The following is a 57,671-nucleotide window of genomic DNA, read 5'->3' as shown; positions in this document are numbered from 1 at the left end:
GGGCACTGGCCAGATCGGCGTTCGGCCCGATCACCGCCAGCCGGCGACCCGCTGGCAGTGGCAGGACGTCCTGGTTGGAGACCAGGACGACGGACCGCTCCGCGAGTCGACGGGCGATCGCCCGGTGTTCGGGCGAGTCGAGGTCGATCTCCCGGGGCGGATCCTCGCTGAAGGTGGCGTCGAGCAGCCCCAGCTCCTGCTTCTGGCGCAGCACCCGCAGCACGGCCCGGTCGAGCAGTGCCTCGTCGACCTGGCCGGAGCGGACCGCCTCCGGCAGCGTCAGATAGGCGTCGCCGGTCGGCAGTTCGAGGTCGACGCCGGCGGTCAGCGCCTGGACCGCCGCCTCGGTGTGGTCGCCCGCGACGTGGTGCAGCAGTTTGAGGAACGCCACGCCGAAGTAGTCGGCCACCACCACACCGTCGAACCCCCACCGGTCCCGCAGCACACCGGTGAGCATGGCCGGGTCGGCGGCGACCGGCACCCCGTCGATCTCGGCGTACGAGTGCATGACCGAGCGGGCACCGCCGTCGAGCAGCGCCATCTCGAACGGGGGCAGCAGCACGTCGGCGACCTCCCGTGGGCCGGCGTACACCGGAGCGAAGTTGCGTCCGGCCCGCGAGGCGGAGTAGCCGACGAAATGCTTGAGGGTGGCGTGCACCCCCTGTGACTGCAGACCCCGGATGTACGCGGTGCCGATCGTGCCGACCAGGTACGGATCCTCGGCGATGCACTCCTCGACCCGGCCCCAGCGTGGGTCGCGGATCACGTCGAGCACCGGTGCGAGGCCCTGGTGCACGCCGAGGGTCCGCATCGACGAGCCGATCGCCGACGCCATCTCGGCGACCAGGTCGGGGTCGAAGGCGGCTCCCCACGCCAGCGGTGTCGGGAAGGTCGCCGCCTGCCACGCGGAGAGGCCGGTCAGGCACTCCTCGTGGACGATCGCCGGAATGCCGAGCCGGGTCCCCGTCACCAGCTCGGACTGGAACTTCCAGAGCCAGGCCGCGCGCGCGGCCGGGTCGACGGGGCGGGTGCCGTACGCCCGGGTGACGTGGCCGAGCCCGTGCCGGGAGAAGTCCTCGAGCCGGGCGGCCGCGCCGAACTCACCCTGCATCGGGGCGACCGACTCGCCGTCCTCCTTCTCCCAGAAACCGACCAGCTGCGCGACCTTCTCCTGGACCGTCATCCGGTCCAGCAGGTCCCGGACGCGGGCCTCGCCGTCGGGTTCGTTGCGCCGGTCGGGCCGCTCCGGCCGGTCGTGGTGCGGACCGGTCTGCACCGGCTCGCCCCCGTCCACCGTCGCGCGGACCTCAGTCATGCTGTGCCTTTCCGTGTCGTGCGCGTGCCACGTCGTCGCGGGCACGGCCGTTGTACGTGCCGGGGCCGGTCAGCCCTTGACGGCACCCTGCAGACCCCCGACGATCTGTTTCTCGGCGATCGTGAAGAAGAGCAGCGCCGGCAGCATCGCCATCGACGTGAAGGCGAGGATCCCGGCGGTGTCCGAGGTGTACTGGCTGGAGAAGTTCTGCACGCCCAGCGGCAGGGTGTGCTGGTCGGCGTCACCGAGGACGAGCAGCGGCAGCAGGAACGCGTTCCAGCTCGTCACGAACGCGAGGATCCCGACGGTGACGAGAGCGGGACGCGACAGCGGCAGCATGATGCGCCAGAGGAAGCCGAGCCGCCCCGTACCGTCGATCGCCGCCGCGTCCTCCAACTCGCGGGGCACCGCGGTCAGGAAGGGACGCAGGATCACGATCGTGAGCGGCAGCGCGAAGGCGATCTGCGGCAGGATCACCGCGAAGTAGGAGTTGATCAGGTTCATGTCGCGCAGCATCAGGTAGAGCGGCAGGATCGCCGCCCCGGCCGGGAAGAGCAGACCGAGGGTGAAGAAGGTGTAGAGGACCTCCCGCCCACGGAAGGTGTACCGCGCGAGCACGAACGCGGCGCAGAGCCCCAGCGTCACGACGCCGAGTGTCGTGCCGAAGGCGACGATCGCACTGTTGACGGTCTGCAGCCAGAAATCGCTTTCGGTCATCACCCGGACGTAGTTGTCGACCACCCATGGATCGGGCAGCGCGGCCGGGTCGGCGATGATCTGCGGAGTGGTACGGAAGCCACCGATGATCACGTAGATCACCGGTACGATCGACACCCCGGCCACCGCGAGGGCCAGCGCGTAGGTGAGCGGACTGCCCCACGACGAATCCCGGCGGCGCTTGGCGCGGGGAGCGGCGACTGCGGTCACGGTCAGTTCCTCCTTCCGGTCACTGCGCCCTCGATGTCCCGGCGGAGGAGGAAGCGCTGGAACAACAGCGCCGCGACGAACGAGATCGCGAACAGGATCACGGCGATCGCGTTGCCGTAGCCCCACAGCCGGGCGAAGAAGCCGTTGTCCACCATGTAGGTCGCCATCGTGGCCGAGGCGCCCAACGAACGTACCGCGGGCACCGAGGTCACCCAGATCACGTCGAAGACCTGCAGCGAGCCGATCATCGACAGGAACATCCAGATCCGGATCGTGGGCCCCAGCAACGGCAGGGTGATGTGGCGTTGAATCTGCCACCAGCCGGCCCCGTCGATCTCGGCCGCCTCCGTCAGCTCGGTCGGCACGTTGGACAGACCGGCGAGCAGCAGGATGATCGCGAAGCCGACGTACTTCCAGGTGAGGACGAACAGTAGGGTCCAGATCACCAGGTCGAGGTCGGCGAGCCAGGGCCGCACCAGGCCACCCAGCCCCACCGATCGCAGCAGCGCGTCCGCGGTGCCGTCGTCGGTCAGCAGCAACTTCCACATGATGCCGGCGGTGACCTCGGCAAGCACGTAGGGCACGAAGACCAGCAGGCGGAACACCGTACGGCCGCGGAACGGCCGGTTCAGCAGCAGCGCGATGCCCAGGGCGATGGGACCCTGCACCACCAGCGATCCGATCACGATGAACGCGTTGTTGCGCAGCGCGTCGCGGAAGATCGGGTCCTGGAAGGCGAGCACGTAGTTGTTCAGGCCCACGAAGTCGGTGGGCGGCCCGACTCCCCGCCACCGGAACAGGCTGTAGTAGAACGCGAAGCCCATCGGGACCAGCACGAAAATCACGTAGACGATCACCGCCGGGGTGGTCAGTCCGATAATCTCGTACCACTTGCGTCGGGTCTCGGCCGCGCGGGACGAACGGCGCCCGGCACGCCGGACCCCCGCCGGGGGCGCGGTGGCGCCGCCGGCGGGGCTCGGGTTTCGGCTGATCGTGGTCACTTGCTTGCGGCCGACTTCATTGCCGTGACGACGTCCTCGGGCGAGCCGTTGCCGGCGAAGATCGCGACGATCGCGTCGTTCATCGCGCTGCCGACGGTGCTGCCGAAGGCCGTGTCCAACCAGAGCTGGACGTAGCTGGCGTCGGTCGTGGCCTGCAGGATCGACTGGAGCGCGGGGTCGGTCACGGCCGCCGCCGCCTCCGGGGCCACGGGCAGACCGGTGCCGGTCTCGGCGTAACCCGTCTGCACCTCGGGGCTGACGATGTACTTGAGGAACTCGACGCACTCCGCCGGAGCGTTCTTGGCGCAGGCGAAGCCGTCACCGCCGCCGAGGGCCGCGGCCGGGTCACCGGCGGAGCCGGCGATCGCCGGAACGGGGAACCAGCCGATGAACTCGGCGAGCGCATCCGGATCGGAGGCGACCGTGTCCAGCGTGCCCCGGTTCCAGTCGCCCATCAGCTCCATGGCGGCCTGTCCGTTGGCGAGCAGACCGTTGGCGCTGGTCGGGTCGTTCTGACCCGGGGTGGCGATGAAGTTGTCCTGGAACGGCTCGGTGGCGATGAAGGCCTGCAGGTCCTCGCCGGCCTTCACCCAGCACGGGTCGTCGAAGTTCAGCTCCATCGTGGCCGACCGGAGGGTCTCCACCGAGCAGGCGCGCAGGGCGAAGTTGTACCACCAGTGCGCGGCCGGCCACTTGTCGCCGGCGCCGAGGGCGATCGGGATGACGTCGATCGCCTTGAGCTTGGTGACGGCGTCGTTGAGCTCGTCGAAGGTGGTCGGGGGAGCGTCGATGCCGGCCTGGGCGAACAGGTCCTTGTTGTACCAGATTCCTTCGATGCCCATCCGGTACGGCAGGCCGTACTGTCGGCCGTCGGCCTGCCAGATCTCCACCGAGGAGCCGATGTTCTCGACCTCGGCCTGCACCTGGTCGGTGATGTCCTTGAGGTAGTCGGCCTCGGCCTGCTCGCGCAGCTCGCCGCCGCCCCAGGCCTGGAAGATGTCCGGCGGGTCGTTGCTCAGCAGGGCGGCGGGCAGCCGGGTGCGCTGCAACTGGTTGGTCTCGATCGCCTCGATCTCGATCGTGACGGTCGGGTGGAGCGCGGAGAAGTCGTTGGCGACCTTCTCCCAGTACTCCTTGCCGGGCCCGTCCTGGGAGGCGTTGTGCCACCAGGTCAGGGTCACCGGGTTCTCGTACAGCTCGCCAGCGGGCTCGGTGTTGTCGTCACCGTTGCTGCATCCGGTGGCTAGCAGGGTGCTGGTCAGAAAGAGCGCTAGGACGGCGCCTGCGCGGCGCGGTATTGCCATCATGTTCTCCTCGACTGGTCAGTCGGGTGCTTGGCCTGTCGGGGAGTTTTACAGCCGCGTAACGCGGTGTCAATCGGTATCGATAACGTTTTCGACTCGGCGGTGACGCGCCGCCGCCGGACCCCTATCATCGTCGGCGTGGAGTTCTCGCAGCGTGTGAAGATGTCGGACGTGGCCCGGGCGGCCGGCGTCTCCGTGGCGACGGTATCGAAGGTCGTCAACGGTCGCTATGGCGTTGCGCAGGCGACGGTCGAGCGGGTGCAGCAGGTCATCCACCGGCTGGGGTACGAGGCGAGTCTGGGAGCGCAGAGCCTGCGCAGCCATCGCACCAACGTGCTGGGGATCCTGGTCGCCGAGTTCGAACCCTTCTCCACCGAGCTGCTCAAGGGTGCCTCCAAGCAGGTCGCCGGCACCGGCTACCAGCTGCTGGCCTACTCCGGCGGGGACGGGGCCGGTACGGCCGTCGGCTGGGAACGCCGGTCGTTGGCCCGGCTCTCCGGCACGCTCATCGACGGTGCCGTGATCGTCACGCCGACCGTGGTGGAGACCAAGCAGGGTTTCCACGTGGTGGCGGTCGACCCGCACACCGGCCCGTCCGGCCTGCCGACCGTCGACTCCGACAACTTCGCCGGCGCCATCCTGGCGACCAACTACCTGCTCTCCCTCGGCCACCGCCGGATCGGGCACATCATCGGTCGGACCGACCTGGAGTCGGCGCGGCTGCGCGAAGCGGGCTTCCGTCAGGCGATGGCCGACGCGGGCGTCCCGGTGGACGAGACACTCGTACGGGTCGGTGGGTTCCGCATCGAGAGCGCCGCCGGCGCCGCGGCCGAACTGCTGGCCCTGCCGGACCGGCCGACCGCCATCTTCGCGGGGAACGACTTGTCAGCGATCTCCACGCTGAACGTCGCTCAGGAGATGGGTCTGACGGTGCCCGACGACCTCTCGGTGATCGGCTTCGACAACATCCCGGAGTCGGCGTCGGTCGACCCGCCGCTGACCACGATCATGCAGCCCCTGCAGCGGATGGGGGCCGAGGCGTTGGGTCTGCTCGTCGACCTGATCGCCGGCGTCGAGCGGGACACCCACATCAGACTGCCGACCGAGCTGGTGGTCCGCGCGTCGTGTCGCCCCTACCGTCCGCCGCACGGCGCCGACGTCCCGGCCGCCGCCGCGGCAGCGGCGACCTCAGCCACCCCGGACGGCGTCGCCGTGGCACCGGCATCCGCCCAGGTCGGACCTACCGCTCCGGCATCCACCGCCGCACCGAGCACGCTGGCCTGAGCCCCGGCGAGACGTCCGGCCGCCACCGGTGCCGGGAACCGCATTGAGTGACATGGTCGTTACTTTGTCGGACGCCCTATGGTGTTTCCAGCCGGCAGGCGTAAGGGTGATCCTGTCGGAGTCGCATCAGCGACGCGTGGATCGTAGGCGTACCGGAGGGCCGATCGGGTGTTCAGCCGCATTGCCATCGTCAACCGTGGTGAGGCCGCGATGCGGCTCATCCACGCCGTCCGGGAGCTGGCTGCCGAGACCGGGGCGCGGATCGAGACAGTCGCCCTGTACACCGACGTCGACCGTACCGCGACGTTCGTCCGCGAGGCGGACATCGCCTACGACCTCGGGCCGGCGTCCGCCCGGCCGTACCTCGATCTGGCGGTCCTGGAACGAGCCCTGGTGGCGACCGGCGCCGACGCGGCGTGGGTCGGCTGGGGTTTCGTCGCCGAGTCCCCGGCGTTCGCGGAGCTGTGCGAGAAGACCGGCGTCACCTTCGTCGGACCGAGCGCGCACGCGATGCGCCAGCTCGGCGACAAGATTGGCGCGAAGCTGATCGCCGAGGAGGTCGGCGTGCCGGTCGCCCCGTGGAGCCGGGGCGCGGTCGAAACCCTGGAGGCCGCCGTGGCGGCGGCGAGCGGCATCGGCTACCCGCTGATGTTGAAGGCGACCGCCGGTGGCGGCGGGCGCGGCATCCGGGTGATCACCAACGAGGCCGAGCTCGTCGACGCGTACGAGCGCACCAGCCAGGAAGCCGCCCGCGCGTTCGGCAGCGGCGTCGTGTTCCTGGAACGGCTGGTCACCGGTGCCCGGCACGTGGAGGTCCAGGTGATCGCCGACGGTCAGGGCACCGCCTGGGCACTCGGCGTACGGGACTGTTCGGTGCAGCGGCGCAACCAGAAGGTGATCGAGGAGTCGGCGTCGCCGGTGCTCAGCCCGGCGCAGGCCGCCGACCTCAAGGCGTCGGCCGAACGGCTCGCCGTCGCGGTCGGCTACCGGGGCGCGGCGACCGTCGAGTTCCTCTACCACCCGGGTGACCGCATGTTCGCGTTCCTCGAGGTCAACACCCGGCTGCAGGTGGAGCACCCGATCACCGAGTCCACCACCGGATTCGACCTGGTCAAGGCGCAGCTGCACGTGGCGTCGGGCGGGCGGCTGGAGGGCGACCCGCCGGTCGAGCGCGGGCACGCCGTCGAGGCCCGGCTCAACGCCGAGGACCCGGACCGCGACTTCGCGCCGTCGCCCGGTAGGATCGCCCGGCTGGACCTGCCCTCCGGGCCCGGGATCCGGGTGGACACCGGGGTCAGCGAGGGCGACACCATCCCCGCCGCCTTCGACTCCATGATCGCCAAGATCATCGCGTACGGACGGGACCGTGACGAGGCGCTCGGCCGGCTGCGCCGGGCGATGGCGAACACCACCGTGATCATCGAGGGCGGTGCGACGAACAAGAGCTTCGTGATCGACCTGCTCGATCAGCCCGAGGTGATCGACGCCAGCGCGGACACCGGGTGGATCGACCGGGTCCGCGGTGCGGGCCGGCTCGTCGCGCACCGGCACGTCGCCGTAGCCCTCGCCGCCGCCGCGATCGAGGGTTACGAGGCCGACGAGCGCGTCGAACGGCAGCGACTGCTGGCCACCGCGTCCGGCGGACGTCCACAGGTGCAGCACGCCAGCGGCCGACCGGTGGACCTCAAGCTGCGGAGCGTCAGTTACCGGGTACGGGTGGCGCGGACCGGCGCGTACCGGTTCCGCGTCGGCATCGAGGTGGCCGACGTCGTGCACAGCGCCGACGTCGAGCTGGACCGCTTCGACCGGCACACCGGGCAGATCGTCGTCAACGGCAGCCGGCACCGCCTAATCACCGGAACGCACGGGCCGGTGCACCTGGTCGAGGTCGACGGGGTGACCCACCGGGTCAGCCGCGACGAGGGCGGCGTGCTCCGCGCACCGATGCCCGCTCTGGTCGTCGCCACCCCGGTGCCGGTCGGTGCCGAGGTCGAGGCGGGCGCACCGGTGCTGGTGCTCGAGGCCATGAAGATGGAGACGGTGCTGCGGGCACCGTTCAAGGCCCGGCTGAAGGAATCCGCCGTGTCGGTCGGAAACCAGGTCGAGGCGGGCGCACCGCTGCTGAGGTTGGAGCCGGTCGCGGACGACGCGGCAACCGGGACCGACGCCGCCGCGGCCGCGCCCGTCGAGCTGGACATGCCCGCCGTGTCCGGGGCGCTCCCGCCGGCCGAACGGTGCCGGCGGGGTCAGGAGGGTCTGCGCGGGCTGCTCCTCGGCTTCGACGTCGACCCGCACGACGACCGCCGCGTCCTCGACGACTATCTCGTCGCGCGCCGGGCCGCCGCCGAGGACGGCGACCGGCCGTTGGCCGCTGAGATCGATCTCGTCGAGGTCTTCGCCGACCTCGCCGAGCTGAGCCGCAACCGGCCGACCGACGTTGACGGCGGCGACGGGCACGTGCACAGCGACCGCGAGTACTTCCACACCTACCTGCAGAGCCTCGACGTCGAACGGGCCGGCCTGCCGGACGCGTTCCAGACCAAGCTCGCCAAGGCGCTCAGCCACTACGGCGTCACCGATCTGGAGCGCTCCGCCGATCTCGAAGCCGCCGTCTTCCGGATCTTCCTCGCTCTGCAGCGTGCCGCAGCCGACGCCACCGTCGTGGCGACACTGCTGCGCGCGTGGCTACGGGAGCCGCCGCCCGGCCAGTCGTTGCACGAGCCCGCCGGTCTCGCCCTGGAGCGGCTGGTCGCCGCCACGCAGGTCCGCTTCCCGGTGATCGCCGACCTTGCCCGGGGCGTGGTGTTCGCCTGGTTCGCTCAGCCGTTGCTGCGCCGCAACCGGGCCACCGTCTACGCCCGGGTCCGCGCGCACCTGCGTCACCTGGACGCCCACCCGGAGACGCCGGAGCGCGCCGAGCGCATCGCCGACATGGTCCGCAGCACCGAGCCCCTGGTCCGGCTGCTCGGCCAGCGGATCGTCCGTGACCACCTCGACAACGCGGTCATGCTGGAGGTGCTGACCCGCCGGTACTACGGCAACAAAGGGCTCACCGCGGTCCACGCCCACCAGGTCGCCGGCTGCACCTTCGTGGTCGCCGAGCGGGCGGACTCGAGCGTGGTCACCGCCGCCGTGGCCATCGACGCCCTGGGCACCGCACTCGACGGGCTCGCCGAGCTGGCCGTCGGCCGGGAGTCTATCGACGCGGATATCTATCTCGCCTGGGAGAACCAGCCGGAGGACTTCGACGCGATGGCGGCTGCGCTGCTCGACGTCGTCACCGCGCACCCGCTGCCGCCCCAGGTCCGCCGGGTGACCACCACGATCGCGGGCCGTGCCGGCGCGGTGATGCACCACCACTTCACATTCCGCCCGTCGAGCCAGGGGATGGTCGAGGAGCGGCTGATCCGCGGCCTGCACCCGTACATCGCGCAGCGCATGCAGCTGGAGCGGCTGCGCAAGTTCGGCCTGACCCGGCTGCCCTCGCTGGACGAGGAGGTCTATCTTTTCCAGTGCGTCGCGCGGGAGAACCCGTCGGACCAGCGTCTCGTCGCGTTCGCACAGGTACGTGACCTGACCCAGCTGCGTGACCACGATGGACGCCTGGTGTCGCTGCCGACCACCGAGGACACCGTCGCGGCCTGCCTCGACTCGATCCGCCGGGCCCAGTCGGGCAGACCGTCGAAGACCCGCTTCACCACCAACCGGATCGTGATCTACGTCTGGCCGCCGAACGACCTCACCCGGCAGGAGATGGAGATGATCGCCGGGCGGATGCGCCCGACGACCGCAGGCGCCGGATTGGAGGAGATCCTGTTCATCGGGCGTCAACGCGACCGGGCGACCGGCGAGCTGACGAAGATGGCGGTACGGATCGCCTTCGACGCCACCGGCGGCGCCGAACTGGTCGTCGGCGAGCCGCCGGTCGAGCCGGTCGAGCCGTTGGACGACTACCGGCTGAAGGTGCTGCGGGCGAGCAGCCGCAACACGGTGTACCCGTACGAACTCACCGGCCGGCTCGGCGACTTCGTCGAGCACGACCTCGACGACGACAACGCGTTGGTGCCGGTCGACCGGGCGAAGGGGGCCAACAGCGCGGCGATCGTCGCCGGCGTGGTCAGCACGGTCACCGCCCGTCACCCCGAGGGTGTCACCCGGGTGGTGCTGTTCGGCGATCCCACGAAGTCGCTCGGTGCCCTGTCCGAGCCGGAGTGCCGCCGGATCATCGCGGCTCTGGACCTGGCCGAGCGGATGCGGGTGCCGGTGGAGTGGTACGCGTTGTCCGCCGGGGCCCGGATCTCCATGGAGTCGGGCACCGAGAACATGGACTGGGTGGCCGCCGCGCTCAAACGGATCGTCGAGTTCACCCAGGCCGGCGGTGAGATCAACATCGTGGTCGCGGGGATCAACGTCGGCGCGCAGCCGTACTGGAACGCCGAGGCGACGATGCTCATGCACACCAAGGGCATCCTGGTGATGACGCCGGACTCGGCCATGGTGCTCACCGGCAAGCAGTCGCTGGACTTCTCCGGCGGGGTGTCCGCCGAGGACAACTTCGGCATCGGCGGCTACGACCGGGTGATGGGGCCGAACGGGCAGGCACAGTACTGGGCGCCGAGCCTGACCGCCGCGCGGGACGTGCTGCTGGCCCACTACGACCACACGTACGTCGTACCGGGTGAGACCGGGCCCCGGCGGGCGGTCACCACCGACCCCACCGACCGCGACGTCTCCACCTTTCCGCACACGCTGGCCGGCAGCGACTTCACCACTGTCGGGGAGATCTTCTCGGCCGAGGCGAACCCGGACCGCAAGAAGCCGTTCGACATCCGGACCGTGATGCGGGCACTGGCCGACCAGGACCACCCGGTGCTGGAACGTTGGGCGGGCATGGCCGACGCCGACACCGCCGTGGTGCAGGACGTCCATCTCGGCGGCATCCCCGCCTGCCTGCTCGGCATCGAATCGCGGACGGTGCCGCGGCGTGGCTTCCCGCCCACCGACGGCCCGGACACCTACACCGCCGGCACGCTGTTCCCGCAGTCGTCGAAGAAGGCCGCGCGGGCGATCAACGCGGCCAGCGGCAACCGGCCGCTGGTGGTGCTGGCCAACCTGTCGGGCTTCGACGGCTCGCCCGAGTCGATGCGCAAGCTGCAGCTGGAGTACGGCGCCGAGATCGGCCGGGCGATCGTGAACTTCCGGGGGCCGATCGTGTTCTGTGTGATCTCGCGGTACCACGGTGGCGCCTTCGTGGTCTTCTCGAAGGCGCTGAACCCCGCCATGACCGTGCTCGCGCTGGAAGGTTCGTTCGCGTCGGTACTCGGTGGCGCTCCCGCCGCCGCGGTGGTGTTCTCCGGCGAAGTGGACGCCCGTACCGCCCGCGACCCGCGGATCCGGGACCTGGAGTCCCGGGTGGCCGCCGCGGTCGGCACCGATCGCGCCGCGTTGGCCGCCGAGCTCGACGAGCTGCGGTCGTCGGTACGGGCGGAGAAGCTGGGCGAGGTGGCCACGGAGTTCGACCGGATCCACGACATCCGGCGTGCCGTCGAGGTCGGCTCGGTGGACGCCGTCATCAGCGCCGCCGAGCTGCGCCCGCGGATCATCGCCACCATCGAATCCCGGCTGTAACAGGGGCGGTGACAGGAAGTCGCGCACCGCGCACGGGCGGCGGCGTTCGCGATCGTCGCGTTGGCGGGTCTACACAGGAGGTGAAAGCCGAACCGTGTAGGGTCGCCTGCGCGAGGGACGACATCGTTGTACGGAGGTCTTGGTGGAACGTCGCGGCGAAGATGCCCGAGAGGTCGATCTACGCACCGACCGGGCGCACGGCGCACGGATCTACGACTACATCCTCGGCGGCAAGGACAACTTCGCCGCCGACCGCGAGGCCGGCGAGAACTCGCTGCGGATATGGCCCGCGTTGCGAGCCCACATGCGGGCCAACCGGCACTTCATGCACCGGGTGGCACGCTTCCTGGCGGCCGAGCACGGGATCCGGCAGTTTCTCGACATCGGCACCGGGCTGCCGACGTCACCGAATCTCCATGAGGTCGTGCAGTCGGTCGACCCGACCGCACGGGTCGTCTACACCGACAACGATCCGCTCGTGCTCACTCACGCGCGGGCACTGATGATCGGGACGACACAGGGACGCACCGCCTACGTCGCGGCCGACATGCGTGACCCTCAGGCGATCATCTCCGCGCCGGAGTTCCTGCGGACCCTCGACCTGAACCAGCCGGTAGGGCTACTGCTGATCGCGGTCGTGCACTTCATCGAGGACGATGAGGAAGCACGACAGGTCGTACGGCGGGTCCTGGACGTACTCCCAGCGGGCAGTTTCCTGGCGATGTCCATCGCGACCGATGAGTTCGACCCGATTCCGCTGGCCGAGGTTCAGCAGGAGTACAACCGGCTGGGGGAGACCCTCGTCTTCCGCCGTCATGCCGCGGCGCTGGCGTTCTTCGACGGCCTGGAGCTGGTCGAGCCGGGCTTGGTCCAGGTCCACAAGTGGCGCCCGGACGGCCCGCAGGACCCCGGCATAACAGACAAGGACATCGCCATGTACGGGGCGGTCGCCCGCAAGACATAGACTCACCGACAGATGGTGAAAGACCGGGTACGGCACCACGCTGCTGTCGTAGCCCTCGGCTGCTGTCGGATGTCCCGCTACGGTTCGTCGGTGCGGGGCCGGGCGCCGGCGACGAACCTGTCCAGCGCCGGTCCGTGCAGCACACCGCCGGGTACCGGGTCGCGCAGCGCCCGTACCACCAGGCGCGCTACCGGCAGGCGGCCCGGCGTCCGTGCTGCGGCGAGTACCACGTTGCCGTACCGCCGGCCGCGCAGCATCCGCCGGTCGGCGACGGCACAGACGTCGGCGAAGACCGCCTGCAAGGTGGCCACCTGCATCCGGGTGCCGGCCAGCGGCGGCAGGTCGGTGACGTTGACCAGGTAGATGCCGTCAGGTCGCAGTACCCGGGCGACCTCGGCGGCGAACCCGACGGTGGCGACGTGCGGTGGCATCCGGGCCGCCTGGTAGATGTCGGCGAGCACCAGATCGTACGCGGCGGCGGGCGCGGCGATGACCGCCTCCCGCGCGTCGGCGACCATGACCTCGACGCTGGCCGGTCGGGGCGGCAGGTCCCGTGCCACCAGCGCGACCACTTCGGGATCCCGTTCGACGACGGTCTGCGCCGAGCCGGGTCGGGCGGCGGCGACGTAGCGTGGCAGCGTCAGCGCACCGCCGCCGAGGTGCAGCACGTCCAGCGGAGCACCGGCCGGCGCGGCGAGATCGGCGAGGGCGGCCATCCGGCGGACGTACTCGAAGCGCAGGTACGCGGGATCGGCGACATCCACGTACGACTGCTCGACTCCGTCGGCGAGCAGCATGCGCCCGGTCGACCTGGCCGGGTCGACGGCCAGGTCGAGCCGGTCGCCGGGTGTCCGCACGACCAGCAGACTAGCGACCGTCAGACAGGCGTCCGCGACCACTGCTGGTTGGTGCCGGTGTGGCACGGATACTGCTTGAGGACGACGCCGTCGGCGGTCGACGCGGACGGCACGTCCACACACTTGCCGCTGTGCCGCGCCCGGAGCTGGAAGTAGCTGCCGTTGGTGACCATCTGGAACTGCTGGTTGGTGCCGGTGCCGCAGGTGTACTGGATGAGCTCGGCCCCGTCGGCGGTCGACGCGCTCACCACGTCGAGGCACTTTCCGCTGTGCCGGCTGATCAGGCGCCAGTAGCCGCTGCCGGCGTCCTGGAACTGCCAGTGCTGCCACGCGTCGCCGTTGTACGCGTACTGGCCGACCCGCGCACCGTTGTCGGTGTTCGGCCACTGGACGTCCATGGCCTTGCCGCTGTGGCGGACACTGACCTGGTAGAACAGGTCTGTCGGCGGCGGTGGTGGTGTGCTGACGGTGTCACCCCACCCGTACCGGATCTGGTCGGCGCCGGAGGCGTTGCGGACGGTCAGGTCGAGGTTGGTGCCGCTGCCGCTGAGTGAGAACATCGAGTACCAGTCGTATCCGATGCTGCCGGGCTTGCCGCCGATGGCGGGCCAGTAGGTGCCGCCCATTCGGTTGTCGCGCATCACCTGGGCCATGGCGCGGATGTGGCGGACGAAGTTGTCGGTGCTGTTCGGGTCGGCGTAGTTGCGGCCGTCGTTCATGGGCGCGCCGAACTCGGTGGCGACCGCTCGGGCAGCGCAGTTGCCGAGGCGGGTCTGGATGTGGCTGCGGAAGGCGTCGTAGGTCATTTCGCCGTAGAAGAAGGCGTAGTGGTGGAAGGACAGTAGCGTCGAGTTGAAGCGGCTGTCGTTGCAGACGTCCCGCAGGTCCTGGCTGTAGCCGGTGCCGCCGATGAGTACCCGGCCGGGCACCGCCGAGTAGTGGTAGCTGAGCCAGTTGGCCGCGATGTCGCGCCACTGCGCCGAGCTGTAGCCGTGCGGTTCGTTCATCGGCTCGAAGTAGACGTTGGTGTTGGCGCCGTACGCGTCGGTGACCGTGGACCACATCGTGTTCCATGCGGCCATGTTCGTGATCCTGCCGCCGGAGGCGGCGCCGTCCTCCCAGTACGCCAGGATGACCTTGAAGCCGCGGGCGGTGGCGGCGTCGATGGCACCCCGGTAGGCCTCCCACCACGCCGTACCGACCGTGTGGGTGTTGATCGGCAACCGGACGGTGTTGACCCCCATGGTGGCCGCCATGTCGTCGTAGATGGCGTTGGCCTTGGCCCGTACCGTCGCGTTGCTGTCGGACATGCTCAGGCCGTGCACGACGAGGGGGCCGGTGCTGAAGTTGTCACCCAGCACGGCCCAGTTCATGCCGCGGAACTGGCTGGTGGCGGCGGTGGCTGACGACGACGTGACGACGGCGGTGCCGACCATCGCCGTCACCACGGCCACCAGGGTGATAGACAATCGACGCAACGACCGGGTGTTCGACGATGATCCTGACAAGATCTGGCCTCCCTGGGTACGGACATCGGGCCGGACGGCTGCCGCCGGCACCACTGTCGCTCCGGTGGAACTGACTATGTGTGCGTTAACACCGCACCGAGCAGATTAGGCGCGTCGGGCCGGCAGGGCGCCGCGTGTTCGTACATTACGTTCGTGTTTCGGACAAGTGTTAGCGAGCGCATCTGGAGTGTCAAGGAATCGAACACGATCGTTCAATCCGGGTGTCGTCGCGGCCCTCGGCGGACGACTCCGGCGGCTTGGTGGACGACACCGGCGGTCAGAGGTCGGCAAGTAGGCGGTTCGGGCCGGCACACGCCGTGGCGAGCAGGTCGACGTACCTCGTCATCCAGCGGCCGACAGTGTCGCCGTCGAGCCGGTCCACTGGGTACTCCAGACAGCCGTCGATTGTGTCCGGCCCGGGCACCAGGACGATCAGCAGCGCCACCCGCGCGGCGCCGGTCGGCACCTCGTGCACCCGGACCGCCAGATCCGGCAGGTCGATCCGGGTGTCGAAGGTACTCTGGAAGGCAAAACTCACCGTCATCCCGGCCGCCGCCGCGCCCTTGTCCGGCTCGGGTAGCTGCTGGTAGATCCATGCCGTGGGCAGCAGGTTGTCGATGCCGGCGAACAGGCCGCCGGCGGCCTGGCCGACCAGTTCCGCGAACGTCGCTGTGGCGGCCGTACGGATCCGTACCGGCAGCGCCGTCGCCAGCACGGTGACGGTCTCCTCGTACGCCCGGGGTGACCGGTTGGCGTACGGCATCGACAGGGTCACGTCGGGTTGCCCGCTGAGTCGGGCGAGCAGCAGCGCCAACGCCGCAGCGGTGACCGCGGTCACCGTGGCACCCAGCTCCCGGGCGAGCGCCTCGACGGCGAGCCGAACCTGTCCCGGGATCTCGAAGCGACAGGTGGCGGCCTGCCCACTCGGCTGCTGCGGTACGGGGCGGTCGAACGGCAGATCCAGCGCCAGCGGCCCGTAGCCCAGGTGCTCCGCCCAGTAGGCCAGCCGTCGGCGGCGGGTCGGCTCGTCCCACTGGCCCTGCTGCCAGCGTGCGTAGTCGGTGCACTGGGCGGTGGGCGGGCCGAAGTCCGGCACACCTGCGTCGCGGGCGGTCCGGTACCCGTCCGCCAGCTCGCGCAGCAGTACGGTGACCGCCCGACCGTCGCAGGCGACGTGATGCAGGACCAGCACCAGCCAGGACTCGTCGGGCGACAGCCGGATCAGCGTGAACCGCACCGGTGCCTCGTCCGCCAGCGCGAACACCGGCGACACCACCTCCCGGCAGAGGGTCTCGGCCCGCCGCCGCGCCGCGTCCGGCGCCAGCGTGGTCAGCTCGACGACGGGCAGCGGGACCGACCGGTGGGCGAGGATCCGCTGGGTCCAGGTGCCACCGTCGCGGATCAGCCGGGCGCGCAGCGCATGGTGCCGGGAGACGAGTCCGTCGAGCGCGGCGTCGAGCGCGGCGACGTCGAGCTCGCCGACCAGTTCCAGCCGCAGGCCGACGTTCCAGCTGGCCGGGTGCGTGCTACGCCCAACGACCTCCACCACCCTCTCCTGCTGGGCCGACAGCGGTGCCCGGGTCACCTCTCGCTCATCAGCCGGTGCGGCCAGCCACCGCAGCAGTTCGCCCTTGTGCGACCGCAGCGCCGTGACCAGCTGCGGACCCATCGCGGCGGCCGGAGCGTCGTAGTGCAGGGTGTCGCCGGTGCCGGTGAGCCGCACGCCGTGTACGGCGATGTACTCCAGCAGCTCGTCGAAGGTCACAGCGTGCCCCGCACCCGGCGGGTGGGTCCGTCGTCGGCGGACGTGGCGTGCCCGCGCAGCCGGCCCACCATAGCCGTGATGGTCGGGGCGCGGAAGAACTCCAACGCCGGATAGTCCGCCCCGGTGGCCTCGCGTACCCGGTTGAGCAGGCGCATCGCGTTGATCGAGTGGCCGCCGAGGGCGAAGAAGGACGCACCGTGGTCGATGCGTTCCGGATCCAGGTCGAGTTCCGCGGCCCACAACGCCCGCACCGTTTCGGCCAGCGAGTCACCGGTCGGGTCGTCCTGCCGGGCCACCGGTCGTGGTGCCGGTGGTTGGGCCGGCGGTTGGGGGATCGGTCGGGTCAGCGCCGGCGCGGGCTCACCGGTACGGATGGTCGGCTCCGGCAGCCCGGCATGGTCGACCTTGTTGTTGCCGGTCTGCGGCAGCGCCGGCAGCATCGCCCACACCCGGGGGATCAGCACGTCGGGCAGCTCGCGGGCCATCGCGGCGACGACCCGGTCGGCCAGCCCGTCGGATGCCACGCCCGGGGCGGGAACGGCGTACCCGGCGAGGTACGGCTCGTCGTGCCGGTCCCGACGGGCCACCACGATGCCGTCGGCGACCAGATCCAACCCGCGCAGCACCGCCGACGCCTCGCCTGGTTCGACCCGGTTCCCCCGGATCTTGACCTGGTCGTCGGTACGGCCAAGGAACACCAGCACCCCGTCGGCGGTCCACCGCACCAGGTCCCCGGTGCGGTAGCGACGGGAACCGGCACCGCCGGCCGGGTCGTCGACGAACCGCTGCGCGGTCAGCTCGGGCCGGTTCAGGTAGCCACGGCCCACTCCGGCACCGCCGATGAACAGCTCTCCGACCGCCCCGACCGGAACCGGGTTGCCCCTTTCGTCGCGGATCTCGACGCGGACGTTGTCCAGCGGCCGGCCGATCGGAACCGGACCGTCGGACTTGGCCGCCGCCGGCGCCACCACCTCGGACGTGGCGATGACCGTCGTCTCGGTCGGTCCGTACACGTTGCGCACGACGTACGGCACCCCGGGCTGTGGGCGTACCCGCAGCTGCTGGCCGCCGACGGTGAGGTGGCGCAGCCGGGGCTGGGCCACGACAGGCAGCGAGAGCAGCCCTTCCCCGATCGGCGTGGGCAACATCGCGACGCTCACCCCGGCGGTACGCATCCAGCGCGCCAGCGCCATCGAGTCCAGCCGCACGGCATCGTCGGCGATCGTCAGGCTCGCACCGACCTGCAGCGGCGGCCAGATCTCCAGCACCGAGGCGTCGAAGCTCTGCCCACACACCACGGCGCCGCGGTCATCGGGGGTCAGCGCCAGCTCGTCGCGGTACCACCGGCACAGGTTCAGCACACTGCGGTGGGTGATGACCACACCCTTCGGCCTGCCGGTGGAACCGGAGGTGTACATGACGTAGCACGCCGTATCCGGATCGTCCGCCGCGCGGCCGGGGTCGCCGTACCCGCCGACGGGATCACCGTCGCCGTACTCGTCGATGTGCAGCAGGCGGACCCCGTCGGGCAGGTCCGGCGCAGGGCCGCCTCCGGTGGCCAGCACCACCCGGGCCGCGCTGTCCGAGACCATGAACCGCACCTGCCGGCCGTCGAGGGACGGATCCAACGGCAGGTACGCGGCTCCGGCGCGCAGCACCGCCAGGGTGGCGACGACGAACTGCGGCGACCGGGGCAGCCACAGCGCCACGATGTCGCCTGCGGCGATCCCTTGCCGGGCCAGCCGCTGCGCCAGAGCGGTGGCCTGCTCGTCGAGTTGCCGGTAGGTCAGCACCGTGCCGCCACCGATCACCGCGACCGCCTGCGGCGTACGTTGCGCCCACTGCCGCACCGCGTCGTGCACGCCACCGGTCGGCAGCTCACGCTGTCGTCCGACGCCCCAACGGGCCAGCGTGCCCCGGTCGGCGTCGAGGACGCCGACCAGCGCCGAGATCGGCGTATCGGGCTGGTCGACGGCGGCGGCCAGGGTCGCGACCAGATACGACAGCAGCCGTTCGGCGCTGTCCGCCACGAACAGGTCGGTGCCGTACTCCAACCGGCAGTCGATCCCGTCGGCGTGGTTGGTCACGTACAGGGCAAGGTCGGTCACTGCCCGTTCGGGCCGGTGTGTCAGGGTGCGGGCGGTCACCCCGGGCAGGTCGAGCGGGAGCGGGTCACCGCCGTTGTCGAACTCCACGATGGTTTGGAAGACCGGGGTCCGGCTGGTGTCCCGGTCCGGGCTCACCGCGTCGACGACGGCGTCGAACGGCACGTCGGCATGCTCGTATGCGTCCAGGGCGGTGTCGCGGACCTGCGTGAGCAGTCGGGCGAAGGTCGGGTCGCCGGAGAGGTCCAGCCGCAGGGCGACCGTGTTGAGGAAGAACCCCACCACGGCCTCGGTGCCGGAGGGCCGGACCGACACCGGTGTCCCGACGACCAGCTGATCGCTGCGGGTGAACCGGCGCAGCGTGGCCGCGTACCCGGCGAGCACGGTCATGAACAGCGTGGCCCGGTGCGCGCCGCTGAGCCGGCTCAGCAGCCCGGACAGCTCCGGGTCGAGCCGGCGCCGCACCGACGCGCCGGTGCTGCCGCGTACCGTCGGGCGTGGTCGGTCGGTCGGCAGGTCCAGTACCGGCAGCTCCCCGGCCAGTCGCTCCCGCCAGTAGGCCAGACCGTCCGGCTCGCCAGGCGAACCGCTGCCGGCATCGGCCTCCCGTCGGGCCAGGTCCAGGCAGTCCACCGGCAGCTCCGGCAGGTCGGCGGGCCGGCCGTCGAGGGCGGCCCGGTACAACGCGGAGAGATCCTTGGCCAGCACCCGCACCGATGCAGCGTCGACCACGATGTGGTGCAACGACAGCACCAGCACGTGCCGCTCGGCCGACCAGCGCAGCAGCCGGGTCACCAGCAGCGGACCCTGCGCGAGGTCGAACACGCGCCGGCTCTCCTCGGCCAGGATCTGCCGTACGGTGTCGTCCTCGTCGCGTCCGGCGTGTTCCTCGACGGTCAGCTCCACTGTGCCCCGGCCGAGCACGACCTGGACCGGCTCGCCGTCGCGCTCCCGGAACACGGTACGCAGCCCCCCGTGCCGGGCCACCAGCTGGTCCAGCGCGGCCCGCAGCGCCGGCACGTCCAGCGGACCGTCGAGCCGTACGGTGACCGCCTCGTTGTAGGTGCCCTGGCCCGGATGCAGCCGTTCGAGGAACCACATCCGCGCCTGCCCGCGCGACGTCGGTCCGGTCCGGTCCGGGGGGACATCGCGGGCGGCTGTGACGGCGCGGGTCGTCGGCTGCCTGCCAACCGGCGTGCCGGTCGGTGGCGTGTCGGCCGCCGCCCGGCACCTGGCCCGTAGCCGGTCCAGCTGAGGCAACCCGGCCCGCACCTGGTCGGGGGATGCGCCGAAGTCGACCAGCGCGGCCACCTCGTCGACGCCGGCGGCGGTGAGCGCGTCGATCAGCCGCGTGCCGTCGTCCGGCGATCCGATCAGCGCCCGCGCCTCGCAGTACCGGTCGTAGGCGCGCTGGAACACGTAGTCCAGGTCGTCGGCGTCGGCGGTGTCGAGGTCCACCTGGAATCCGAGACTGTTGGTCATCTGCCCGAACAGCGACAGCGAGGAGTGCAGGTACGCCTTCAGCGGCGCGAACGCCTCGGCCCGTGCCCGGGCCGAGTCCGCACCGAGGTAGGTGTGCACGAGCACGACCACCCGGCCGCCGTGCGGGTCGAGCCCGTGTGCGGAGCGGGTCTGCCGGTAGCGCCGGATGTTGTCGGCCAACTGCTCCACCGACTGACTCATCAGGTTGGTGACGATGCCGAGGTCGTGCTCGGCGGCTCGCTGGTACGACTCCGGGTTGCCCACCACGGCGACGAACATCGGCGGCATCGCCTGCACCGGCCGGGGCAGGGTGCGGATCTCGACCGCCTCGCCGGTGCCGCTGCGCCGTTCGACGGCCTCGCCACGCCACAGCCGGCGTACCTGGTCGAGGTGGCGGTACATCACGTCGCGGTGGGTACCGAAGTGCTCCGGGGCGAGGACGAAGTCGCCGGCGTGCCATCCGGGTGCGCAGCCGATGCCGACCCGGCCGCCGGACAACCGGTCGACCATGGACCAGTCCTCGGCGACCCGGATCGGGTCGTGCAGCGGCAGGACCACCGATCCGGCGTGCAGCCGGATCCGGCTCGTCTCGCGGGCCAGCGCGGCGGCCAGCACCACCGGGTTGGGGAACACCCCGCCGAAGGAATGGAAGTGGCGCTCGGGGATCCACAGCGCGTGGAATCCGTGCCGGTCGGCGAAGCGGGCCGTGTCGACGATCAGCTCGTACGGGTCGGCAGCCCCCGAGCCGGGCGGATAGTCCCCGAAGAAGTAGACGCTGAAGTCCGGTGCCGTGCGCACCGGTCCGCTCGCCGGTTCGGGGCCGCCTGCTGCTGCGACACTCGGCGTCGGTTCGGTCCGTACCGTCGGTTCGATCCGTGCGGTGCCGTTTCGTTCCGTCCCGGGTACGGCGGTGCCGGCCGGGCGGGGAAGCAGCCCGCCGGCGCGCATCTCGCGTAGCGACGCGCGCACCGCGTCGATCACCAGGTCGACGTCGTCATCGGTGTGCGCGGTGGAGAGGAAAAAGTTGCGCCACTCCCAGACGTACACCCCCTTGACCAGCAGGTGGTGGTAGAAAAGCTCGAGGTCGGCGCGGTGCTCGAAGCGAAACTGCGAGCCGACGTGATTCAGCCGCAGCGGGTACTGCTCCTCGGTGAAGAACTCGTTCAGTGTGCCGACGAGCCGATCGGTCCGGGCGTTGAGTTCCTGCTGCAGTCGTGGGCTGTGCTCGGTCAACCGGGTCAGCACTGCGCGCGCGGCGGCCATGGACACCGGATGTTGGATGTAGGTGCCGCCGAAGAAGGTCGTTTCCCGCTGCGGGCGGCTGTCGTCGCCGTAGCGCCAGAAACCGCCGTCGACGCCGTCCATGATGTCGGCGCGTCCGGCGATCGCCCCGATCGGGAAGCCGCCGCCGAGCAGCTTGCCGTACGTGGCGAGGTCCGGGGTCACGTTGAACAGGCCCTGGGCGCCGCGCGGATGGGGCCGGAACCCGGTGAGCATCTCGTCGAACATCAGCACGATTCCGTACCGCCGGGTGATGTCCCGGAGCCGGCGCAGGAACTTCGCCGGCTGCAGTGACGGGTGTCGGCTCTGCACTGGCTCGACCACGACGGCGGCCAACTGTTCACCGAGCGCCTCGATCACCTGCAGGCTCTCGGGTACGCCGTAGTCGAGCACGACCAGGTCCGCGACGGCGCTGGCCGGGATGCCGGTGCTGACCGGGACGGTGGTCCGGTCCGCTCCCGTCCCGACCGATCGGCCGAGCACGTTGTCGGCGTGTCCGTGGTACGACCCGTGGAACATGACGATCTTGTCGCGTCCGGTGGCGGCCCGGGCGAGCCGGATCGCCGCCGAGTTCGCCTCGGTGCCCGAGTTGGCGAACGCCACCCGGGGCATCCCGGTCAGCTCGCTCAACAGCCACGCGGCCTCACCCGTGTCGACGCTGCGCGGTCCGAGTTGGACGCCTCGGGACAGATGCTCCCGGACCGCGTCGGCGACGAAGTCCGGCTCGTGGCCGAACAGCAGCACCCCGAAACCCATGGTGATGTCGACGTACCGGTTGCCGTCCACGTCCTCCAGCCATGCGCCCTTGGCCCGCTGGCCGGCGATCGGGTACAGCATCTCCTTCGTGGCGCTGCGGAAGCCGACGACCGCCCGGCTGTCGGCCAGCACACCACGGTGGCGCTGGGCGATCTCCTTCGACCGCCGGGTCTTCGCCACGAACCGTCGCCGTAGGTCGTCCAGATGGGCCCGGCCGCGGTCGCTGGCGACCGCACCGACCTGACCGCTGTCCTTCGCGACGACCACCCTGGGCCCGTGTACGTCGACGTCCGGTGCCGCCGGAGCCGCAGCTGGTACGGACAATGACGGTACTGACGGTACTGACGGGACGGGCGGGACCGGGGCCTGGGCTGGGGCCGGGGCTGGGGCCGGGTGCGGGTGCGGGGCCAGGGCCTGACGGGACACGATCAGCCGGGACAGTTTGGCCGGGGTGTCCGCCTCCTCGAACAGTTCGCGCATGGCGAGCCGGACACCGAACTCGCCTTCGAATTCCCGCAGCGCGTTGATCATGGCGAGCGAGTCGGCACCCATCTCGACGAACGGCCGGTCGACGACGATGTCGTCCGGCGCGCAGCCGAGGTGTCGGGCACTGATCTCGCGTATCCGCTCGACCACCGGCGCGAGGTCCGGCGCGGCTGATCCGGTGGCGACCGCGGAGCCACCGTCGCGGACGGTGTCAACGTTGACCATCGACCCTCCAGGTTCGGTTCGTGCCAGCGGCGGTCCGGTCCAGTGGATTCGTCGCTGGAACGGATACGCCGGCAGCGGCACCCGGCGTGCGCGGTCAGGACCGAGCAGGGCGGCCCAGTCCAGGTCGACCCCGTGCACGTGCAGCCGGGCGCAGCTGTCGATGAGCTGATCGAGTTCCGCGCCCCGGCGCTGAGCGGCGAGCACCGGCCATCCGGGCAGCGCCGAGCGCAGCAGCCCGACCAGGTTCGGTTGTGGACCGAGCTCCAGCACCGGCACACCGGCCGACTCTGCGGCGGCCGACGTCTCGGCTGTCTCGGCGGCGATCGCGGCGGTGACCAGGTCGAACCGGACCGGCATCCGGGTCTGTCGCACCAGGTACGCCGGGTCCGGCCGGTGTCCGACCGGCAGCACGATGCCGTCCGCGCTGCTGACCAGCGGCGTGTCCAGGGGCGCCCACGGGACCGACCCGAACGCCTCGCCCAGCCGGGGGAGGATCGGGTCGAGCAGCGCCGAGTGGAAGGCGCGGTCGACGGCGAGCCGGTGCCAGCGCAACCCGAGACGGTCCAAAACCCCACAGGCGGCGTCGAGTGCCTCGACCGGTCCGGCGACGACATGCTGCCCGGCCGCGTTGATCGCGGCGAGGTCGAGCCGCCCGTCGGTGGCGAGCACCTCGCCGACCACGGCCCGGTCGGCGAAGACCGCGACCATCCCGCCGGGCGCGGTGTGCTGCCGCATCAGCCGCCCACGTATCCCGGTGAGTCGCAGGCCGTCCTCGATCGACAGCGCGCCGGCCGCGGCCAGGGCCGCGTACTCGCCGATGCTGTGGCCGGCGACGAGTCGCGGAGCCACCCCGAGCGAGCGCCACAGCCGGGTCAGCGCGGCCTGGAACGCGAACAGCGCCGGCTGCGCCACGTCGGCCGGCCAGATCCGGTCATCACCGGCGTCGGTGGTGAGCAGCGGGGTCAGCACCGACGGCCCGCCGCTGCGACGCTGGTACGCCTCGCAGGCGTCGAGCACCGCCCGCACCTGCGGGTACCGCCGGTAGAGCGGCCCTGCCATGCCCGGGTACGAGGTGCCCTGCCCGCCGTACACCGCCACCGGCGCCACCCCGCTGAGCCCGGCGGCGGCGATGCCGGCACCCGGCACCGCGCCGGTCGTCACCCGCCCCGGCCGTTGCCGCTTCGGCGCGGCGAGGTAGTCATCCAGGGCGTCGGCGAGTGCCGTCGTCGTCGCGCCGGTCACGACGAGTCGGTACGCCAGGTGCGGCCGGCCGAGTGCGGCGGTGGTGGCCAGGTCGGCGGGGTCGAGCCCGTAGCCGGCGCGCAGCTGGTCGCGCATCCGGCGGGCGAGCGTACGCAGACTCTCCGGGTGGTGCGCCGAAAGTGGCACCGGCACCGGCACCGGTTCCGTCGGCACTGCCGGCACCGGGTCAGCGCGATTCGTCGTCGCAGGCAGCACCGGTCGTGCTGCCGGTGGTGCCTCCAGGATCAGGTGGGCGTTGGTGCCACCGACCGCGAGCGCGGTCACTGCAGCACGGCGGGGGCCGGGCAGGTCGGGCCAGGTACGGGCCTCGGCGGGGATGACGAACGGGCTGGCCGCCAGGTCCAGCGCCGGGTTGGGGCGCTCGAACCCGACCAACGGCGGGATCGTCGCGTGCCGCAGCACCAGCACCGTCTTGATCAGGCCGGCCAGGCCGGCGCAGGCGTCCAGGTGCCCGATGGCCGGCTTGGCCGAGCCGATCGCGCAGTAGCCGGTCCGGTCGGTGTGCCGGCGGTAGGCCGAGGTCATCGCGTCGAACTCGATCGGGTCGCCCTTGTAGGTGCCGGTGCCGTGGGTCTCCAGGTAGCCGATCGTCTCGGGGGAGACCCCGGCCACGTCGTGCGCCCGCAGGATCGCGTTGCGCTGCCCGGCGGCGCTGGGCGCGGCGTAGCTGCTCTTCGCGGCACCGTCGTTGTTGACCCCGCCGCCGAGGATCACCGCGTGGATGGTGTCCCCGTCGGCGACCGCCCGGTCGTACCGCTTCAGCAGAACCGCCGCGACCCCGTTGCCGCCGACGGTGCCGTCGGACGACGCGTCGAACGCGCGACACCGGCCGGACCGGGACAGGATGGTGCCCTTGACGTGGCGGTAGCCCAGGATCTGCGGGGTGTGCACCGCCGACGCGCCGGCCAGGGCCAGGTCGGCGTCGCCGGCGAGCAACGCCTGTCCGGCCAGGTGCACCGCCACCAGCGCGGTCGAGCAGCCACTCTGCACGGTGACCGCCGGGCCGGTCAGGCCGAGCCGGTACGCGACCCGGGTGGCGGCGAAATCGCTGTAGTTTCCCACCGCCACCTGGAACGCCGGGGCGAAGTCGCCGTCCCAGCGGGCGTTGGCCAGGTTGTTGCGCAGGTAGGTGTTGAGTGGATAGAGGTGGTATCCGACCCCGGCGAAGACGCCCACCCTCGTGTCGGGTCGCGCGCCCGCGTATCCGCCGTTCTCCAGCGCGTGGTAGCAGGTCTGCAGGAACAGCCGGTGCTGCGGGTCGACGGTGCGCGCCTCCTGCGCGCTCATTGCGAAGAACTCGGCGTCGAACGAGTCGATGTCGTCGAGCACTCCGCTGACGGCGACGAAATCCGGTGACTCACGCAGTTCGGCCGGCACCCCGGCAATGGCGAGCTCGGTCGGGCTGAACCGCCGTATGCTGGTCACGCCGTCGCGGATGTTGCGCCAGTACGCCTGCGGCGTGTCCGCGCCGGGTAGCCGCAACGCCATGCCGATGATGGCGATCCTCCGGTCGTCGGTGCCACCGCGCGTCGGGGCGCTCATGCCGGTGCCCGCCGGCGGGCCCACAGCGCGGCCAGGAACGCCGCTGCCAGCAGCACCGCCAGTCCGTGGAACACGGTGACCACGGTCAACGGGCTGAACTGTTCCAGCAGGAAGGAACAGGCCACCATGCCGACGCCGAAGCCGAGGTTCTCCGCAGTGGCCGAGAACCCGAAGACGTACCCGCGTTGATCGTCGGGGGCGGCCTGCAGCCTGGTGGTGTAGGCGATCTCGGTGAAGCCGTCGGCGACGCCGGCGACGGTGGCGACCAGGATGGCCAGCGGCAGCGGTGGCGCGGTGAAGGTGAGGATGAACGCCACCGACATGAGCGCCGCGCCAGCGGCGAACGCGCGCTCGTTGATGGTCCGGCCGGTCCGCCTGGCCCAGCGGGCGACACCGCGTTGCGCGATGATGTTGCCGATCGCCCAGGTGGCCCAGAACTGGGACATGAACGCGGCCGGACGCTGCGGGTCCAGCATGGTGGACAGCACCGGCAGGCCGACGTTGTGCGAGGCCGAGCCGAAGGCGTCGGCGGCACGCAGGCTGATCAGCGCGAGCAGGACCGGGGTGAGCCGCAGGTAGCGCAGGGCCGTCAACTGCGCGGCGAGGATCCCGGGCCGCCGCCGCGCCGCGTCCGGCACTGAGCCTGCCTCAGCGTCCGGCCCGGTGTCCGCTTCGGTGCCTGTCGCGGGCACCGGCTGTCGGCTGCGGGTGGTGATCGGCAGCCGGGCCAGGACCGCCGCCGAGAAGAGGAACGCCCCGGCGTCGATGAGAAACGCACCGGTGTAGCCGACCGTGGAGATGAGCACTCCGGCCGAGGCGAACCCGGCGACCATCGCCAGCGACCGGCCGGTGGCGAGCAGCGCGTTGGCCCGGACCCGCTGATCCTGCCCGACGATCTCGGGGATGCTGCTGCGCAGCGCGACGCTGGTGACGGTCGCCCCGGCGCCGGTGACGACCGCGACGGCGTACAGCAGACCGGCCTGGGCCGTGGCCGGCGCGATGACCAGCACGACCAGGGCGACCGCCTGGCTGACGTCGGAGGTCACCATGAGCCGCTTGCGGTCGAGCCGGGACACCAGGCTGCCGGCGCCGAATCCGGTGAGGACACTGGTGGCCAGGCGCAACGCCATGAACAGGCCGGTGTGCGTGGCGCTGCCGGTCAGCGAGTACGCGAACAGGCTGAGCGCGATCATGTCCAGATAGGTGCCGTACGCCGAGACCGCGTTGCCGACCACCAGGAAGCGGAAGTGCCGCATCCCGCTGCCGGTACGCCCCGGGTCCTGATCCGTGACGGTCACGATCGGCCGGTGGGTACGTCAGGCGCCGGCGGCCTCGGTCGTGGGGGGTGACCGGCGGAGCAGAAAGGGTGCGGCAATCTGTGCCCCCAAGGACGGCGGTCGCCATTGGCTCGCGGTTACGTGATGACTACCGCCCGTCAGAGTATGGGACGTCATCGATCTGATCAACATCTACTTCCCTAGAAGCAGAGCGTGACATGTCAACCCACCGAGAACCACAGGTGCTGCGGCCGGTGGTCGGACAGGTACTCCGCGGACGCCAGTTCGTACCGGTGCACCGTGACCGGACCGGCGGTGAACGTCCAGTCGATCCGCCAGAACGGCAGCGGCAGGCCGGCGAGGGGGTTGTCCCACTGAAAGGTCATCGGGGCGTTGAACCGCCAGCTCATCGGCAGCAGGTGACGGCTCGCCGTGGTGGCGTCCTCGGCCACCGCCCGCAGCGGGTCGAGCGTCCCCATCGACGAGGTGGCGTTGAAGTCGCCGGAGATGATCGACGGGTTCGGGTTGGCCTGCAGATCGTCGACGAGACCCTGCACCTCGGCCTGCCGCCAGTCGAACTTGCGACGGAAGTACGCGTCCGGATCGACCTGGGGCCGCAGGATGCTCAGGTCGATGGCGGTGGGCACGGTGACGTGCACGTTGTAGACCGAAACGGTGCTGTCCCCCACGAGCAGGTCGGTGCGCAGCACCTTATCCCGGCTGAACACCTGGTTGAACGGTGCGTCCGGGGGCAGCTGCGCGGCCGGGCCGAAGAGCGGCGTGGCCACGACCGGAAACCGGGAGATGGTGACGAGTTCACTGCGGCGCACGATGTGGTATCCGGGGAACTCCGCCTGCAACCTGGCGTCGTCTCGGATCGGGTGGTAGCCGACCTCGCCGGTGCCGGGCACCCAGATCACATGCTCCTGCAACAGGTACACGTCGGCGTCGAGCCGTTTCAGGAACCTGAGCTGCGCCTGCGGGTCGTCGTTGCTCATGCCCCAGTAGTTGGTGTTCCAACTCACCACATGCACCGCGCTGGCCGGGACGGGCCGGTCACCCGGCCGCAGGGCGTGCAGGTTGACGCCGGTCTGGTCGATGCCGGGCAGCAGCCCGGCCAGGGCCAGGGCGGCGGCCCACCGACGGCGTGGGCCGCAGGCGGCGGCGCTGAGCCCGAGCAGCAGCAGCGGAACGGCGACGAGGAACACCGGCGGTACCGCGTCGAGCAGGATCGACCAGTGCCATCTGCCGGTGGTGACCCGGCGTACGACGTTGTAGCCCAGCCACAGCGCGGCTACCACGATCAGCAGCCAGCCGTACCAACGGCGCAGGGCGCGCGCCGCGCGGCGCCACCGTGGACCGGACCGGTCGGTCATCGGCGGGGTCGGGGACGGTGCGGGGGACGCGGCGATGTCGTCGATCGTCACGGCGCGGTCCTTTCGTACATGTGACGGAACTGTCGGCTGGTGAGCCAGGTGAGGACACCGACGGCGAGCCCACTGGCGACGGTGGCGTTGACCAGCAGGTGCACCGCGGTGAAGAAGACCAGGAAGGGCCAGCTCCGCTCGCGGCGGACGAACGCGTACTGGCCGGCGTCGACGGCGACGAACGCGGCCAGCAGCAGCGCGGTGCCGACCAGCACCGGCGGGTACCCCACCGCTGCCGGCAGGCTGAGCACCGTGAGCAGGGCCAGCACCGACGCGGCAGCCCGGCCACCGGTCTCCATGCCCTGCATGGCCCGGCCGCGTCGCAGGTAGAACGGCACCCGCAGCCGGCTCCGGCGAAACGCCTTGCGCAGTAGGGGCGCCAGGCGGCTCTCGTCGGAGAGCCGGCCGCCGACGCGGGCGGTGAGCAGCATCGGATACCGCTGGGACAGCCGCTCCGCGTGGTCGATCTCCTCGGTCTGCCGCAGCGCCGGGTTGAACCAGCCGGCGGTGTCGAACGCCGCCCGGGTCACCGCCCCGAGCGCGTAGAAACCGCCGCTGACCTCCCCCTGCGCGCTGACCCGCCAGTAGTGGTACTGGAGGATGCGGTACTGCCCGACCGGTCCCTCGGGGAACAGCGGCACCTTGTCCGGCACGCCGAACACCGCGCCGTACCCTCGCGGGCCGGACAGCAACGCGACCGCGTTCTCGATCGCGTCCGGATACATGATCATGTCCGCGTCGATGAAGAAGATGATGTCGCCCTTGGCGTGCCGGACGCCGAGGTTGCGGGCGGCGCCGGGCCCGCCGTTGCGGTCGGCCCGGACGAGGGTGCAGGCGTGCCGGGCGGCACGTACGGCGCTGTCGTCGGTGCTGGCGTCGTCGACCACGATGACCTCGTGCGCCGGGTAGGTCTGGGTCGACACCGACGCCAGGCACAGGTCGATGGTCCGGCTGTCGTTGTACATCGGTACGACGACCGACACCTTCGGCTCATCCATGCAACAGGCTCCCTTCCAGCAGCAGCAGCCACAGCGCCGCGTTGACCAGCAGCACCCGGTCGCGCAGCAGCACCGAGACGGGGTTGCCGCCACCTGAGTCGACGAAGACGACCTGCAGGTAGCGGAAGAGGGCGAACATCGCGCACGGCACGGTCAGCAGCCCGGTGGCGCTGACCGTGGCGGCGTACGCCAGGTAGGTGACGAGGGTCGCGGCGGCGGTCAGCACCAGCAGCGCATCGACCAGGTGCTGGTTGTAGCCGGCCAGCGACGGCCGGTGGGCCGACTCGTCGGCGAGCAGCTCGTGGCGGCGCTTGCCGAGGACGAGCAGCAGACACACCGACAGCACGCACAGCACCAGCCAGCCGGGCGGCCGCGCCCCGACCGAGATGTAGCCCTGCACCAGCCGCAGCACGAACCCGGCGGCGACGACGAACAGGTCCACCAGCGGTACGTGCTTGAGGCCGAAGCTGTACGCGATGTTCAGCGGCAGGTACACCAGCAGCGGCCACCAGGTGGCCACCGAGTCGCCGACGACCACCGCGAGGACGGCCAGCAGCAGCACCCCGAGCAGCGCCGCCGTCCGAGGGGTGACCCGTCCGGCCGCGATCGGCCGGTGCCGTTTGGTCCGGCTGGCCCGGTCGCGCTCACGGTCGGCGATGTCGTTGAGTACGTAGACGGCCGAGGCGGCGAGGACGAACGCGCCGACCGCGACGACGAGGCGGCCGGCGGCCCGCCAGTCCATCAGCGCGGGGTCCAGCAGCGCGAGCAGGACCACCAGGTTCTTCGGCCACTGTCCGGGCCGTAGCAGGACGAGCAGGTCGCGGGCGAGGCCGGTGCGACCCGGACGGTCAGAAGAAGATTTTGGCGGCGGCGAGAGCACCCTGCTTCCAGGGATCGCGGCTGGTGCGTCCGGTGTTCTGGGCAGCATCACGGGGCTCCTTGCGCTGGTCACGCCACCAGGCGTAGGTGTCGAGGATGGCGTCCTGGTTGGACATGCGGGGGGTGAACCCGAGCCGGTCCCGGGCCTTGTCGATGCAGACGTACGAGTCGGCGGTGAGCTTGTGCAGCAGCCGCCCGTACACCGGGGACAGCCGCAGCCGTTCGAGCGTGCCGAGCAGCGCGAGCGCCGGGCGGCTCGGCACCGACACCACCCGCCTGCCGTGCCCGGCGGCGTCGAGCACGGCCTGGAAGTCCTCGCGCAAGGTGCCGAAGGAGGCCGCGCCGATGTTGTAGGTGTCGTTGGCCACCGTGTCGGGGGCGTCCAGTACGGCGGTCACCGCGTCGACGAGGTCGGACAGGGCGAGCATCTGGATGCGCACGTCGCCCCGGCCGATGACTGGGAAGTTGCGGCCTTCCTCGGCCCACTCGAACAGCATGGCGAACAGCCCCATCCGACCCGGACCGAGGAACGTCTTGGGCCGCACGATCGGCAGACAGGTGCCGTCGGCGCGCAACCGCTCGGCGTACTCCTCGGCGGCCGTCTTCGCGGCGCTGTAGGCGTCGACCGGCTCCCGGAGGTGATCCTCAGCGGTGGGTACGGTCCGGGGCAGGCCGTAGACGGCGGTCGACGAGATGTGCACCACCCGGTCCACCCCGGCCCGGACCGCGGCGGTCAGCACTGTCCGTGCGCCGTCGACGATGATCGACCGGATCTCGGCGACCGGGTAGCTGGGCAGCGCGGACGCACAGTGCACGACGGCGTCGGCACCCGTCACCGCCCGGGACATCGCGACCGGGTCCCGCACGTCGCCGGTGATCGCGACGTCGACGCCGGGGCGCAGATCGACGCCGCGGACGTGGTGGCCGTCGGCGCGTAGCCGGGCGGCGAGGTGGGAACCGAGCATGCCGGCGGCTCCGGTGACGACGACGGTCCGGCTCACCACAGCGTGCTCACCTTCTCCCGGACGAACCGGGTGACCAGCCGTCCGAGCCCGCGGGCGAGGGTGCGATCCAGGCTGTCCAGGGCGCGCTCGACGTCCGCCGGCACGGTCACCAGACTCGGTGCGAAGATCAACGGGTTGCGCCCGTTGAGGGTGTAATAGGCGAACACATCGTGGTCGTGATAGAGCGCGTCGATCACGGCGCAGGTGACCAGCTTTGTCTTGAACCGTGGGTCCTTGGCCAAGCCGCCGGGGGCCAGCTTCGCGACGAGGTCGAGGATCCGTGGGCCACCGTCGATGAAGATCCCCCACAGCGCGCCGGCGCCGGCCACCTGGCCGACCGCGTCCGGGTACTGCTTGGCGATGCGCGCCAGGCCGGGACGCAGGACCCGTTCCAGGTCGCGGGCCAGGGCGGGATAGTCGTCGCCGACCGCGACGTTGACCGCCTCCAGCGCGGTGGCGCACTCCTCGCCGAAGCCGTAGTAGGTGGTGCTGGTGCTCTGCAGCAGGGCGTCGCCGAGGTTGTCATAGGCCTTGCGGTACAGCGGTTCCCGGGCCACGAACGCGGAGATCGACGACTTGCCGCCACCGAACGACTTCGACGTGGTCAGCACGTCGGGGATCAGCCCTTCGTGACGCATGAAGTAGAAGAGGCTGCCGGTCTTGCCCCAACCGGTGTAGATCTCGTCGAAGATCAGGACGATGTCCTGCTCGGTGCAGAGCTGGCGCAGGCCGTAGAGGAACTCGGCCGAGCACCAGCGGATCGTCGACGCGCTGAACGGCTCGATGAGGATGGCGTAGACGTCGCCCCGGTGGCGGGCGACGGCGGCGCGCACCGACTCCAGATCGCCGTAGGTGAAGGTGTCGATACCGGGGATGGTGGGGAAGGCGTACTGGCTCTGCCCGGTCAGGCCGCCGGAGCCCAGCAGCTTGCCGTGGAAGCTGATGTCGGCGCGCAGCACCGTCGCGCGGCGCCCGTCGTGGTACTTGTACGCGAGCTTGACCGCACCCTCCACCGCCTCGGCGCCGGAGTTCGGCAGGAACGACATGTTCAGGTCGCCGGGGAGCAGCTGGGCGAGGTTGTGGGACAGCGCGGCCAGGTACGGGGAGAAGTAGGTCTTGTGCACCTCCATCCGGTGCCGCTCGGCGTACCGTCGGCGGGCGGCCAGGATCCGCGGGTGGTTGTGGCCGTGGTTGAGCACGCCGACCCCGCCGGTGACGTCGAGGATCCGGCGGCCGTCGCGCTGGTAGAGGTAGGCGCCCTCGGCACGGTCGACCAGTTCCCGGCCGAACCCGAACGAGGTCATCAGCGACACCTGGGACTTGTTCACGTGCCGTCGGTACAGGTCGTGGACCTGGCCGACGCCGAGTCGCTCGGCGTCGTCAAGGGTGAACAGCGTGGACATGCGACTCTCCTCGGTGCAGGAAACGGGCCATGCCGAGTACGGCGAGGGAGGTGCCGATCTCGACGACGACGCAGACCAACCGGCTGGCCAGGGCGACCGTGCCGGCCACCCCCCAGGGCAGGACGGTGGCCAGCGCGGCGGCGAGCGCGAACTCGCGGACACCCCAGCCGTCGGGCGCGACGATCGACAGGCTGCCGGCCACGGTGGCCAGCGCGAACGCGCCGATGGCGACCGTCGCCGAACGGTCGGCCGGCGCGCCGAGCGCCACCGCCAGCGCCCACAGGTGCAGGCCGGAGACGAGCCAGGACAGCAGCGCCAGCGCCAGCGCGGCGCGGACCGCCGCCGGTGGCAGCGGGGTGACCGGGCGCCGTACGAGGCGGGCGACCAGGGCGACGGGCCGGTCGAGCAGCGCCGGGCGGACCAGCAGGGCGACGAAGCCGACCAGCGGAAGCAGGATCCAGGGCCCCGGCGCGGCGAGCAGTCCCACTCCGGCGCCGGCGAGGATGGTCAGCCCGATGCTGACCAGGTAGGCGGTGATCATGCGTTCGGCGGGTGCCCCGGCCTGCCGGCCCAGGTCCACGTGGGTGACCACGCCCCATACCCGCCCGGGCAGGTACTTGCCGAGCTGGCCGAGGAAGAAGATCCGGGCCGCCGGGAGGCCGCGGACCGGGACCAGGACCCGCCAGGCCACCATGCCGATCAGCAGCCCGGCCAGGTTCGCGGCGGCCGCCGCCAGCAGCAGCGGCATGCCGGCCGGGCGGCTCAGCGCCACCAGCGGCGCGGTGCCGGCGGCGCGTACCGTGAACCCGAGCGCGACCACGGCGGCGACCAGCACCAGCGGGGTCAGCCAGCGCGTCGGCCGGGAGCCGAGCAGCAGCCGTACGCAGCCCAGCACCGCCCCGGCGACCAGCGCGACGTGCAGCAGCAGGTGCACGCCGAGGAAGAAGGGCAGGAACCGCCGACCACGGTGGCCGGCGACGAACCGCAGCAGCCCGATGTCGCAGACCGCGAAAACGGCGACCAGCAGCGCTGAGCCGAGGGCGAACGCCGGGTGCGTCACGGCGAGCGGGAGCATGCCGAGCGCCCCCGCCACGGCGAAGATCCCGGCGGGACGGTTCGCGGTCAGGCTGGCGCGGCCCTCGCGGCGGGCCGCCAGCACGGTCCGGGCGAGCAGCTGGGAGCGGCGGAACTGCTCGGCCAGCAGCGGACCGAGCCGGGCGACCTCGTCGTGCCGGGCGACGACGCGTTCGCTGAGCACGATCCGGGTACGCGGGGCGAGCCGGTCGCTGTACTCCAGGTCCTCCGAGTCGCGTAGCTCCTCGTCGAACGGCCCGACCTCGTCGAACACCGAGCGGCGGATCGCCGCCTGGGCGAAGAAGGCGGTCCGGACCGGGCCGGCGTGCCGTCGCCGCCACCAGTACGCGTGCAGCGTGCGGTACCACTCGACCGGCCCGTCGTCGACCAGCGGCTCCGGCGCGATGATCCCGTGCACGCAGCCGACCGCCGGATCGTCGCGCAGGATCGCCACCGCGTTGGCGATGGCGTCGGGCTCCAACGCCTCGTCGGAGTCGAGGAAGAACAGTACGTCACCGGTGGCCAGGGCGGCTCCCGTGTTACGGGCGGCGGAGACGCCCCGGTTGTCCGGGTGGACGACGGTCCGGCACGGGAACCGCGCGGCGACCTCCTGCGAACCGTCCGTGCTGTGGTCGTCGACGACGATCACCTCGTGCGGCGGGTACGTCTGCCCGTACACCGAGCTCAGGCAGGCGTCGAGGGTCTTGGCGTAGTTGTAGTTGGGGATGACCACGGAAACGGTGAGGGCCATGCGATCAGCGAAGCAGCCATCGACTTCGATGGAATATCGCTTCGCTGTCCCGCTCGGCGGTCACGGAGGCTGATCCGCACACCAGCGAATGTGGTCGATGTCTGATCGATAGTCGCCGGATACCGGGTCCGGCGGCTACCCAGGGGCCGTACGCGGCGCACCGGAGACGTCGTCACCGGCCGGGCCCTGCCAGCCGAGCCGGGCAGCCTGGTGCACCGCGGCCATCAGGGTGGGCAGCTCAACCGCCAGCCAACTGGCCGGATCGGCACGCAACCGGTCCACCGCCGCGTCGGTCACCGTCGGCGACGGCATGTCCGCGCCGGCGCCATCCGGCTGCCGGCTCGCCGTACCGGTCAGGTACAGGCAGGTGGCCCAGACCCGGCGCAGCGACTGCTCCCGTACCACTGCGGTGTCCTCGACCTCGGCACGTTCCGCGGCGAACACGCGGACCAGCGCCGGCAACCGGTACAGCGGTCGGCTGCCACTCGGGGCGCGGTCCGCGTCCACCAGCTGCGCGTCGGTCAACTGTTCCAGCAGGTCTTCGGCGACGACCGGTTCGGTGTCCAGCAGCGCCGCCGCGACCCAGGCCGGGAGCTGGGCGCAGTCCAGCAGCGCTAGCCGGCGCAGCAGCCGTCGGGTGCCGTCAGGCAGAGCCCGGTAGCTAACCGCCAGGCTCGCCCGCACGCTGAGCGACCCATGCTCCAGTTCGTCGAGCAGCCGAGTGTCGTCACGCATCCGTGCCACGAGCTGACCGATGCCCCAGTGCTCCCGCGCTGTCAGCCGGGCACCGGCGATCCGTAGAGCGAGGGGTAGCCCGCCACAGAAGGTAACGAGGGTGGCTGCCGCATCCGCCTCGGTGTTCACCCGCTGGTGACCGATGGTCCTGCCGAGCAGACGCAGCCCGTCGGCATGACCGAGTGGCCGGGGCCGGACACGGTGCGCCCCGGGCAGGCCCACCAACGCGGATCGGCTGGTGACGAGCACACCGCAGGTGCCGCTACCCGGCAACAGTGGCTGGACCTGTGACTCGTCGGTGACGCCGTCGAGCACGACGAGGATCCGCTGACCCGCCAGTCGGCTCCGGTACAGGTGGGCCTGCTCATCGATCTCTGCTGGGATGTCGGCCCGGTCGACGCCGAGCGCGCGCAGGAAGCGCGGCAGCACCTGCTCCGTTCGGCCGTTTGCCGGGTCGAGCGACGCGTAGAGCTGCCCGTCCGGGTAGCCGGCGAGCATCCGGTGTGCCACGTGCAGGGCCAGGGCGGATTTGCCGATACCGGCGCGGCCAGTGACGGAGACCACCGGTACCGCCCGTCCGTCGGCCCGGCCCGGGGCCAGCGCCTCGCAGGCGGCGGTGACCTCGTCCTCACGGCCGATGAAGTCGGCCGTGTCGGACGGCAACTGGCACGGCGTGGGGCGCTGTGCCGTCGGCCGGTACGAGGGGCGGCCGGTGGCGTGGCGCGTGGGCAGTTCCAGATCGGAATCGCCACGGAGAATTCCCTGTTCGAGGCGACGCAACTCGTCGCCCGGCTCGATGCCGAGCATGTCGACGAACGCGGTCCGCGCGGCGTGGTAGACGTCCAGCGCCTCCGCCTGCCGGCCCGAGCCGTACAGGGCCAGCATCAGAAGTGCGTACAGCCGCTCGCGTAGCCGATCGCGTTCGATTAGCCAGATCAGCTCACCGATGACCTCTTCATGGCGACCCAAGGCCAGATCGAGCCGGATCCGCTCCTCGATCGCGGCGGTCCGCAACTCTTCGAGCCGTTTACGGCCTGCCTCGAGAATCCGCCCTGGCAGGCCGGCGAGAGCGGGGCCGTTCCACAGCGCCAGAGCCGCACGCAGCCGTTCGGCGGCGGCGGCCAGGTCACCGATGGACGCGATGGAGCGTGCCTCGGCGATGAGGCGGCCGAACACGTCGACGTCGAGTTGGCCGTCGGCGACCCGGAGCAGATATCCGCAGCGGTGCGTTTCGAAAGGGCTGGCCAGGTCACGACCGGTGAAGGCCCGACGCAGGGTCGACAGGCAGATCTGTACCTGGCCGCGCGCGGTCGACGGAGGCGTGTCCTCCCACACCGCGTCGATGAGCCGTTCCATCGGTACCAGGCGGTTGGCCTCCAGCGCCAGGAGCGCCATGATCACCTGGCTGCGGCGCCCCGGTAGGCGGAAGTACTGCCCGTGGCAGCCGACGCGAAGGGGCCCCAGTATTTCTACACGCACGCTGTTACCTCCGGTGGTAACTCCGGTTCTTCTGTGGTTTCGTTGACACGTCGTTTCAGCAGGATGAATCGTTGTGACCACTCCTTTGCGGCCGTCAAACGACGGCCGCTCAAACAAACGCGGCCAAATAGAGGACGTCGGCAGATTTACCGGAGTCTATCATCGGTGATCGCCCGTAACCACAGTGTGATCGCGGCTGGCTATGTGGCGCTGGGCACGGGCGTCGGCGGTGTCGCGACAACACTGTGGAGATAACCGCTGTCAATTCTCAATAAATGAGTTTTTCTGGCAACGGGTCGTGCCTGTGTACGGTGCCGGCTATTAGGTAGCGGTCATCCTGGTACCGCACCCTGGTACGGCGTCGACGGGTCGGTGGAACCGCCAGGCAGATCTACGGCCGGCAGGTCAGCGGCCTGCCCGGCTTCCGCCACCCGAGGGAAGGGTGATGGCCGGGTACGGTTGTCGATGGTCGGAAGCTCTGGGCGTCGGCCGGGCGGCAGCGGTGGCCCGCAAGCGACGGGCCGGGGAGGGAGCGGGCGTGGTGCAGCGGAGGGCCCTTGTGGTCCGGGGCGGCTGGGAGGGACACCGACCGGTCGAGGCGACGGAGTCGTTCATCCCGTTTCTCGAACGCAGCGGATACACGGTCCGGGTGGAGGGGTCGCCGGAAATCTACGCCGACGCCGCCGAACTGGCCGGCACCGACCTCATCGTGCAGTGCGTGACGATGTCGCAGATCACCGAGGAGCAGGCGGCGGGTCTGGCCGCGGCGGTCGCGGCCGGGACGGGTTTCACCGGCTGGCACGGCGGCATCGTCGACTCGTTCCGCGCCTGTTCGGACTACCTGCACCTGGTGGGCGGCCAGTTCGCCACCCATCCGGGCGTCCAGCCGTGCGAACGCAGCGGCACGGAGAAGGACAACTTCCTGCCCCACTCGGTCACCATCACCGACCTCGGTCGGGAACATCCGATCACCGCCGGGATCGCCGACTTCGACCTGGTCACCGAGCAGTACTGGGTGCTGCACGACGACCTGATCGAGGTGCTGGCCACCACCACCCACCCGACGCAGGCGTGGCACCCGTGGCACCGGCCGGTGACCTCGCCGGCGATCTGGACCCGAAACTGGGGAGCCGGGCGGATCGTCGTGACGACTCCGGGACACAGCATCGACGTGCTGGAGCACCCGAGCGTCCGTACCGTCATCGAGAGGGGGATGGTGTGGGCGACCCGCACGGCATCGGCGTCGTAGGTCTCGGGGTCATCTCCCGCGCGTACCTGGACACGCTCGCCAACCACCCCACGGTGCGCGTCGTCGCGGTGGCCGATCTGGACGCGGCCCGAGCCGCCGCTGCCGCCGCCGCTATTTCCGGCGCCGAGGCGGCGAGCATCGAGCGACTGCTCCATCACCCCGAGGTGGCGACGGTACTCAACCTCACGATCCCGGCGGCGCACGCCGAGATCTCCGGCGCTGCGATCGACGCCGGCCGCAACGTCTACGTCGAGAAGCCGCTCGCCGTCACGTTCCCGCAGGGCCGGTCGATCATCGACCGGGCGGCGTCGGCCGGCGTCCGTGTCGGTTGCGCGCCGGACACCGTCCTGGGCACCGGTACGCAGACCGCCCGAGCGGCGATCGACGGTGGACTGATCGGGCGGCCGCTCTGCGCGTCGGCCGTCATGGTCACCCCGGGACACGAGCGCTGGCACCCTGACCCCGACTTCTACTACGCACCGGGCGGCGGCCCGCTCATGGACATGGGGCCGTACTACATTTCGGCGCTGATCCACCTGCTCGGGCCGGTCCGCGCGGTGATCGGGGCGGCCAGCCGACTGCGTGACGTCCGGGTCATTGGTTCGGGCCTCCGCCTCGGGCAACGGATCCCGGTCCAGGTGCCGACCCACGTGACCGGGGTCCTGGAACACGCGAGCGGCGCCCTGACGACCCTCACGACCAGCTTCGACGGTGTCGCGACGACGGCCGCGCCGATCGAGGTGCAGGGGGAGACCGGCACCCTAGCCGTACCCGATCCGAACACCTTCGATGGCGAGGTCCGCCACCTCTCGCTCGACGGCCCCGGCTGGCGCTCCCTCGAACCACAGGCGGGCTACGTCGCCGCCTCCCGTGGAGTCGGCCTGATCGACCTGGTGCGATCCGACGAGATGCGTCCACCCCGGGCCAGCGGTGAGATGGGGCTGCATGCACTCGACATCATGACCGCTCTGCTCCGGTCGGCCGCCGAGGGCCGGCGGGTCGAGCTGACGACGGCGGTCGAACGCCCCGCACCCGTCCCGTTGACCGCGGCCGAGAAGTGGCGGTCGGCCCTCGCGTCCGGGCGCTGAGAAGTCAGTCGGAAACAGTCGACGCTCCGATAGGGAGGCGGGGTTGGACGCGCTCATAGCCGGCACGCTGGCGCTCCTTTTGGCTGGCGTGCTGGTTACGGCGGCGGTGGGGCGCTGGCTGGCGGGGAGGCTCAAGCAGCCGGAGATCGTCCTTGAGATCACCGTCTGCCTGTTGCTGGGCGCAGTGCTGGTGTCACAGGTGGGCTGGGGCGCGCCGGAGACCGCAGGGCGGGAGGTGCTCGAGTTTCTGGGGCACTTCGGTCTCGCCCTGTTCCTGGTGAGCGCCGCCCATGGCATTCGGCAGGGTGGCGACCGGCTCTCTGGCCGAGCCGTGGCCTGGTTGTCGGCGGGGTCCACCCTGCCGGCCATGGTGTCCGGCGTACTGCTCGCGACCTGGGTGTTGACGGTGGGCAGCGCCGACCTGCGGGGCGAGGCGTCGCCCACGGCGTTGACACTGATGCTGGCTGTCTCGTTGGCGGTCACGGCGGTCCCGGTGCTCGCGGGCATCCTGCGGGACCGGCGGATGGAGAACACCGAGATCGGCCGGCTCGCCATGACCTCAGCCGTGGCCATCGACGCGGTTACCTGGGTGTTGCTGGTCGTCGCTATCGGTCTCGCCACCGGACAGGATGGTGCCGTCAAGGCGGTGGCCGTACTTCTCGGCGGTATTCCAGCGGTGCTGGCGGTCCGGTGGATCGCCCGGACCAGGGCACTCGAGACGCTGGCGAGCCGGCACCCGTACGTGGCCATGATCTTGGTCGCTGTCATCGCCTATGCCGCTTCGCAGACCACCGGAGGGCTCGGTCTCACCGAGATCTTCGGGGCTGTCCTGGTGGGCTTCGCCCTTCCCAGCGACGGGGCCTGGGCGCGGGTGAGCCACCAACTGGGCCGGCTCGGCCGCCTGCTGCTTCCGGTCATGTTCACCCTCACCGGAACGGCGCTGGCGGCCGGCGTGCCGAACGTCGTCTCCTGGGAGGCGATCGTCATCGCGACCGGTCTCGCGATCGTCTCGAAGCTGGCGGGCAGTTATGCGGGTGCCCGTCTGGGGGCGCAGTCGCGACTCGCGAGTCTTAAGCTGGCGGCCCTGATGAATACGCGCGGCCTCACGGAGATCGCCGTTCTCCAGGCCGGATACAGCGCGGGCATCCTCGCTCCCGGCCTTTTCCTGGCGCTGATCGTCATGGCGTTGATCACCACCGGTCTCAGCGGCCCTCTGCTGTGGGCCGTCGACCGCTACGCCGACGCCCGCACGGCGAAACTGGAGTCGGCTGCGTAGGTATCGGACGGTGGATCACCTCGCGCCCTGTCACTTCGTGCCCTGAGGGCTGACCTGAGCGGCCCTGCGCAGGCACGAGACACGGACCGGTCCAGCCGGGCTGTCGGTCGCGGACCTGTCCGTCAGATGAGTGTGTGAGCCGAGGAAGGTTGAGCGTCGAAGACGCCGAGAAGCTGAGCCAGGCGTGGGAATCCGAACTTGCCCGGAAGCCACCGACGATCGGGGTGGTGGGTGTGTCCGGGGTGGGGAAGAGTTCCACCATCAACACGATGTTCCGTACCGGTCTACCGATCAGCCACACCGTGGCCTGTACGAAGGAGTTCACTGAGGTCCCGTTGCGGGTCCAGGCCCGTAGCGGCCCGGGCGCCGGCGGCCAGGTGCGGCTCGTCGTCATCGACGCACCGGGACTGGGTGAGGACGTGCGTCGGGACCCGCACTACCTGGACATGTACGAGCGTCATCTGCCCGAATGCGACGTGGTGTTGTGGGTCACCGCGGCCCGCAACCGTGCCGTCGCCCTCGAACAGCAGTATCTGCAACGGTTCAGCGCGTTGCAGGACAGGATCGTCTTCGGGATCAGCCAGGTCGATCTTGTGGAGCCCCGCAACTGGAAGCCGGCGTCGCTGGTGCCAAGCCGCGAGCAGGAGGCCAACATCGCGGCGATCGTCGCCGACCGCAGCGCGCGGCTGTCGGACGTGCTCGGTCGTGAGGTCCGGATGGTGCCGTACTCCAACTACCAGGGCTACAATCTTGAATGGTTGTTTACCAGCCTGCTGGAGTCTTGCACATCCGGGCGAAAATGGATCTTTGAGGCACTGAAAAATTTCGATCTCGAAGAATGGATCGCTACCGCGCCAGGGGTGAAATCAGAAGACGGTTTACCATCGGATTCGCGGAAGTCCGGTGGGCTGTTCGGACGGTTGCGACAGCGTTCCGCAGAACAGGCCAGCGGCGATGGAGTCGGCCGATAAAGCAGCCAGCTTGGCGGACAAAGCGGCAGGGTTGGGGTCAACTCGGAAATGATCGGAATTCTCTTTGAACTCCTCCGCGAGTTTCGCGATCTGAACCGCTCCGCCGCCGGAAGCGTACGCCAACACAACGACATCCGCCGGGCGTTGCGCGAGGTCTTCGGCCATGACGAACTCATCCGGCGCAACCCCACTGAGCAGGAATTGGGCGTTCTGGAGCGGTACCTGAACGAAGCGCGCGTCCAACGCAACCGACGGGATCTGGAGAACGACCGGTGACAACCAGCGGAAGCCTCAGCGACGACGACCTTGACCGGATGGAACGGTACGTCCGCGACATGCGCCGCAAGCGCGCCCTTGGTCAGGCGCTCTCGCGGGACGACTTCGTCGAGTGGGCCCGGCAGGCGGCCGCGTGGCTGCTGGACCGGATCGACGATGCCTGGAACTGGATCCGGCGACAGTTTGGCCTGAACTGACCGGGCTCGGACAGAGACCACGACACGGACGTGGTCAAGCGTCGCGACAGAGAGATGGCCCAGAGCCTGGTACAGGCCGGGATCGACCACCAGCAGGCTGGACGGCCGCAGGAGGCCTTGGCCGTGTATCAGCAGGCGCTGCGGCTCGACTTGGACAGCAGCTTGGCCGCCAACGGCATCGCGCTGCTGATGACGGTGTTCGCCACCGAGCCCGCGCACCTGGAACGGGCGCTGCGGTTGGCCGAGCGTGCCATCCTCGCGGCCAAGGACCCAGTGGCGAAGGCGATGCATGTGGGCACCCGGGCGGAGGTCCGGCTGCGTCGCGGCGAACTGCAGCAGGCGATCCAGGACTCGCCCACCTGCCTGCAGATGCTCGGGGCGAAGGCGCTGCCGGCGACCCGGGCGACCGTGCTCCGCCGGATCGGCACGGCCCATCAGTTCCTGGGCGACAGTGATCAGGCGGTGCAGGCGTTGCGGCTGGCCGTTGCCGCGAACCCGGCCGACCTCAACTGCCGGATGTCGTTGGCCCGGCTGGCCAACGACCAGCGCGACCACGCCACGGCGATTGCCGAATACACCAGCGCGATCTCGACCGTCGCCGGTGCGCACGTTCAGTTTCCCAGCCTGCTCAACTGGTCTCCACGCTGCTGAACGACCGCGGCTGCGTATACATTGCCGTCGGCGACTACGGCAGGGCGCAGGAGGACTTTCACCTCGCGGTCAAAATAAACCCGCAGCACCCCTACCCGTACGTCGACAGCGCGTTCGAGGCCGGCCGGCGCGGCGACTGCGTGGCGATGCGCCAGCATCTTGACACCGCGCTGCGGCTGGCTGACCGGGGCGACTTGCACCTCATGAACACGCTCCTGACCGAGGTGGCCGTCGGTCTCAATGGCGACGTGATCCTCGAAGCTCTGTCGCCAACGGCCGGATCACCGAGCAACTCTACCGGAAGCACCAGGAAGGGCTGCGGATGCGCAGGCAACCGGTCCGTCATCAATCGGCCAACGCGCTGCCGATGGGAACCGCGTGGGCTGGAACCGCCGCCGACCCGATGGCCGGAGGACGGCCGAAATTCCGAATAGTGGTATTCAGCCAATCCGTTGACCAGCGACCGGCTCTCCCTCGACGTGGAGATGTGGGAGATCGTCGCCGCCCTGCGGGCGACCGCGCAACGGGACGCGTTCGAACTGGTGCCCTGCCTGGTCGCCCGCGCCAACGATTTGCTGCAATACCTCAATCAGTACATGCCGCACATCGTCCATTTCAGCGTCCACGGCAGTCAGGCCGGCGAGATTATGCTGGCCGCTGACGGACCCTTCGCGCAGAGCCGCGAACTCACTCCGGAAAGCGGGTACCCGACCGTCAATCGGGCAGGTGAACACGCTGTCAGCGCTGCCGCCCTCGGTAAACTGTTCCGTGTCATGAAGGACAATGTCCAGGTTGTCATCCTCAACGCCTGTTATTCGGTGGTTCAGGCGAAGGTGATCAGCGAACACATCGACTACGTGGTAGGAATGCGCCGGTCGATCCGCGACGCCGCCGCCATCGTCTTCGCCGCCGCGTTCTACTTGGCGCTCGGCGAGAACCGTACTGTCGTTGACGCCTTCAACCAGGGACGGGTCGCGTTGCTCGTCAACGGCATTCCGGAACAGGACGTACCCGAGCTGCTCATCCGGCCAGGTACCGCACCCGAAACTCGCCTTCGGCACCTGACGCGGGCTGTGGTCCTGCCGCAGCAGTTAGTGATATCGGTCGCGCCGGAGGAAGGAGGACAGCAGTTGCCGGAACTCGAGCGGGTGCTCGATCGCCGGCACGTGTCCGCATCGGCCGAGCACGTGCAGACGGACATCGGCCAGGTGTTCGAGCAGGGGCAGGGCGGCCGTCCCGAGCGGGGTGACCCGGTCCTCGGCACCGTGGACGAGCAGCACGGGCGCGCGGACCCTTGCCAGCGTCTGCGTCGAGAGGCTGAGGTCGTCGGCCCACCGTGCCCTGGGTGGAGGGAACAGCGACGCGAAGGCGGTCGCACCCGTCCGCATCGCAGCCGCACGGGCAGCGACGGCTGACTCGGTCACGAGCGCCTGGTCGAGCACGAGGCGACTCAGCATGTCGCGTGCCCCAAGCGGGCCGGCGGGGGCGGCCCAGATAGCGTCGAGCTCGGCGGACAGCGGCGCCCCGGGTGCGCCCATCGTCGAGACCGCCACGACACGGGTGACCCGCTGGGGGTGCGCGGCCGCCAACGCCAGCGCCACGGCACCGCCCATGGAGTGACCAACCACGGCGTAGTGCTCGATACCGAGAGCATCCATCAGGCCGGCGGCCTGCTCCGTCCACAGCCGGAGCCCACCTCTGCAGCCCACCGGGATGGGGGTACGGCCGAACCCTGCCTGGTCAGGAGCCACCAGGTGCCAGGATGTGCCCAGCGCCTGCGCCGTCGTTGCCCAGGCTCCGGACCCGGTCGTGCCAGGTCCGGAGCCGTGCAGCATCAGCACTGCGGGTCCGGTGCCGATCTCCAGGACGTGGACGGGGGAGCCGTCGACGGTGACGGTCCGAAGTGCCGTCACCGGTGCCGGCCAGGTGCGCTCATGCCGATTCGCGGTTGACGGACTTCGAAAAGACCGCCATCATCGCCCTGCCGAACTGCGGCATGTCGGGCCACCCGCGGCAGGAGACGAGGTTGCCGTCCACGACGTCGGGAGCGTCGACGACCGTCGCGCCCGCGTTCTCCATGTCACCGGTGATGGGTGGAAAGCACGCCGTTCGTCGACCCTTGAGCAGCCCGTACACCGCTGGCACCTGCGCACCGTGGCACACCAACGCGATCGGGAGGTCACGCGCGAAGAAGTGCTCGGTGATGCGCCTGACGTCGGCGTCGACCCGGATCCACTCGGGGGCACGTCCCCCGGGGATGATGAGGGCGTCGTAGCGCTCGACGTCGACCTCGGCCCAGGGCACGTCGACCGGCAGCTTCCGGCCGTTCTTCTCCACGTAGGCGTCGGAGTTGGGGTCGAACTCGTGGATGACCAGCTGCACGTCACGCATCGTCCGTGACGAGACGTCAACGTCCCAGCCGCCCTCCTGTACGCGGTAGTAGGGATACATGGTGTCGAGCTCCTCGGCGGCGTCGCCGGTCAGGAGCAGCGCTCTGGGCACCTGCTTCTCCTCGCATCGTGGGCCGGGTGAGGCAGATCAAATCCGATCCGATCTGATTTGAGCTAGCATTCCTCGGCTCAGCCCGCCCGTCAAGCCTCCACCGCCATCCCTTCCGCGTCCTTGGCCTCGTCGAACAGTCGTCGGAACCGCTCGCCGGACCGCAGGATGTGCCGACGCATGGCGTAGGCGGCGGCGTCGGGATCACGCGCGGCGATCGCGGCCAGAACTTCTTCGTGCTCGGCCATGGCCAGGTGCGTGACCTGGGTGTCGTGGAGCAGCCGGAACAGGTGCACGTGCGTGTGCAGGCGAGCGAGCGCTTCGCGGATGACCTGGTTCCCCGCGCTCAGCGCGACGAGATCGTGAAAAGCGGCGTCGCGTAGCCCGAAGGCGCCATAGGCCATGCGCCCGTTGCCCTCGTCCAGCTCTGCCATCTCCTCCAGCATCCGTTGCAGACCGGCCACCTGCTCCAAGGATGCGCGTTCGGCGGATCTGCGCGCCGCTGCCGGCTCGAGGAGCAGGCGGATCTCGAGCATGTCCTCGAATCGGTTCCGGGTGATTTGAGGTGGAATGCGGTAGCCGGCATGGGGCACCCGCACGACCAGGCCCTCGGCCTCCATGCGGTTCAGAGCGTCTCGGATCGGCGTCTGCGAGACTCCCAGCTCTCGCGCCAGGACGTCGATCGTGACGCGGGAGCCAGGCTCGATCCGTAGCGACATCAGCTGTCCGAGCAGCGTGTCGTACACCTCGTCAGCAAGCCGGCCGCGAGATCGTTCCGGCGGCACTCCGCCCGGCATGGCTCCACGCCCCCGCGCGCTCATCGCTTCGTCGTCCATCGTGACGTGAGGTCCCTTCTCGCGTCTCCGCGAACCTGTTGACATCGGTCGCAACGCTGCTGCATGCTGACGCCGTCCACCCGAATCGTATAGGAACGGTGACGGAGGCTGGCAATCCGCACCACCGCCGAACCGCCTGCCAGCGCTCTACTTCGATCACGTGAAGCTTCCATGAGCATGCTCGGCGCCCTGCTCGGTTCGCCACCGGGCCGCACCAGGACCGAAGGGCTTCTCGGCTGCATGACCCCGGTACGTCGCGGCGTACTCGTGGCGCCGGTCTGCGGGTCGTCCCCCGCGACAGCACGGCGACACGCCTGAACAACGCAGCGACTGCTCGGCGAAAGCATGCGGCAGGGCTCCGGAAGTCCCCTCTTAGAAAGCAGGCAATAAGATGCGATATCAGAAGCGAACCGGACGACTGACCTTTACCGGGCGAAAGGCGCGGATGGCGACGGCAGCCGTGCTGGTCGCCACGATGGTGGCGGCCTGCGGCGGCCAGGACGACGGCGGGCAGGGGAGCGCCCCGAAGGCGCCGGCGACTATCCCGACGCTCACCGAGGACCCGCTGACCCTCAGCTTCATCTGGTTCGACTGGCCGCCCGCTCAGGCGCTGGAAGACTTCGCGAACGAGGAGTACGCGAACGAGCGGCCGAACGTGACCATCAAGGTCAACACCGTGCCGAACGCGAACTGGCACGACGCGATGTTCACCCAGTTCGCCGCGCGCAAGACCGACTTCGACATCGCGATCCTGGACTCGCAACACATCGGCGAGGCCGTGACGAACGGCAACATCCTCGACATCACCGACTTCGTCAACGAGAACATCGACGTCGAGGCCTACGACCCGTACCTCCTGGCGGCCTACGGCCAGTTCCCCCAGGCGGAGACCGGCCAGCGCGACGAAAACGCCAGTCTGTACGGCCTGCCGCTGCTCGGCGACACCTGGACGATGATCTACCGCAAGGATCTGATCGGCGACGAGCCTCCGGAGACCTGGGACGAGATGATCTCGGTCGCCGAGAAGTGCCAGGCGGACAACCCTGGCGTCAGCGGGCTGGCTTTCCACCAGGCCAACGGCTCCGACGCCGCAGCCGTAACGTACAACACGGTCAACGGCGTCTACGGCGGGAACCTCTGGAACGCCAAGGAGCGCAAGATCGAGGGCGTCCTCAACGACGAGGCGGGGCACGAGGCGATGGACGTCCTCGTCAACAAGATGAAGCCGCTGACCGCCAAGGGCTCCGGCAACTGGTTCATCGACGAGGTGAACGCGGCGGTCGCCCAGGGCAAGGCATGTATCGCGTTCAACTGGATCGCCGCGAGCGGTGGCCTGCTCGACCCGGAGCAGTCGACGCTCGGCACCACGCGCGAGGAGATTCTCGACAAGCTGGGTTTCGCCACCCTGCCGAGCCAGAAGACGAACCTGGTGCCCCTCGGCGGCATGGGGATGCACGTGTCGGCCTACGCCTCCGAGGCGCACCAGGCGGAGGCCCTGAACTTCATGAAGTGGTTCGAGCAGGCTGAGATCCAGAAGAAGTGGGCCTCGGCCGGTGGTGTGCCATCGCGCACGGACGCGCTGGAGTCGCCCGAGTTCCTCGATGCCCAGCCGTTCAACCAGGTGTACACCGACTCGGTTCCACGGATGCGGGACATGTGGAACGTGCCCGAGTACGCGCGCCTCGTCGACATCGAGAACACCAACGTGAACGCGGCGCTCAACGGAGTGAAGACGCCGAAGGAGGCGCTCGACGACATCGCCAGGGAGCAGCAGGGCGTGCTCGACTCCAGCGGCCGCAAGGGTGGCGGCGGACTGTGAGTGACTCCGCCCCTCTGACGACCGACCGCCCGGTGCAGGTGACGTCTGCGACGCCACCTGCACCGGGATGGTCCAGCCGACTGAGCGACCGCAGGCTCGCCGTGGCCTTCATTGCCCCCGCCCTGCTGCTGTTGCTCGCGATGTCGGTGTTCCCGTTGCTGTGGGCGTTGTACCTGTCGTTCACCGACTACTCGGCCACCCGTGGGGGCCCCGCCCATTTCATCTGGTTCGGGAACTACACCGCCGTCCTGACTTCTTCGCAGGTCCACCAGAGGGCCTTGACGACGGTGATCTACGTGTTCGGTGCGGTTACCCTGCAGACCGTGCTCGGTTTCGCCATCGCGTACCTGATCTCACGGCGCACGCACGGGCGAGGACTGCTGACAACTCTGTTCCTGGTTCCGATGATGCTGTCGCCGGTCGTGGTCGGGCTGTTCTGGCGATTCATGCTCGACACGCAGTTCGGCGTGATCAACAGCATGCTCGGCTCGCTCGGCCTGGGGCAGGTGGAGTGGCTGACCCAGCAGCGAACCGCATTGTTCTCCCTGATCCTGGTCGACACCTGGCAATGGACGCCGTTCATCATGCTCATCGCACTTGCCGGCCTTACGGCGGTCCCCAAGTACCTGTACGAGGCCGCCTCGATCGACCGGGCGTCCGAGTGGTTCCGGTTTCGCCACATCACTCTTCCGCTGGTATGGCCGCTGCTCCTCATCGCCGTGTTGTTTCGGGCCATCGAGGCCTTCCGGCTGTTCGACCTCGTCTACATCCTCACGAGCGGAGGTCCGGGTGTCTCCACCGAGACGTTGTCGTTCCACGTCTACAAGGTCGCGTTCCTGGGCTTCAACACCGGGACCGCCTCGGCGTACGGGATCCTCATGGTCATCGTCGTCATCATCCTCACGCAGCTCTACCTGCGCTACCTAAACAAGCTCAAGGAGGACTGATGGCCGTCTCCGTCGACGAGGCCGTGACCACAGGTCCTGCCCGGGACAACCCGCCCCCAGCGCGCCGTTTTCGCGGCCGGGGCCGATCGGTGCTGGAGGTCGCGCTGCTGGCAGCGCTGGCCGTCGTGATGCTCTTTCCGGTGCTGTGGATGATCGAGACGTCGATCAAGGAAAACCGGGACGTTTACGCGATCCCAGCCAAGTTTCTTGGCTTCACGGTCACCATGGACCATTTCAAGGACGTGTTCGTCGGCTCGGCTGGCGGTCGCTCATCCTTGTCCGTCGCGTTCCTCAACTCCATCGTCGTCGCCGGGGTCTCCACGGTGCTGGCGACCGTCCTGGGAGTGCCGGCAGCCTGGGCCTACTCACGCTTCGCCGTGAAAGCCAAGAAAGACCAACTCTTCTTCATCCTGTCCACCCGCTTCATGCCGCCCGTGGTGGTCGTTGTCCCGATTTTCCTGATGTACCGCCAGGTCGGACTCATCGACACCAAGCTCGGACTGATCCTCATCTACGCCGCGTTCAACCTCCCGTTCACGATCTGGATGATGAAGGGGTTCGTCGACGAGGTGCCTGCGGAGTACGAGGACGCCGCCATGCTCGACGGCTACAGCCGGTTGCAAGCGTTCTGGCGATTCACCCTTCCTCTGCTCGTGCCCGGCATCGCCGCGACGGCGGTCTTCGCGCTCATCTTCTCCTGGAACGAGTTCGTGTTCGCCATCTTCCTCACCTCCAGCGACAGCGTACGGACAGCCCCACCGGCCATCGCGGGCCTCATCGGTGGAACCACCGTGGACTGGGGTCTCGTGGCCGCCGCCTCAGTGGTGTTCGCCCTGCCGGTGCTCGTCTTCGCGTACCTGGTGCGTAAGCACCTCGTCGCCGGTGTGACGCTCGGGGCGGTGCGACGCTGATGGCGGGTATCGAGGTGACCGCGCTGCACAAGCGCTACCCGGACGGGACGGTCGCGGTTGAGCACGTGGACCTGTCCATCGGCGACGGCGAGCTGTTCGTGATGCTCGGTCCGTCGGGTTGCGGCAAGACGACCACGCTGCGGGCCGTAGCCGGCCTGGAGAGGCAGACGACGGGCGACATCCGCATCGGCGACACGCTGGTCAACGACCTGCCACCCGCCGAGCGCGACATCGCCATGGTGTTCCAGTTCTACGCTCTCTACCCGCATCTGAGAACCCGCGACAACCTGGCGTTCCCACTGCGGGCCGAGGGCCTACCCAAGCCGGAGGTGCGTGAAAGGGTCGATGAGGCCGCCCGGCTGATGCGGCTCGGTCCACTCCTGGACCGGCGACCGCGCCAACTGTCCGGCGGGGAGCAGCAGCGCGTCGCGCTCGCTCGCGCCCTGGTCCGACGACCACGTGCGTTCCTCATGGACGAACCTCTCACCAACCTGGACGCGGAGCTGAGGGCGGACATGCGTACGGAGATCAAGCACCTGCAGGGTGAGCTGGGGGCGACGATGGTCTACGTCACCCACGATCAGGTCGAGGCGATGTCGCTCGGTCACCGAATCGCCATCCTCAACAAGGGCCGCGTCGAGCAGATCGGCACGCCGCTGGAAGTCTACGACCGTCCGGCGAGCCTGTTCTGCGCCGCGTTCATCGGCTCCCCGCCAATGAACCTGATCGAGGTGGAACTGGTCGACGGGAAGCTGCGGAGTCAGGGCGGACTGGTTCTCCCGCCGCCGCCGGGCCTGCCGCACGACCGTCGCCTGGTTGCAGGCGTCCGGCCGGAGGCGCTGGAAGTCACCGAACCAGGGGCGGAACGTTCGGTCCCGGCCCGCGTGGTCTCGGCGGAGTGGCTGGGCGACGAGATCATCTACGTGGTCGACCACAGCGGCCAGCGTGACGTCCGGGTTCGGATGCCACCGACTGTCCGTTTCGCCGCTGACGCATCGGTCGGGCTGCGGCACATCGGCGGGACCCCGGCGGTCTACGACGTGAGCACGGAAGAGCTGGTGGCCTGATGGGAACCGTGGCAGTGAACGGGCTGTGCAAGTCCTTCGGCAAGGTCCGGGCCCTGGACGGGGTGACGCTGGACGTGCCGGACGGCTCGTTCTTCGTCGTACTCGGACCCTCCGGGGCAGGTAAGACGACGACCCTGCGAGCGATCGCCGGCCTTGAGAGGCTCGACGCCGGGTCGGTGCATCTGGACGGGAGGGACGCGACCGGTGACGCTCCGGCCGCCCGCGACCTGGCAATGGTGTTCCAGAGCTACGCCCTCTACCCACGACACACGGCGTACGAGAACATCGCCTCGCCGCTGCGGGCACGCCGCTGTTCTTCGAGTGAGATCGCCGCTGCCGTCGAGCAGATGTCGAGCCTGCTGCACATCGAACGGCTGCTGCAGCGTCGGCCCGCGCAGTTGTCGGGCGGTGAGATGCAGCGCGTCGCACTGGCCCGGGCGCTGGTCCGTCGCCCGCGCGCGTTCCTCATGGACGAGCCGCTGACGAACCTCGACCTCAAGCTCCGCGTCGAGATGCGCACCGAGCTCACCCGCATCCACCGCAGCCTCGGCGCGACCTTCGTCTACGTGACCAACGACCAGGTCGAGGCCTTGTCCATGGCCGACCATGTCGCGGTCCTCAAGGACGGGAAGGTGCAACAGGTCGGAACGCCGACCGAGGTGTACGAGCGGCCAGCCAACCAGTGGGTCGCGGGATTCGTCGGGAGCCCGCCGATCAGCCTGCTCGCCTGCCGCGCCGAGGGAGATCGTCTGGTCGGTGCGGACGGCTGGACGCTGCCGAGGCCCCGCTGGACCACGGCCGAGGACGGTCGTGCGCTGCTGCTGGGCCTGCGCGCCGAGGACCTTTCCGTCGAGCAGCGTGGGGATGCGTCGTTGCCGGGGGAGGTCTACGGGCTCGAACCGCTCGGTGACCGCACGGTGGTCGACGTCCGAGTGGGCACGAAGATCCTCAAGATCAAGGCACGACCCACCGTCACCGGTACGCCGGGCGAGCGCCTGCTCGTCACGGTCGACCTGGACCGTGCGCACCTGTTCGACGCGGCCACCGGGCTGTCGCTGTCCGAGGCGGGGCGGTAGCCGTGTCGGACGCGATCGCCGGGGTCACGCTGGACATCACCAGAAGCTCGCAGGAGGCAACGCGATGAGTGACCCGATGAACGTCCTGGCCCCCGAGTACCGGCGACTGCGGATCGGCGACGCCTGGCGCGATGCCGCAAGCGGAGCCACCTTCGCCGTCGAGGACCCGGCCACCGGCAAGACCATCGCCGGGGTGGCGGACGCCGGCGTCGTCGACGGGCTCGCCGCTCTGGACGCGGCCGGCAAGGCGATGGCGCGGTGGGCGACGACCCCGCCGCGCAAACGGTCGGAGTTGCTGACCGCGACGTACCGGGCACTGATCGAACGATCCGAGGAGGTCGCCCGGCTGATCACCCTCGAGATGGGCAAGCCGCTCGCCGAGGCTCGGGCCGAGGTGGCCTACGGCGCCGAGTTCTTCCGCTGGTTCGCCGAGGAGGCGGTGCGCGTCGAGGGGCGCTACAGCACGGCTCCCGCAGGTGGATATCGCATCCTCACCGTGCCGAAGCCGGTCGGGCCGTGCGTCTTCGTGACGCCCTGGAACTTTCCGTTGGCCATGGGCGCCCGCAAGATCGCTCCCGCGCTGGCAGCGGGCTGCACGACGATCACCAAGCCGGCAGCTCAGACGCCACTCACCATGCTGTTGCTGGCCCGGATCATGGAGGAGGTCGGCGTTCCCCCGGGCGTCGTCAACGTGGTGACGACCAAGCGTGCCGGCGATGTGGTCTCCGCACTGCTGGCCGACCGTCGGACCCGCAAGCTTTCGTTCACCGGGTCGACGGAGGTCGGGCGTGTGCTGCTCCGACAGGCGGCGGACAACGTGCTGCGCACCTCCATGGAACTGGGCGGCAACGCGGCCCTGATCGTGTGCGCCGACGCGGATCTGGACGTCGCGCTCGACGGGGCCATGGTGGCCAAGATGCGCAACATCGGGGAGTCCTGCATCGCGGCCAACCGGATCTACGTCGAGGAGCCGGTGCGCGAGGAGTTCACGGAGCGCTTTGCCGAGCGGATGGGTGCCCTTTCGGTGGGCCACGGCCTCGACGACGGCGTGGACGTCGGGCCGTTGATCGACGAAGCCTCGGTCATCAAGATCGACGAGCTGGTCGCCGACGCGGTCGATCGCGGTGCCCGGGTCGTGGTGGGCGGCGAACGGCCGGCCGGGCCGGGCCACTTCTACCCGCCGACGGTCCTCGTCGACGTGCCCGAAGAAGCGCGGATGCTGGAGGCGGAGATCTTCGGCCCGGTGGCGCCGATCATCCCGTTCACGTCCGATGACGAGGTGATGGCGAAGGCCAACGACACCGAGCACGGCCTGGTCGGATACGTCTTCACCCGCGACCTGCAGCGGGCGCTGCGGTTCACCGAAGGGCTGGAGACGGGGATGCTCGGCATCAACCGTGGGCTGATTTCGGACCCGTCAGCTCCGTTCGGAGGCGTGAAGCAGTCCGGGATCGGCAGGGAGGGGTCGCACGAGGGCATCCTCGAGTACCTCGACCTCACCTACGCGGCGATCGACCTACCGTGACCGACTCGCTGCTACGGGCGCATCGGGCGGCCAACCATGCCGGCACCGTCCCGGTCGCACAGATGACCTGGACGTCCCGCCTCGCACATCGCCGCCGACGTTCGGAGAGGCACCGACATGCTTGAGACCGTCCGCGGACCACGCCAGCTGATAGTGGGCGAAGGGGTCGCGCAGAACATCCCACGAGTGGTCGCCGAGAGCGGCTCGCGCGTCCTCGTCGTGACCGACCGGATACTTTTGTGGCAGCCGGGCGTGGCCGAGATCGTGGCCGCCGTGCGGGAAAAGGTCGAGATCGTCGAGGTGTTCGCCGACGCGACGTCAGACGTGCCACTCGCCGATGTCGCCCTGGCCGTATCGGTCGCCGCAGAGGTGGACGCCGACGTGATCCTCGCCATCGGGGGAGGCACGGTGATCGACCTCGCCAAGATCGTCGGCGTCATCCGGCGCCACGGCGGGAGCCCGCGCGACTTCTACGGCGAGTCGAAGGTACCGGGGCCGACGATTCCGCTCGTCGCGGTCCCGACGACATCAGGCACCGGCTCCGAGCTCACACCGGTCTCGGTGTTGACCGACCCGGACCGCGAGCTGAAAGTAGGCGTCTCCAGCGTCCACATCGTGCCCGACTTCGCCATCGTCGACCCCGAACTCACCTACACCTGCCCGGCGACCGTCACCGCCCACTCGGGCATCGACGCGTTCTGTCACGCCGTGGAGAGCTACACCGCGCGACCCCGGGCCCACGGACCGCGCGACCCGGTCGAGCAGGTGTTCCTCGGTCGCAATCCGGTCACCGACCACTACGCGCTCCTGGCCGCGGAGCGGATCGCCCGTAGCCTGCGTCGTGCTGTCCGGGACGGAGGCGACAAGGACGCGCGCGCGGACATGTCCTACGGGTCAGTGCTAGCCGGGCTCGCGTTTTCCCACGCAGGCAACGCGGCCCCGCATGCCCTCCAGTACCCCATCGGCGCAGCCACCCACACGCCGCACGGCCTGGGCGTCGGACTGCTGCTGCCCTACGCGCTGGCGGCGGCCAGGAATGCCATCGGAGACCGGCTGGCCATCCTCGCCGGGGTTTGCGGGCTCGACGTGACCGACGCCTCGGAGGCCGAGGCCGCAGATGCGTTCCTCACCTGGCTCAACGGGCTCCTTGCCGACATCGGCATCCCACCCACCTTGGCGGACATCGGCGTGGCCCGTGCCGACCTGCCGCGCTTCGCGGAGATGGCCAGTGGCGTCACCCGTCTGATCCAGAACCATCCGGGCCCGACCGACACCGCGAGCCTGACCGCCATCCTCGAAGCGGCCTGGACCGGGGACCGGTAAGGCGCGGAAGCGGCGGCTGGCATCAGTTGGACCAACTGTGGCCGGCCAGGTCCCAGGCTGCCGGGGACTGGATCTGGCCGACGGCGACGGCCGTCGCAGTGGCGGCCGTCGCAGTGGCGGCCAGAAGCGCGGAGTCGGTAGTGATCATCGCTCGAAGTCGCCTGGCGGTCTCCTTGCCGTCTGGTGTGGGCTGTACTGATAAGACAGCATGCTTCGTCCCTGGCGAGGGCGGGTCGGCGGTCGGTCGGTAGGCGGTCCATGGCGAGGCAGCGCGTCCAATGTCGTCGGTGCTGTCTGTCCCGACGTCGAGTCGCCGGCAGATCACCTGGCGTTCCAGCAAATCTCACTGTGGATGATCAAGTTGGCCCGGTCAAAGCCCTGGCGTAAGCAGGTTGATGCTACGTAAAGTGGCTATGTGGTTACAGCTCAGCTGACCATTGGTTGGATGCGACGCGGACCGGCGACCATTGTGGTCACGGATGAATCGCCACGCGGATCCGCTCCAGCCGGTGCCTCCTGGGGCCAGATTCCCGAACTCGACGAGCGACTCCCGGACCGCGACACGCCGACAGCCGGCGACGGTCGCGCGGGCGGCACGGAATCGCTCGCCGTCGCGGTCGCGGACGACCGGGCGGATCCGACCGCGCAGTGCCGCTGCCCAGGCAGCGGCGGCCGCGGTCATGGTGACGGGCGGATGCCGACGAGGCACCGATCCCCGGCAAGGGTCGACACCACATGAGGGAGGGCACGTGATTCTCTACAACACGTCCATGGGAGTGGTCGCCGGGCTGGCATTGATCCTGGTGTCGCTACTGCTTCGGCGGGCCGCCGCAGCCGCCCTGCCGGCTTTCGACAACACGGATCCGGGTCCAGCGCAGGACCGGCCGGTGGCGGTGGCACCAGCCGGTGGCACCTTCGACCCGCGGCTGTGGGCGGTGGTATTCGGCGCGCTCGGACTGGTCCTCGCGCCGCTGGGCGCGCTGATGGCGACCACTTGGCCGTTGACCGTCAACCCGCCGCTCAACTTCATCTTCGGCGAGCCGTGCCTGATCCTGGGCGTCCTGCTGCTCGCCGCGGCGGTCTACCTCTGGCACCTGCGTGGCGACCTCGCCGGTCTGCAACAGGTGGACCTCACCCCGGTCGCCGTGGTCGTCATCGGACTCGGCGGCGTCCTGATCGCCTGTGCCGCCGCCATCGCACGGTTCGAGATCGTCGGCGGCGCGCCGGCCGCCGAACCCATCACCGGGCTGCTCAACGGCTATCCACTTGTGGAGAACACCTTCTTCGTGCTGCTCTACCTGGCTGCCGGCCTCGGTGCCATCCTGGCGCCGCTGAGCCGCCTGCGTCCGGGCTGGCTGCTCACCGCCGCGCGGTGGCTCTGGTTCGGCAGCGGACTGGTCTTCGCCCTGTTCAGCATTTTGAACTACTACACCCACGCCGGCCTGGACATCAACCTCCGACTCGGTACGGAGTACCGGATCTGATCAGCCTGCTCCCGGCCTGACCACAAAACGAATCCGCCGCGACCCGTGAGACGCCGGCACCAGCCCGGCGTCTCACCATGAGCAGACGGCAACCAACAGCCGCTACGTTCATGGCGGCCATCGGGTGGCGATCCAGATCACGCACCACATCGGTGAACTGCTGCATGCCGAAAGCTGTATGCCCGCGTACCGGGCCGGCGAAGGCGATGTCGTCGTCGCCGACGGCGAGCCGTCTCGGCTGAGTAGCGCAGCAGCTGACGTCCGTTGGGGTCGAGCCAGTACCAGCCGTCGGTGAGTCCGAACCAGTGCAGCGTCTGTTTGTCCCGACCCCAGGGGTGCACCTGGTCCAGCGGGTGTAGCTGGAACTGGAAGCGGATTGCCGGTGGTGTCCGGCGTACCGGGCGGTGGTCAGCCACGAGGGTGGCCGCTGGTCCGTTCGTCGGTGGTGAGGCTGAAACGTTGGGCGAACGCCGCGTGGACCGGCGTTCCGGGCAGGTTGTCGCGGATGACGAAGACGACGTGGTCGAAGTGAGCGACCGCGTCCAAGACTCGGGCGAGCGCGTCGGCCACGATCGCGGCATCGTTGCGGAACACCCCGCACCCCCACGCTCCGAGCACGAGGCCGCGATGCCCGTGCGTGGCGGCGACCTCGAGGATCCGCCGTGCCCGCCGGGCGAGGACTGCTGGCACGTCACCGGTGTGGTCCGGCTGGTTGCGTACGATCGCGCCGAGGTTCGGCGCGGCTGCGGTCAGCAGCGAGGTGGTGTACGGCTGGTCGAGCAGGTTGCCGTTGTCGTCGCGGAACACCGGCACGTCGGGGGAGTAGACGATCCGGTCGCTGTAGCGCAGGTCCTGTTGGGCGCGGTGGAAGGCGTAGAAGTCGGGTGCGGCCCGCAGACATGCGTAGAGGGCTGAGGAGCGGGCGATGCTCTCCTCCTGCGCTTGGGCGCCGTTGAGGAACCCGCCGCCGGGATTCCTGGCCGAGGCGAACACCAGAGCCGCCGCGCCGGGGCCGAGGCGGCGTGCCGCGAGCAGCGTCGATTCGTCCGTCACCTCCACTGTGCAGGTACCCGCTTGGCCGTACGCGAGGGTGATCGTCTCATCGGGTAGGTAATGCCGGGTCCCGGCGACTGCGGCGCGGACCGCGTCAGCGATGACGACCTCGTCACCGATGTCGTTGCGGTAGCGGCCCGATTCCGTGATCGTCACCGTCTGGCGCGCGATCTGGCGAAGACGGCCGCTCACGGGTACACCGGGCCGGTGATCTTGCCAAGGAGTGACACAACCAAGGAACCTACGCAGCACCGTGGTGGCGGACAACCCGATTACGGTGGGGCGCGAGGTCAAGCTGGCCCTCGATTGGATGCCGGACGCATCAGATTGACGAGACCACGCCACACGTGGCCGACCGTGGCGGCGGCACGGATCGTCGCCAGCGGGTTCCAGAAGTCGCGGAAGTGGACGATGCGGCCGTCTCGGAAGCGGACCACGGAGATGTAGACCTGGTGGAACGGTCGCCTGGTGACCACGCCCCTGCCCTCGCCCACGAACTCGGCGATCACCAGTTCGGGATCGGTCGTCTCGTGGAAGGTGAGGCCGGAGAAGTGGACGTCGAACTGCTTCGGGAAGTCCTTCATGTGCTCGTACAGTTCGTGGTGCCCGGCGAACCGGGACGGCACGCCCGGCGGCGGATAGGGGAACTCCAGCACCCCGGCCGGATCGAACAGCTCCACCCACTCCCGGATGCGTCCTGCGG

At 69.9% G+C, this 57,671-nt stretch carries 42 protein-coding genes (1 of these 42 running past the window's edge); 18 read left to right on the top strand and 24 right to left on the bottom strand.

All coding sequences use genetic code 11. The features are described from left to right. The 4 genes from ACFHWT_RS08815 to ACFHWT_RS08800 form a co-directional block, all read right to left on the bottom strand. A protein-coding gene (locus ACFHWT_RS08815; RefSeq protein WP_416594096.1) for a glycoside hydrolase family 3 N-terminal domain-containing protein crosses the window boundary here: on the bottom strand, positions 1-1,315 show its 5' portion. Its footprint begins 1,028 nt before the window's first position; 1,315 of the gene's 2,343 nt are visible here — the first part of the coding sequence; its start codon is at positions 1,313-1,315; the stop codon falls past the left edge of the window. A 69-nt stretch (positions 1,316-1,384) separates the two neighbouring features. Then, positions 1,385-2,242 carry a carbohydrate ABC transporter permease gene (locus ACFHWT_RS08810; protein ID WP_278169519.1) on the bottom strand — a complete coding sequence of 286 codons (858 nt, stop codon included), beginning with the start codon at positions 2,240-2,242 and terminating at the stop codon, positions 1,385-1,387. A gap of 2 nt (positions 2,243-2,244) precedes the next feature. Beyond that, on the bottom strand, positions 2,245-3,243 hold the full coding sequence (locus ACFHWT_RS08805) for a carbohydrate ABC transporter permease (protein WP_416594095.1): 999 nt from the start codon (positions 3,241-3,243) through the stop codon (positions 2,245-2,247). Further along, positions 3,240-4,547, bottom strand: coding sequence for an ABC transporter substrate-binding protein (locus tag ACFHWT_RS08800; RefSeq protein WP_416594093.1), 1,308 nt, complete (start codon positions 4,545-4,547; stop codon positions 3,240-3,242). Before ACFHWT_RS08800 ends, ACFHWT_RS08805 begins: the two co-directional genes overlap by 4 nt. Positions 4,548-4,685: 138 nt before the next feature. On the opposite strand from ACFHWT_RS08800, the gene ACFHWT_RS08795 reads away from it, so the two are divergent. From ACFHWT_RS08795 to ACFHWT_RS08785, 3 genes are all read left to right on the top strand, one after another. Continuing rightward, on the top strand, positions 4,686-5,831 hold the full coding sequence (locus ACFHWT_RS08795) for a LacI family DNA-binding transcriptional regulator (protein WP_416594092.1): 1,146 nt from the start codon (positions 4,686-4,688) through the stop codon (positions 5,829-5,831). A gap of 168 nt (positions 5,832-5,999) precedes the next feature. After that, entirely contained in the window at positions 6,000-11,459 is a 5,460-nt protein-coding gene (locus ACFHWT_RS08790) for a biotin carboxylase N-terminal domain-containing protein (RefSeq protein WP_416594091.1), read from the top strand. 142 nt (positions 11,460-11,601) lie between these two features. After that, positions 11,602-12,423 (top strand): SAM-dependent methyltransferase, encoded by an 822-nt coding sequence (locus tag ACFHWT_RS08785; protein WP_416594089.1) that lies wholly within the window; start codon positions 11,602-11,604, stop codon positions 12,421-12,423. Positions 12,424-12,500: 77 nt separating this feature from the next. Here the strand turns inward: ACFHWT_RS08785 and ACFHWT_RS08780 are convergent, their stop codons facing one another. The 12 genes from ACFHWT_RS08780 to ACFHWT_RS08725 form a co-directional block, all read right to left on the bottom strand. After that, a complete protein-coding gene (locus tag ACFHWT_RS08780) occupies positions 12,501-13,280 on the bottom strand; it encodes a spermidine synthase (RefSeq protein ID WP_416594088.1) in 780 nt (259 codons plus the stop codon). A gap of 20 nt (positions 13,281-13,300) precedes the next feature. Next, the gene (locus ACFHWT_RS08775; RefSeq protein ID WP_416594087.1) at positions 13,301-14,758 is read right to left on the bottom strand and encodes an RICIN domain-containing protein; all 1,458 of its coding nucleotides are present in this window, start codon (positions 14,756-14,758) and stop codon (positions 13,301-13,303) included. A gap of 307 nt (positions 14,759-15,065) precedes the next feature. Continuing rightward, positions 15,066-16,553, bottom strand: a complete 1,488-nt coding sequence (locus ACFHWT_RS08770) for a condensation domain-containing protein (RefSeq protein WP_416594086.1) — start codon at positions 16,551-16,553, stop codon at positions 15,066-15,068. Continuing rightward, positions 16,550-25,693 carry a MupA/Atu3671 family FMN-dependent luciferase-like monooxygenase gene (locus ACFHWT_RS08765; RefSeq protein ID WP_416594085.1) on the bottom strand — a complete coding sequence of 3,048 codons (9,144 nt, stop codon included), beginning with the start codon at positions 25,691-25,693 and terminating at the stop codon, positions 16,550-16,552. Before ACFHWT_RS08765 ends, ACFHWT_RS08770 begins: the two co-directional genes overlap by 4 nt. Then, entirely contained in the window at positions 25,690-26,991 is a 1,302-nt protein-coding gene (locus ACFHWT_RS08760) for an MFS transporter (protein WP_416594084.1), read from the bottom strand. The genes ACFHWT_RS08765 and ACFHWT_RS08760 overlap by 4 nt, the downstream gene beginning before the upstream one ends. Before the next feature lie 200 nt (positions 26,992-27,191). Next, positions 27,192-28,397 (bottom strand): endonuclease/exonuclease/phosphatase family protein, encoded by a 1,206-nt coding sequence (locus ACFHWT_RS08755; RefSeq protein WP_416594083.1) that lies wholly within the window; start codon positions 28,395-28,397, stop codon positions 27,192-27,194. Further along, complete coding sequence (locus ACFHWT_RS08750) at positions 28,394-29,395, bottom strand: glycosyltransferase family 2 protein (RefSeq protein WP_416594082.1); 1,002 nt, start codon at positions 29,393-29,395, stop codon at positions 28,394-28,396. The genes ACFHWT_RS08755 and ACFHWT_RS08750 overlap by 4 nt, the downstream gene beginning before the upstream one ends. Then, complete coding sequence (locus tag ACFHWT_RS08745; RefSeq protein ID WP_416594081.1) at positions 29,388-30,275, bottom strand: UbiA prenyltransferase family protein; 888 nt, start codon at positions 30,273-30,275, stop codon at positions 29,388-29,390. Before ACFHWT_RS08745 ends, ACFHWT_RS08750 begins: the two co-directional genes overlap by 8 nt. Continuing rightward, positions 30,244-31,278 (bottom strand): NAD-dependent epimerase/dehydratase family protein, encoded by a 1,035-nt coding sequence (locus tag ACFHWT_RS08740; RefSeq protein WP_416594080.1) that lies wholly within the window; start codon positions 31,276-31,278, stop codon positions 30,244-30,246. Before ACFHWT_RS08740 ends, ACFHWT_RS08745 begins: the two co-directional genes overlap by 32 nt. Next, the gene (locus ACFHWT_RS08735) at positions 31,272-32,582 is read right to left on the bottom strand and encodes an aspartate aminotransferase family protein (RefSeq protein ID WP_416594169.1); all 1,311 of its coding nucleotides are present in this window, start codon (positions 32,580-32,582) and stop codon (positions 31,272-31,274) included. The genes ACFHWT_RS08740 and ACFHWT_RS08735 overlap by 7 nt, the downstream gene beginning before the upstream one ends. A gap of 76 nt (positions 32,583-32,658) precedes the next feature. Beyond that, positions 32,659-34,506, bottom strand: coding sequence for a glycosyltransferase (locus tag ACFHWT_RS08730; RefSeq protein WP_416594079.1), 1,848 nt, complete (start codon positions 34,504-34,506; stop codon positions 32,659-32,661). A gap of 135 nt (positions 34,507-34,641) precedes the next feature. Next, positions 34,642-36,636 (bottom strand): BTAD domain-containing putative transcriptional regulator, encoded by a 1,995-nt coding sequence (locus ACFHWT_RS08725; protein WP_416594078.1) that lies wholly within the window; start codon positions 36,634-36,636, stop codon positions 34,642-34,644. A 622-nt stretch (positions 36,637-37,258) separates the two neighbouring features. Here ACFHWT_RS08725 and ACFHWT_RS08720 point away from each other — a divergent pair. The 7 genes from ACFHWT_RS08720 (at position 37,259) to ACFHWT_RS08690 (ending at position 42,428) form a co-directional block, all read left to right on the top strand. Beyond that, positions 37,259-37,969: a ThuA domain-containing protein gene (locus ACFHWT_RS08720; protein ID WP_416594077.1), complete on the top strand. Its 711-nt coding sequence runs from the start codon at positions 37,259-37,261 to the stop codon at positions 37,967-37,969. Next, positions 37,939-39,057 (top strand): Gfo/Idh/MocA family protein, encoded by a 1,119-nt coding sequence (locus ACFHWT_RS08715; protein WP_416594076.1) that lies wholly within the window; start codon positions 37,939-37,941, stop codon positions 39,055-39,057. The genes ACFHWT_RS08720 and ACFHWT_RS08715 overlap by 31 nt, the downstream gene beginning before the upstream one ends. Before the next feature lie 43 nt (positions 39,058-39,100). Continuing rightward, a complete protein-coding gene (locus tag ACFHWT_RS08710) occupies positions 39,101-40,333 on the top strand; it encodes a cation:proton antiporter (protein ID WP_416594075.1) in 1,233 nt (410 codons plus the stop codon). Positions 40,334-40,482: 149 nt separating this feature from the next. After that, positions 40,483-41,304: a GTPase family protein gene (locus tag ACFHWT_RS08705; RefSeq protein ID WP_416594074.1), complete on the top strand. Its 822-nt coding sequence runs from the start codon at positions 40,483-40,485 to the stop codon at positions 41,302-41,304. Positions 41,305-41,352: 48 nt separating this feature from the next. After that, on the top strand, positions 41,353-41,580 hold the full coding sequence (locus tag ACFHWT_RS08700; protein ID WP_416594073.1) for a hypothetical protein: 228 nt from the start codon (positions 41,353-41,355) through the stop codon (positions 41,578-41,580). Beyond that, complete coding sequence (locus ACFHWT_RS08695) at positions 41,577-41,777, top strand: hypothetical protein (RefSeq protein ID WP_416594072.1); 201 nt, start codon at positions 41,577-41,579, stop codon at positions 41,775-41,777. Before ACFHWT_RS08700 ends, ACFHWT_RS08695 begins: the two co-directional genes overlap by 4 nt. Positions 41,778-41,831: 54 nt before the next feature. After that, entirely contained in the window at positions 41,832-42,428 is a 597-nt protein-coding gene (locus ACFHWT_RS08690; RefSeq protein WP_416594071.1) for a tetratricopeptide repeat protein, read from the top strand. A 440-nt stretch (positions 42,429-42,868) separates the two neighbouring features. Here the strand turns inward: ACFHWT_RS08690 and ACFHWT_RS08685 are convergent, their stop codons facing one another. The 4 genes from ACFHWT_RS08685 to ACFHWT_RS08670 form a co-directional block, all read right to left on the bottom strand. Next, positions 42,869-43,489, bottom strand: a complete 621-nt coding sequence (locus tag ACFHWT_RS08685; protein ID WP_416594070.1) for a hypothetical protein — start codon at positions 43,487-43,489, stop codon at positions 42,869-42,871. Positions 43,490-43,519: 30 nt separating this feature from the next. After that, positions 43,520-44,263, bottom strand: a complete 744-nt coding sequence (locus ACFHWT_RS08680) for an alpha/beta fold hydrolase (protein ID WP_416594168.1) — start codon at positions 44,261-44,263, stop codon at positions 43,520-43,522. A gap of 97 nt (positions 44,264-44,360) precedes the next feature. After that, positions 44,361-44,930: a DJ-1/PfpI family protein gene (locus ACFHWT_RS08675; protein WP_416594069.1), complete on the bottom strand. Its 570-nt coding sequence runs from the start codon at positions 44,928-44,930 to the stop codon at positions 44,361-44,363. A gap of 89 nt (positions 44,931-45,019) precedes the next feature. After that, entirely contained in the window at positions 45,020-45,763 is a 744-nt protein-coding gene (locus ACFHWT_RS08670; RefSeq protein WP_416594068.1) for a GntR family transcriptional regulator, read from the bottom strand. 445 nt (positions 45,764-46,208) lie between these two features. On the opposite strand from ACFHWT_RS08670, the gene ACFHWT_RS08665 reads away from it, so the two are divergent. From ACFHWT_RS08665 to ACFHWT_RS08635, 7 genes are all read left to right on the top strand, one after another. Further along, positions 46,209-47,582: an extracellular solute-binding protein gene (locus ACFHWT_RS08665; RefSeq protein ID WP_416594067.1), complete on the top strand. Its 1,374-nt coding sequence runs from the start codon at positions 46,209-46,211 to the stop codon at positions 47,580-47,582. Beyond that, complete coding sequence (locus ACFHWT_RS08660; protein ID WP_416594066.1) at positions 47,579-48,529, top strand: carbohydrate ABC transporter permease; 951 nt, start codon at positions 47,579-47,581, stop codon at positions 48,527-48,529. Before ACFHWT_RS08665 ends, ACFHWT_RS08660 begins: the two co-directional genes overlap by 4 nt. After that, positions 48,529-49,440: a carbohydrate ABC transporter permease gene (locus tag ACFHWT_RS08655; protein WP_416594065.1), complete on the top strand. Its 912-nt coding sequence runs from the start codon at positions 48,529-48,531 to the stop codon at positions 49,438-49,440. The genes ACFHWT_RS08660 and ACFHWT_RS08655 overlap by 1 nt, the downstream gene beginning before the upstream one ends. Then, positions 49,440-50,507 (top strand): ABC transporter ATP-binding protein, encoded by a 1,068-nt coding sequence (locus tag ACFHWT_RS08650; protein ID WP_416594064.1) that lies wholly within the window; start codon positions 49,440-49,442, stop codon positions 50,505-50,507. The genes ACFHWT_RS08655 and ACFHWT_RS08650 overlap by 1 nt, the downstream gene beginning before the upstream one ends. Further along, complete coding sequence (locus ACFHWT_RS08645) at positions 50,507-51,583, top strand: ABC transporter ATP-binding protein (protein ID WP_416594063.1); 1,077 nt, start codon at positions 50,507-50,509, stop codon at positions 51,581-51,583. The genes ACFHWT_RS08650 and ACFHWT_RS08645 overlap by 1 nt, the downstream gene beginning before the upstream one ends. A gap of 64 nt (positions 51,584-51,647) precedes the next feature. Continuing rightward, positions 51,648-53,108 carry an NAD-dependent succinate-semialdehyde dehydrogenase gene (locus ACFHWT_RS08640; protein WP_416594062.1) on the top strand — a complete coding sequence of 487 codons (1,461 nt, stop codon included), beginning with the start codon at positions 51,648-51,650 and terminating at the stop codon, positions 53,106-53,108. Between the two features lie 117 nt (positions 53,109-53,225). Beyond that, the gene (locus ACFHWT_RS08635) at positions 53,226-54,431 is read left to right on the top strand and encodes an iron-containing alcohol dehydrogenase (protein ID WP_416594061.1); all 1,206 of its coding nucleotides are present in this window, start codon (positions 53,226-53,228) and stop codon (positions 54,429-54,431) included. Between the two features lie 22 nt (positions 54,432-54,453). Here the strand turns inward: ACFHWT_RS08635 and ACFHWT_RS08630 are convergent, their stop codons facing one another. Then, on the bottom strand, positions 54,454-54,579 hold the full coding sequence (locus ACFHWT_RS08630) for a hypothetical protein (protein ID WP_416594059.1): 126 nt from the start codon (positions 54,577-54,579) through the stop codon (positions 54,454-54,456). Between the two features lie 601 nt (positions 54,580-55,180). On the opposite strand from ACFHWT_RS08630, the gene ACFHWT_RS08625 reads away from it, so the two are divergent. Then, positions 55,181-55,915, top strand: coding sequence for a DUF981 family protein (locus ACFHWT_RS08625; RefSeq protein ID WP_416594058.1), 735 nt, complete (start codon positions 55,181-55,183; stop codon positions 55,913-55,915). Positions 55,916-56,052: 137 nt separating this feature from the next. Here the strand turns inward: ACFHWT_RS08625 and ACFHWT_RS08620 are convergent, their stop codons facing one another. From ACFHWT_RS08620 to ACFHWT_RS08610, 3 genes are all read right to left on the bottom strand, one after another. Beyond that, positions 56,053-56,331: a DUF5984 family protein gene (locus ACFHWT_RS08620; protein WP_416594057.1), complete on the bottom strand. Its 279-nt coding sequence runs from the start codon at positions 56,329-56,331 to the stop codon at positions 56,053-56,055. After that, the gene (locus ACFHWT_RS08615) at positions 56,324-57,160 is read right to left on the bottom strand and encodes a TIGR02452 family protein (RefSeq protein WP_416594056.1); all 837 of its coding nucleotides are present in this window, start codon (positions 57,158-57,160) and stop codon (positions 56,324-56,326) included. The genes ACFHWT_RS08620 and ACFHWT_RS08615 overlap by 8 nt, the downstream gene beginning before the upstream one ends. Before the next feature lie 98 nt (positions 57,161-57,258). Beyond that, positions 57,259-57,671 (bottom strand): nuclear transport factor 2 family protein (locus ACFHWT_RS08610; protein ID WP_416594055.1); only part of this gene is annotated, 413 nt, incomplete at its 5' end.

The sequence above is a fragment of the Micromonospora sp. LOL_021 genome (assembly GCF_048060215.1).
In the GTDB taxonomy this organism is placed as follows: domain Bacteria; phylum Actinomycetota; class Actinomycetes; order Mycobacteriales; family Micromonosporaceae; genus Micromonospora_E.
Note: the sequence above shows the minus strand (reverse complement) of the source record. Positions and strands in the feature narration are given on the sequence as shown.

Coding starts and splice junctions, on each gene's coding strand:
- ACFHWT_RS08690 (WP_416594071.1), top strand. CDS start 41,832: ATGGCCCAGAGCCTGGTACAGGCCGGGATCGACCACCAGCAGGCTGGA.
- ACFHWT_RS08725 (WP_416594078.1), bottom strand. CDS start 36,636: ATGGCGCTCCTGGCGCTGGAGGCCAACCGCCTGGTACCGATGGAACGG.
- ACFHWT_RS08630 (WP_416594059.1), bottom strand. CDS start 54,579: ATGATCACTACCGACTCCGCGCTTCTGGCCGCCACTGCGACGGCCGCC.
- ACFHWT_RS08750 (WP_416594082.1), bottom strand. CDS start 29,395: ATGGATGAGCCGAAGGTGTCGGTCGTCGTACCGATGTACAACGACAGC.
- ACFHWT_RS08800 (WP_416594093.1), bottom strand. CDS start 4,547: ATGGCAATACCGCGCCGCGCAGGCGCCGTCCTAGCGCTCTTTCTGACC.
- ACFHWT_RS08635 (WP_416594061.1), top strand. CDS start 53,226: ATGCTTGAGACCGTCCGCGGACCACGCCAGCTGATAGTGGGCGAAGGG.
- ACFHWT_RS08735 (WP_416594169.1), bottom strand. CDS start 32,582: ATGACCTCGTTCGGGTTCGGCCGGGAACTGGTCGACCGTGCCGAGGGC.
- ACFHWT_RS08680 (WP_416594168.1), bottom strand. CDS start 44,263: ATGCTGCACGGCTCCGGACCTGGCACGACCGGGTCCGGAGCCTGGGCA.
- ACFHWT_RS08670 (WP_416594068.1), bottom strand. CDS start 45,763: ATGGACGACGAAGCGATGAGCGCGCGGGGGCGTGGAGCCATGCCGGGC.
- ACFHWT_RS08765 (WP_416594085.1), bottom strand. CDS start 25,693: ATGAGCGCCCCGACGCGCGGTGGCACCGACGACCGGAGGATCGCCATC.
- ACFHWT_RS08665 (WP_416594067.1), top strand. CDS start 46,209: ATGGCGACGGCAGCCGTGCTGGTCGCCACGATGGTGGCGGCCTGCGGC.
- ACFHWT_RS08645 (WP_416594063.1), top strand. CDS start 50,507: ATGGGAACCGTGGCAGTGAACGGGCTGTGCAAGTCCTTCGGCAAGGTC.
- ACFHWT_RS08655 (WP_416594065.1), top strand. CDS start 48,529: ATGGCCGTCTCCGTCGACGAGGCCGTGACCACAGGTCCTGCCCGGGAC.
- ACFHWT_RS08700 (WP_416594073.1), top strand. CDS start 41,353: ATGATCGGAATTCTCTTTGAACTCCTCCGCGAGTTTCGCGATCTGAAC.
- ACFHWT_RS08650 (WP_416594064.1), top strand. CDS start 49,440: ATGGCGGGTATCGAGGTGACCGCGCTGCACAAGCGCTACCCGGACGGG.
- ACFHWT_RS08730 (WP_416594079.1), bottom strand. CDS start 34,506: ATGGCCCTCACCGTTTCCGTGGTCATCCCCAACTACAACTACGCCAAG.
- ACFHWT_RS08640 (WP_416594062.1), top strand. CDS start 51,648: ATGAGTGACCCGATGAACGTCCTGGCCCCCGAGTACCGGCGACTGCGG.